This window comes from Streptomyces sp. SID13726, assembly GCF_010548375.1.
Classification (GTDB): Bacteria; Actinomycetota; Actinomycetes; order Streptomycetales; family Streptomycetaceae; genus Streptomyces.
Window position 1 is genome coordinate 57215 of sequence record NZ_JAAGLY010000001.1, and the last position, 57671, is coordinate 114885.

The 57671-nt window shown below is 70.3% G+C and carries 45 protein-coding genes (1 of these 45 cut by a window edge); 35 read left to right on the plus strand and 10 right to left on the minus strand.

Annotated features, from left to right (window positions below; all coding sequences use genetic code 11):
• Nucleotides 1-10: 10 nt before the first annotated feature.
• Nucleotides 11-721 (plus strand): class III extradiol dioxygenase subunit B-like domain-containing protein, encoded by a 711-nt coding sequence (locus tag G3I78_RS00250; protein WP_164420652.1) that lies wholly within the window; start codon nucleotides 11-13, stop codon nucleotides 719-721.
• 181 nt (nucleotides 722-902) lie between these two features.
• Here the strand turns inward: G3I78_RS00250 and G3I78_RS00255 are convergent, their stop codons facing one another.
• Together G3I78_RS00255 and G3I78_RS00260 are read right to left on the minus strand one after the other, a co-directional pair.
• On the minus strand, nucleotides 903-1169 hold the full coding sequence (locus tag G3I78_RS00255) for an antitoxin (protein WP_164420653.1): 267 nt from the start codon (nucleotides 1167-1169) through the stop codon (nucleotides 903-905).
• Nucleotides 1170-1193: 24 nt separating this feature from the next.
• Entirely contained in the window at nucleotides 1194-1580 is a 387-nt protein-coding gene (locus tag G3I78_RS00260; protein ID WP_164420654.1) for a hypothetical protein, read from the minus strand.
• A gap of 183 nt (nucleotides 1581-1763) precedes the next feature.
• Here G3I78_RS00260 and miaA point away from each other — a divergent pair, with 183 nt between their 5' ends.
• From miaA to hflX, 6 genes are all read left to right on the plus strand, one after another.
• Entirely contained in the window at nucleotides 1764-2702 is a 939-nt protein-coding gene (gene miaA, locus G3I78_RS00265) for a tRNA (adenosine(37)-N6)-dimethylallyltransferase MiaA (protein WP_164420655.1), read from the plus strand.
• A gap of 108 nt (nucleotides 2703-2810) precedes the next feature.
• On the plus strand, nucleotides 2811-3314 hold the full coding sequence (locus G3I78_RS00270) for a hypothetical protein (RefSeq protein ID WP_164421313.1): 504 nt from the start codon (nucleotides 2811-2813) through the stop codon (nucleotides 3312-3314).
• 96 nt (nucleotides 3315-3410) lie between these two features.
• Nucleotides 3411-4280: a diaminopimelate epimerase gene (gene dapF / locus G3I78_RS00275; RefSeq protein ID WP_164420656.1), complete on the plus strand. Its 870-nt coding sequence runs from the start codon at nucleotides 3411-3413 to the stop codon at nucleotides 4278-4280.
• Nucleotides 4281-4567: 287 nt separating this feature from the next.
• Nucleotides 4568-6838, plus strand: coding sequence for an HD domain-containing protein (locus G3I78_RS00280; protein ID WP_164420657.1), 2271 nt, complete (start codon nucleotides 4568-4570; stop codon nucleotides 6836-6838).
• Nucleotides 6839-7025: 187 nt separating this feature from the next.
• On the plus strand, nucleotides 7026-8510 hold the full coding sequence (locus tag G3I78_RS00285) for a M1 family metallopeptidase (RefSeq protein ID WP_164420658.1): 1485 nt from the start codon (nucleotides 7026-7028) through the stop codon (nucleotides 8508-8510).
• A 213-nt stretch (nucleotides 8511-8723) separates the two neighbouring features.
• A complete protein-coding gene (gene hflX / locus G3I78_RS00290) occupies nucleotides 8724-10217 on the plus strand; it encodes a GTPase HflX (protein WP_164420659.1) in 1494 nt (497 codons plus the stop codon).
• A 95-nt stretch (nucleotides 10218-10312) separates the two neighbouring features.
• Here the strand turns inward: hflX and G3I78_RS00295 are convergent, their stop codons facing one another.
• Nucleotides 10313-11545 carry a hypothetical protein gene (locus tag G3I78_RS00295; RefSeq protein ID WP_164420660.1) on the minus strand — a complete coding sequence of 411 codons (1233 nt, stop codon included), beginning with the start codon at nucleotides 11543-11545 and terminating at the stop codon, nucleotides 10313-10315.
• Between the two features lie 394 nt (nucleotides 11546-11939).
• Between G3I78_RS00295 and G3I78_RS00300 the strand changes: the two genes are divergently transcribed.
• From G3I78_RS00300 to G3I78_RS00315, 4 genes are all read left to right on the plus strand, one after another.
• Entirely contained in the window at nucleotides 11940-13715 is a 1776-nt protein-coding gene (locus tag G3I78_RS00300) for an aminotransferase class III-fold pyridoxal phosphate-dependent enzyme (RefSeq protein ID WP_239157567.1), read from the plus strand.
• 603 nt (nucleotides 13716-14318) lie between these two features.
• A complete protein-coding gene (locus G3I78_RS00305; protein ID WP_239157587.1) occupies nucleotides 14319-16169 on the plus strand; it encodes an IucA/IucC family protein in 1851 nt (616 codons plus the stop codon).
• A gap of 213 nt (nucleotides 16170-16382) precedes the next feature.
• Complete coding sequence (locus G3I78_RS00310; protein WP_239157588.1) at nucleotides 16383-17147, plus strand: GNAT family N-acetyltransferase; 765 nt, start codon at nucleotides 16383-16385, stop codon at nucleotides 17145-17147.
• A gap of 323 nt (nucleotides 17148-17470) precedes the next feature.
• The gene (locus G3I78_RS00315) at nucleotides 17471-19516 is read left to right on the plus strand and encodes an ATP-dependent DNA helicase (RefSeq protein WP_164420662.1); all 2046 of its coding nucleotides are present in this window, start codon (nucleotides 17471-17473) and stop codon (nucleotides 19514-19516) included.
• Between the two features lie 142 nt (nucleotides 19517-19658).
• On the opposite strand, the gene lexA is transcribed toward G3I78_RS00315, so the two are convergent.
• Nucleotides 19659-20438, minus strand: coding sequence for a transcriptional repressor LexA (lexA, locus tag G3I78_RS00320; protein ID WP_164420663.1), 780 nt, complete (start codon nucleotides 20436-20438; stop codon nucleotides 19659-19661).
• Between the two features lie 563 nt (nucleotides 20439-21001).
• On the opposite strand from lexA, the gene nrdR reads away from it, so the two are divergent.
• From nrdR to G3I78_RS00335, 3 genes are all read left to right on the plus strand, one after another.
• Nucleotides 21002-21574, plus strand: coding sequence for a transcriptional regulator NrdR (nrdR, locus tag G3I78_RS00325; RefSeq protein WP_164420664.1), 573 nt, complete (start codon nucleotides 21002-21004; stop codon nucleotides 21572-21574).
• A gap of 164 nt (nucleotides 21575-21738) precedes the next feature.
• Nucleotides 21739-24639 carry a vitamin B12-dependent ribonucleotide reductase gene (locus G3I78_RS00330; protein ID WP_164420665.1) on the plus strand — a complete coding sequence of 967 codons (2901 nt, stop codon included), beginning with the start codon at nucleotides 21739-21741 and terminating at the stop codon, nucleotides 24637-24639.
• Between the two features lie 145 nt (nucleotides 24640-24784).
• Nucleotides 24785-25492: a DUF6215 domain-containing protein gene (locus G3I78_RS00335; protein ID WP_164420666.1), complete on the plus strand. Its 708-nt coding sequence runs from the start codon at nucleotides 24785-24787 to the stop codon at nucleotides 25490-25492.
• A gap of 4 nt (nucleotides 25493-25496) precedes the next feature.
• On the opposite strand, the gene G3I78_RS00340 is transcribed toward G3I78_RS00335, so the two are convergent.
• Nucleotides 25497-26021: a TerD family protein gene (locus G3I78_RS00340; protein WP_164420667.1), complete on the minus strand. Its 525-nt coding sequence runs from the start codon at nucleotides 26019-26021 to the stop codon at nucleotides 25497-25499.
• A 148-nt stretch (nucleotides 26022-26169) separates the two neighbouring features.
• Here G3I78_RS00340 and G3I78_RS00345 point away from each other — a divergent pair, with 148 nt between their 5' ends.
• From G3I78_RS00345 to G3I78_RS00355, 3 genes are all read left to right on the plus strand, one after another.
• Entirely contained in the window at nucleotides 26170-26775 is a 606-nt protein-coding gene (locus G3I78_RS00345) for a YdbC family protein (protein WP_164420668.1), read from the plus strand.
• Nucleotides 26776-26893: 118 nt separating this feature from the next.
• The gene (locus G3I78_RS00350; protein WP_164420669.1) at nucleotides 26894-27553 is read left to right on the plus strand and encodes a histidine phosphatase family protein; all 660 of its coding nucleotides are present in this window, start codon (nucleotides 26894-26896) and stop codon (nucleotides 27551-27553) included.
• Between the two features lie 12 nt (nucleotides 27554-27565).
• The gene (locus G3I78_RS00355; protein WP_164420670.1) at nucleotides 27566-28471 is read left to right on the plus strand and encodes an ADP-ribosylglycohydrolase family protein; all 906 of its coding nucleotides are present in this window, start codon (nucleotides 27566-27568) and stop codon (nucleotides 28469-28471) included.
• A gap of 369 nt (nucleotides 28472-28840) precedes the next feature.
• Here the strand turns inward: G3I78_RS00355 and G3I78_RS00360 are convergent, their stop codons facing one another.
• A complete protein-coding gene (locus G3I78_RS00360; RefSeq protein WP_164420671.1) occupies nucleotides 28841-30388 on the minus strand; it encodes an MFS transporter in 1548 nt (515 codons plus the stop codon).
• A 187-nt stretch (nucleotides 30389-30575) separates the two neighbouring features.
• On the opposite strand from G3I78_RS00360, the gene G3I78_RS00365 reads away from it, so the two are divergent.
• The 3 genes from G3I78_RS00365 (at nucleotide 30576) to G3I78_RS00375 (ending at nucleotide 32699) form a co-directional block, all read left to right on the plus strand.
• Complete coding sequence (locus G3I78_RS00365) at nucleotides 30576-31199, plus strand: TetR/AcrR family transcriptional regulator (protein ID WP_164420672.1); 624 nt, start codon at nucleotides 30576-30578, stop codon at nucleotides 31197-31199.
• An 82-nt stretch (nucleotides 31200-31281) separates the two neighbouring features.
• Nucleotides 31282-31983, plus strand: a complete 702-nt coding sequence (locus G3I78_RS00370) for a ribonuclease HII (RefSeq protein WP_164420673.1) — start codon at nucleotides 31282-31284, stop codon at nucleotides 31981-31983.
• 68 nt (nucleotides 31984-32051) lie between these two features.
• Nucleotides 32052-32699 carry a hypothetical protein gene (locus G3I78_RS00375; protein WP_164420674.1) on the plus strand — a complete coding sequence of 216 codons (648 nt, stop codon included), beginning with the start codon at nucleotides 32052-32054 and terminating at the stop codon, nucleotides 32697-32699.
• A gap of 246 nt (nucleotides 32700-32945) precedes the next feature.
• Here G3I78_RS00375 and G3I78_RS00380 read toward each other — a convergent pair whose 3' ends face one another.
• Both G3I78_RS00380 and G3I78_RS00385 read right to left on the minus strand, forming a co-directional pair.
• Nucleotides 32946-33578 carry a hypothetical protein gene (locus G3I78_RS00380; protein WP_164420675.1) on the minus strand — a complete coding sequence of 211 codons (633 nt, stop codon included), beginning with the start codon at nucleotides 33576-33578 and terminating at the stop codon, nucleotides 32946-32948.
• A 317-nt stretch (nucleotides 33579-33895) separates the two neighbouring features.
• A complete protein-coding gene (locus G3I78_RS00385) occupies nucleotides 33896-36067 on the minus strand; it encodes a RecQ family ATP-dependent DNA helicase (RefSeq protein ID WP_164420676.1) in 2172 nt (723 codons plus the stop codon).
• A gap of 142 nt (nucleotides 36068-36209) precedes the next feature.
• Here G3I78_RS00385 and G3I78_RS00390 point away from each other — a divergent pair, with 142 nt between their 5' ends.
• The 7 genes from G3I78_RS00390 (at nucleotide 36210) to G3I78_RS00420 (ending at nucleotide 47449) form a co-directional block, all read left to right on the plus strand.
• Nucleotides 36210-37787 carry a DUF4192 domain-containing protein gene (locus G3I78_RS00390; RefSeq protein WP_164420677.1) on the plus strand — a complete coding sequence of 526 codons (1578 nt, stop codon included), beginning with the start codon at nucleotides 36210-36212 and terminating at the stop codon, nucleotides 37785-37787.
• An 803-nt stretch (nucleotides 37788-38590) separates the two neighbouring features.
• Nucleotides 38591-40501 carry a glycogen debranching N-terminal domain-containing protein gene (locus G3I78_RS00395; RefSeq protein WP_343243618.1) on the plus strand — a complete coding sequence of 637 codons (1911 nt, stop codon included), beginning with the start codon at nucleotides 38591-38593 and terminating at the stop codon, nucleotides 40499-40501.
• Nucleotides 40502-40631: 130 nt separating this feature from the next.
• Nucleotides 40632-41393, plus strand: a complete 762-nt coding sequence (locus G3I78_RS00400) for an NUDIX hydrolase (protein ID WP_164420678.1) — start codon at nucleotides 40632-40634, stop codon at nucleotides 41391-41393.
• 40 nt (nucleotides 41394-41433) lie between these two features.
• The gene (locus G3I78_RS00405; RefSeq protein WP_164420679.1) at nucleotides 41434-43413 is read left to right on the plus strand and encodes an ABC transporter ATP-binding protein; all 1980 of its coding nucleotides are present in this window, start codon (nucleotides 41434-41436) and stop codon (nucleotides 43411-43413) included.
• Nucleotides 43414-43575: 162 nt separating this feature from the next.
• Entirely contained in the window at nucleotides 43576-44463 is an 888-nt protein-coding gene (locus G3I78_RS00410) for a FadR/GntR family transcriptional regulator (protein ID WP_164420680.1), read from the plus strand.
• A 428-nt stretch (nucleotides 44464-44891) separates the two neighbouring features.
• The gene (locus tag G3I78_RS00415; RefSeq protein WP_164420681.1) at nucleotides 44892-46433 is read left to right on the plus strand and encodes an RNA polymerase sigma factor; all 1542 of its coding nucleotides are present in this window, start codon (nucleotides 44892-44894) and stop codon (nucleotides 46431-46433) included.
• A 131-nt stretch (nucleotides 46434-46564) separates the two neighbouring features.
• Entirely contained in the window at nucleotides 46565-47449 is an 885-nt protein-coding gene (locus G3I78_RS00420) for a serine protease (RefSeq protein ID WP_164420682.1), read from the plus strand.
• A 104-nt stretch (nucleotides 47450-47553) separates the two neighbouring features.
• Here the strand turns inward: G3I78_RS00420 and G3I78_RS00425 are convergent, their stop codons facing one another.
• Nucleotides 47554-47784, minus strand: coding sequence for a hypothetical protein (locus G3I78_RS00425; protein ID WP_030945102.1), 231 nt, complete (start codon nucleotides 47782-47784; stop codon nucleotides 47554-47556).
• A 443-nt stretch (nucleotides 47785-48227) separates the two neighbouring features.
• Here G3I78_RS00425 and G3I78_RS00430 point away from each other — a divergent pair, with 443 nt between their 5' ends.
• From G3I78_RS00430 to G3I78_RS00455, 6 genes are all read left to right on the plus strand, one after another.
• A complete protein-coding gene (locus G3I78_RS00430; protein WP_164420683.1) occupies nucleotides 48228-50351 on the plus strand; it encodes a DNA topoisomerase IV subunit B in 2124 nt (707 codons plus the stop codon).
• Nucleotides 50352-50624: 273 nt separating this feature from the next.
• Nucleotides 50625-51149, plus strand: a complete 525-nt coding sequence (locus tag G3I78_RS00435) for a DUF1453 domain-containing protein (RefSeq protein WP_164420684.1) — start codon at nucleotides 50625-50627, stop codon at nucleotides 51147-51149.
• Nucleotides 51146-52297 carry a histidine kinase gene (locus tag G3I78_RS00440; protein ID WP_164420685.1) on the plus strand — a complete coding sequence of 384 codons (1152 nt, stop codon included), beginning with the start codon at nucleotides 51146-51148 and terminating at the stop codon, nucleotides 52295-52297. Before G3I78_RS00435 ends, G3I78_RS00440 begins: the two co-directional genes overlap by 4 nt.
• On the plus strand, nucleotides 52294-52986 hold the full coding sequence (locus G3I78_RS00445; RefSeq protein ID WP_164420686.1) for a response regulator transcription factor: 693 nt from the start codon (nucleotides 52294-52296) through the stop codon (nucleotides 52984-52986). Before G3I78_RS00440 ends, G3I78_RS00445 begins: the two co-directional genes overlap by 4 nt.
• Nucleotides 52987-53046: 60 nt before the next feature.
• Nucleotides 53047-53610 (plus strand): DUF485 domain-containing protein, encoded by a 564-nt coding sequence (locus G3I78_RS00450; protein ID WP_164420687.1) that lies wholly within the window; start codon nucleotides 53047-53049, stop codon nucleotides 53608-53610.
• Nucleotides 53607-55199 (plus strand): cation acetate symporter, encoded by a 1593-nt coding sequence (locus G3I78_RS00455; protein ID WP_164420688.1) that lies wholly within the window; start codon nucleotides 53607-53609, stop codon nucleotides 55197-55199. Before G3I78_RS00450 ends, G3I78_RS00455 begins: the two co-directional genes overlap by 4 nt.
• Before the next feature lie 142 nt (nucleotides 55200-55341).
• Here G3I78_RS00455 and G3I78_RS00460 read toward each other — a convergent pair whose 3' ends face one another.
• Complete coding sequence (locus tag G3I78_RS00460; protein WP_164420689.1) at nucleotides 55342-56037, minus strand: response regulator; 696 nt, start codon at nucleotides 56035-56037, stop codon at nucleotides 55342-55344.
• A 161-nt stretch (nucleotides 56038-56198) separates the two neighbouring features.
• Between G3I78_RS00460 and G3I78_RS00465 the strand changes: the two genes are divergently transcribed.
• Both G3I78_RS00465 and G3I78_RS00470 read left to right on the plus strand, forming a co-directional pair.
• Nucleotides 56199-57014 carry an ABC transporter ATP-binding protein gene (locus tag G3I78_RS00465; protein ID WP_164420690.1) on the plus strand — a complete coding sequence of 272 codons (816 nt, stop codon included), beginning with the start codon at nucleotides 56199-56201 and terminating at the stop codon, nucleotides 57012-57014.
• Nucleotides 57004-57671 carry the 5' portion of an ABC transporter permease gene (locus G3I78_RS00470; protein WP_164420691.1) on the plus strand. The gene runs 199 nt beyond the window's last position, so only the first 668 of its 867 coding nucleotides appear in the window; it begins with the start codon at nucleotides 57004-57006; the stop codon falls past the right edge of the window. Before G3I78_RS00465 ends, G3I78_RS00470 begins: the two co-directional genes overlap by 11 nt.

Sequence of the window (57671 nt, forward strand, 5' to 3'; positions counted from 1 at the left end):
GCTCCCGATCATGCTGGTCGCCGCCGCCGTCTGCCCCTGTCCGCCGCTCCTCGTGCCCGAGGTCGCCGCGGGCGCCGCGCCTGAGCTGGACGCCGCCCGCGCCGCGTGCACGGACGCGCTGGGCGTGCTCGCCGCCGCCCGGCCCGATCTCCTCGTGGTCGTCGGACCGGCCGCCGAGCGCAGCGGGCGCGGAGTGCTGCCGGAGGGGACCCGCGGGTCGTTCCGCGGCTTCGGCGTGGATCTCGGCGTACGGCTGGGCCGGGACGCGGAGTCCGAGCGCGAACTCCCGACCTCGCTCGCCGTCGCCGCGTGGCTGCTGGAGCGCACGGGCTGGTCCGACGCCCCGATCGAGGGACTCGGTGTGGGGGAACCTCTGGAGGCCGAGCGGTGTATCCAGAGCGGGAAGGGAATCGCCGCCCGGGCCGAGCGGGTGGCACTGCTGGTGATGGGCGACGCCAGCGCCTGCCGCACGCTCAAGGCACCCGGGTACCTGGACGAGCGCGCGGCCCCCTTCGACGCGGAGGTCGCGCGTGCGCTGGGCGCGGCGGACGTGGCGGCCCTGAAGACGCTGGACGCCGAGCTGGCGTACGAACTGAAGGCCTCCGGCCGGGCACCCTGGCAGGTCCTCGCCGGGGCGGCGGAGGGCGCGGGACTCGGCGGCGCGCTGCTGTACGAGGTCGCGCCGTACGGCGTGGGGTACGTGGTCGCTGCCTGGTCCTGACGGCCGTAGGGAGCGGCAAGGGGCGTAGGGGCACGGCAGGGACGGCAGGACGGCTGCGCGGGCCTCGGACGCGGTCCGGGGCGGTCTGAGCGGTCCGGAGCGGCTCGCGGCCGTCGGAAACGGCGGACGGCCGGGGCGTGGTGCTGCCCCGCGGCCGTCCGTCGATGTGCCGTGCTGCCGTTCAGGAAGCCGGTGGGGGCGAGGCCGGCGGGGTGCCGTCGCCCGGTCCCTCCGTGCCGTCCTTGTGCGCGAGTCGGTCCATGGCGTCCTTGGCCTTGCCCGTACCCGTCTGGATGCGGTCGCTGTACTTGCCCTTGGTCTTCTCGTCCACGACCTTCGCGGCCTTGTCGAGACCGTGCTGGATCTTGTCCCCGTGCTGCTGCGCGAGGCCGGAGACCTTGTCCTTGGCCGGGTTGAGCTTGGCCTTCAAATTGTCCAGGAGACCCATCGTTCACCTTCCCACGCGGGGCAGTTACGTGCGGGCGCCCTCGCCGGCCTCACGTTCGGCCGCCTCCTCGGCGGACTGCTGCTTGGGGATCCCGACGCCCTCGGCGGCAGTGTCCTCGACGGCCTTCGCCGCCGTCGACCCGTCCGAGTCCGCGTCCTCGGCTCCGGCAGGCTCCGTGACATCGGCCTCTGCCGTGGCCTCGGCTGTGGCTTCGGCCGTGACGTCGGTCGCGGCTTCCGTCGTGACGTCGCCCGTGACCTCGGTCTCGTCCTCGGCCCCGGCCTTCGTGGACCCCTTCGCCGCCGCCTCGTCCGCCGCGGGCCCGGCCGTCTCGATGTCGGCCTGCGCCTCGGCGGTTGACGCCTCCTCCGTAGCCTTCGACCTCCGGAGAAGTCGTGCGAAAACGCCCATATCCACTCCATACGTTACTCGTGCGGGGGAAATCCCGCGTCGTCCGGTACGCCCGTCTGCGCCACCCGGAACGCCGCCTCCATGAACAGGGCGGCGGAAACCACGCAACTGGCAACGACCCCGGACCCACGCCGTCACGTAACTCGTTCGAGGTGGGGTCCCGAGGTTTGCGAGACTGGGGCGGTGAGCAGCGCACCCCCCTCCCCTCGCGTCATCGCCGTCGTCGGACCCACCGCGGCCGGAAAGTCCGATCTGGGCGTCTTCCTCGCCCAGCGCCTGGGAGGCGAGGTCGTCAACTCCGACTCCATGCAGCTGTACCGGGGGATGGACATCGGCACCGCCAAGCTGACGCCCGAGGAGCGCGACGGCGTCCCGCACCACCTCCTGGACATCTGGGACGTCACGGTCACCGCGTCCGTCGCCGAGTACCAGCGGCTGGCCCGCGAGCGCATCGACGCGCTGCTCGCCGAGGGCCGCTGGCCGATCCTGGTCGGCGGCTCAGGGCTGTACGTCCGCGGGGCCGTCGACAACCTGGAGTTCCCCGGCACCGACCCCGAGGTCAGGGCCCGTCTGGAGGAGGAGCTGGTGCTGCGCGGCTCCGGCGCGCTGCACGCCCGCCTCGCCGCCGCCGACCCCGAGGCCGCGCACGCGATCCTGCCCAGCAACGGCCGCCGTATCGTCCGGGCTCTTGAGGTGATCGAGATCACCGGCAAGCCGTTCACCGCCAACCTCCCCGGCCACGACTCGGTCTACGACACCCTCCAGATCGGCGTCGACGTGGCACGCCCCGAGCTGGACGAGCGCATCGCGCGCCGGGTCGACCGAATGTGGGACGCGGGTCTCGTGGACGAGGTGCGGGAGCTGGAGGCGTGCGGGTTGCGCGAGGGGCGCACGGCCTCGCGCGCGCTCGGGTATCAGCAGGTGCTCGCGGCGCTCGCCGGGGAGTGCGCGATGGAGGACGCGCGGGTCGAGACCGTACGGGCCACGAAACGCTTCGCGCGCCGTCAGGATTCATGGTTCAGGCGCGATCCGCGGGTGCACTGGTTGAGTGGGGCTGCGGCACATCTCACAGAACTTCCGCAGCTCGCACTGGCGTTGGTCGAACGACCGGTCACAGCCTGATCACGTCATGGCATCGGGACGCTCCGGCCGTCATCCGGGCCTCCGGCGCCGTGCCATCATCGAGCTTCGATCGACCAAGTGGAGTCCGAGTTGGGAGGGCGCGTGGCGATGGAGGCCGGCCCTCGCGACACCGCACAAGGCACCGAGCCCCGGACCGCCGAGAGCGGTGAACCGGAGCAGGACGGGAACCGTCTGAGCCCCGACGGGCCCGACGAGGTGCCGGGCGGTGTGACCGACGACGGCCCCGAGCCCGAGGAGATGTTCGCGGCCGGGGAAGAGGTCGAGGTCGAACTGCGCCCGCAGCGCCGTCTGCGCATCTGGCAGCTCGCCCCCATCGTCTCGCTGGCCGCGGTCGGCTCCCTGATGTTCGCCTTCCCGCTGGCCTTCGACTTCGGCGACAGCGGAGCGGTGATCGCGATGCTGGGCCTGCTGATCTGCTCGTGCGCGGCAGGCTGGGGAATGATGGCGGCGAGGCGTGTTGGTTACACGTGGCCGGGGCTGCCGCCGAGGGGTTCCGAGCGTCGTGCGGACTGGCGAGTCGTGGCGTCGTACGTCCTGCTGGTGGTGTTGGTGATCGTGCTGGCGGTATGGCGCGTGGCAAGGCTGCGGTGAGGGCCTTTTGCTCTTAGGGGCGCGGGGCTGTGTCGATATGCGGCTCCGCCGCGCGGGCGCGATCAGCCCCCACCGGCCTGCACGTACGATCGATACATGAGCACCCGGATCGCCTTTCTCAAGGGTCACGGCACCGAGAACGACTTCGTGATCATCCCGGACCCCGAAAACACCCTCGACCTGCCCCGTGAGACCGTCACCGCCCTCTGCGACCGCCGGTCAGGCATCGGCGGTGACGGCCTCCTGCACGTCGTGCGATCCGCGTCACACCCCGAGGCCCAGCACATGGCCGTCGAGGCCGAGTGGTTCATGGACTACCGCAACGGCGACGGCTCGATCGCCGAGATGTGCGGCAACGGCGTCCGTGTCTTCGCCCGCTACCTCCAGCACGCCGGACACGCCACCGAGGGCGACCTCGCCGTGGCCACCCGTGGCGGCGTGAAGACCGTGCACATCGCGAAGGACGGCGACGTCACCGTCGGCATGGGCCGGGCCCGGCTCCCCGAGGGTGACGTCACGGTGAGCGTGGGCGACCGCAGCTGGCCCGCGCGGAACGTGAACATGGGCAATCCGCACGCCGTCGCCTTCGTGGACGACCTCGCGCACGCCGGTGACCTCCACTCCCCGCCGCCGTTCGGCCCGGCCGCCGCCTACCCGGACGGGGTCAACGTCGAGTTCGTGGTCGACCGCGGCCCCGGGCACGTCGCCATGCGCGTGCACGAGCGCGGCTCGGGCGAGACCCGCTCGTGCGGCACGGGCGCGTGTGCCGTCGCCGTCGCCACCGCCCGCAGGGACGGCGCCGACCCCGTGGCCACCGGCACCCCGGTGACGTACACCGTCGACGTGCCCGGCGGCACCCTGGTGATCACCGAGCGACCCGACGGCGAGATCGAGATGACCGGCCCCGCGGTGATCGTCGCCGAGGGCGAGATCGACGCCGACTGGCTTGAAAGTGCGGTTCGTTGACCATATGAATCACAGTGCGCGGAGTGTCGGAGGCGTGGAACCACAGCCTCCGATGCCCTGTGCCGTGCGAAACCACGGGCAGTCGCAGGTCAGGCGGCTCGAAATCGTAAACCTGCAAACCTTCGCTCGAATGGGTGATCCGTTTCACGCTCGCCGAGAGGCGGTCAGGTGGGCGTGGTGGGCTCGGTAGCATCAAGCACCGGCCCGGACGGGGGACAGACACCATCCCCTGAGCCGTGTCCGCCATGGGGCACCCCGTCCGCCGGTCCACGCAGCCGGAGGTGCCCATGAGTGCGGAGGCGACGAACCCCGCGACCCCAGGTCCGGTAACAGGACCTGCGGCGCGCTGGCGGGCGCGGATCGACCTGCGCCGCCTCGGCCGCGCCGCCCTGCTCGGCCCCGCCGCCCGCGACCGGCTGCCCGACGCCATCGGCCATGTCGCCGAGGCCCACCGCGCCCACCATCCCGACGCCGACCTCGAACCCCTGCGCCGCGCCTGGGTCCTGGCCGAGTCCTCGCACCGCGGCCAGATGCGCAAGAGCGGTGAGCCGTACATCACCCACCCGCTTGCCGTGACCCTGATCCTCGCCGAACTCGGCGCCGAGACCACGACCTTGACGGCTTCCCTGCTCCACGACACCGTCGAGGACACCGAGGTGACGCTGGACCAGGTGGGCAGGGAGTTCGGCGCCGAGGTCCGCTTCCTCGTCGACGGCGTCACCAAGCTGGAGAAGGTCGACTACGGCGCCGCCGCCGAGCCCGAGACCTTCCGCAAGATGCTGGTCGCCACCGGCAACGACGTCCGCGTGATGTCGATCAAACTCGCCGACCGGCTGCACAACATGCGCACTCTCGGCGTGATGCGCCCCGAGAAACAGGCCCGCATCGCCAAGGTCACCCGGGACGTCCTCATCCCGCTCGCCGAACGCCTCGGCGTCCAGGCCCTCAAGACCGAGCTGGAGGACCTGGTCTTCGCGATCCTCCACCCCGAGGAGTACGAGCACACCCGCGAGCTGATCGTCGACAACGCCTCCCGCGCGGACGACCCGCTCGCCGAGATCGCCGAAGAGGTGCGCGGGGTGCTGCGCGAGGCGGGCATCCAGGCCGAAGTGGTCATCCGGCCCCGGCACTTCGTCTCCGTGCACCGCACCGCCCGCAAGCGTGGCAGGCTGCGCGGCGCGGACTTCGGGCGGCTGCTGGTCCTGGTCGGCGAGGACGCGGACTGCTACGGCGTTCTGGGCGAACTGCACACCTGTATGACGCCTGTCGTCTCGGAGTTCAAGGACTTCATCGCCGTACCGAAGTTCAACCTGTACCAGTCGCTGCACACCGCCGTGGCCCGCGGCGACGGCCAGGTCGTCGAAGTCCTCATCCGCACCCACCAGATGCACAAGGTCGCCGAGGCCGGCGTGGTGGCGCTCGGCAACCCGTACGCGCAGCCCGCGGAGGAGCTGACGGAGGCCGACGACGAGCGGGTGGACCCGACCCACCCCGGCTGGCTCTCCCGCCTCCTCGACTGGCAGAAGGCCGCGCCGGACGCCGACACCTTCTGGTCCACCCTCCGCGAGGACCTCGCCCAGGACCGCGAGATCACCGTCTTCCGCCCCGACGGCGGCACCCTGGGCCTGCCCGACGGCGCGACCTGTGTGGACGCCGCGTACGCGCAGTACGGCGAGGACGCGCACGCGTGCCTCGGTGCCCGCGTCAACGGCCGTCTGGCGACCCTGAGCACCGTCCTGCGCGACGGCGACACCGTCCAGCTCCTCATGGGCCAGGACCCGGCCGCCGAGCCCTCCAAGGAGTGGCTGGAGCACGCCCACACGCCCGCTGCCCGGATCGCCATCCAGCGCTGGATCGCGACGCACCCGTCGGCCGAGGCCGCGCCGGAGCCGGTCTCGCAAGACGACACGGAGACGGGTGATCCGACCTCCGCCGAGGCATCGGCCGAGGGCGTGCTGGACGCCGTACGGACGCCCGCTGGCGAAGTGCGGACTCCCGACGCCGTGGCCGACGGTCCCGGGGTCGCCGACAGCAGGCTCCCCGGGTCTCCGGCCGCGCCGGGCCCCGTCGCCGATCCACAGGTCGCGGCGTCCCCCGACGCCCGCCTCGGTACCGCCGACGCCCTCGTCGACCAGCCCGGCGCGACCGTACGGCTGGCCGGGTGCTGTACGCCCGTGCCGCCCGACGAGATCACCGGCTTCGCGGTGCGTGGGGGAGTGGTCACCGTGCACCGCGTGGAGTGCGCCGCGGTGGCGCGCATGAAGGGCGTGGGGCGCACGGAGGTCGGAGTGCGCTGGGGTGACACCGCCGAGTGCCGGGTCACGCTCTTCGCCGAATCGTTCGGTCGGCCGCACCTCCTCGCGGACCTCACCGAGGCCATGGCGGGAGAAGGCGCCGAGATCGTCTCCGCGACCGTCGAACCGCCGAGCCAGCAGCGCGTACGCCACACGTACACCGTCCAGCTCCCGGACGCCGCCCTGCTCCCCGCGCTGATGCGGGCGATGCGGAATGTGGCGGGGGTCTACGACGTGAGCAGGGCGCAGACGCCGGGGGTTTGAGGGGGCGGTCCTCGGGAGGGGCGGGGGCTGTTGCAGCGGGCCATGGGAGGCATCCCGTCTTCGGGAGGCGTCCTGGCGGTCGTTCATCGGTGTGTCGGCCCGGTGGCGTCACCCTCGCCTTACTCGTTCGAGTGGGCCGGTCGCGCGCCGTCGGCGTCGCGCACACGCGCGCTGGTAGCGGTGGTGCATGCCGCTCACTCCCCGCGTCACAGCACCCCGCCGCCTCAGGGCGACCGCGCTGCTCGCCTCCGCCGTCTCCGTCTGCCTGCTCGCCGCGAGCGCCCCGGCCGCGCCGCTCGGTGTCGGCGACCGCCTCTTCCCGCACCTGGGCAACCCCGGATACGACGTGGCGTCGTACGACCTCTCCTTCACCTACGGCGGCAGCAACAGCAAGCCGCTCACGGCCGTCACCACGATCGACGCCTGGACGACGACCTCGCTCGACAGCATCAACCTCGACTTCGCGCACGGCAAGGTCGACTCGGTGCAGGTCGACGGGCGGCCGGCGGGGTTCACCAGTGCCGGTGAGGACCTGGTCGTCACTCCGGACGAACCGCTTCCGGGCGGCAGCTGGATGCGGATCACCGTCCGGCACACCAGCGACCCCGTCTCCGCCGAGGGCCGCGACGGCGGCTGGGTGCGCACCGAGGACGGGCTCGCGATGGCCAACCAGGCCGACGTCGCGCACCTGGTGTTCCCCTGCAACGACCACCCTTCCGACAAGGCGATGTTCACCATCCGGGTCACCGCGCCCAACGGCTACACGGCCGTCGCCAACGGTCTGCCGACCGACGTGGACCGCGCGGGCCGGGCGACCACCTGGACGTACCGCACCCAGCACCCCATGGCCACCGAGCTGGCGCAGGTCTCCATCGGCCGCTCCACCGTGCTGCGCCGCAGCGGCCCGCACGGGCTGCCCGTCCGCGACGTCGTCCCCACGAAGGACCGCGCCGAACTCGAACCGTGGCTCAAGAAGACCCCCGGTCAGATCGCGTGGATGGAGGACAAGGTCGGGCCGTACCCCTTCGAGACGTACGGCGTCCTCATGGCCGCGGCCGACACAGGGTTCGAGTTGGAAACTCAAACTCTCTCCCTCTTTGAGAAGGACCTGTTCACCGAGCCCGCGTACCCCAAGTGGTACGTCGAGTCGATCATGGTCCACGAGCTCTCCCACCAGTGGTTCGGCGACAGCGTCAGCCCCCGCACCTGGTCCGACCTGTGGCTCAACGAGGGCCACGCCACCTGGTACGAGGCCCTGTACGCGGAGGAGAAGGCGGGCCGCACCCTGGAGGCCCGCATGAAGGCCGCGTACGGCGCCTCCGACCGCTGGCGCGCCGCCGGCGGACCGCCCGCCGCCCCCAAGCCGCCCCAGCCGGGCCAGAAGATCGGCATCTTCCGCCCGAACGTCTACGACGGCGCCGCGCTCGTCCTCTACGCCCTCCGCCAGGAGATCGGCCGCAAGGCCTTCGAGACCCTGGAACGGGCCTGGGTCCAGCAGCACCGGGACGGCACCGCGACCACCGCCGACTTCGTCCACCTGGCCTCCGAGGTCTCCGGCCGCGACCTCGGCGGCTTCCTCCAGGACTGGCTCTACGGCGAGAAGACGCCGGCGATGCCCGGGCACCCGGACTGGAAGGCCGTGGCGCCGGTACCGGCCGTGCCGGCGAAGTAGGCGGTACTGGTGACGTAGGCGGTACCGGTGAAGTAGGCGGTGCCGGTGACGTAGGCGTTACCCATGACCCGTGAAATAAGGCGGTGACGAGACGCCCCGTGCCGTGCGACCATCTTCAGGTCGGCGCGGCACGGGTCACGGGAATCTCCCGGGGTACTCATGCGTTGTGAAGTGTGACCGCCGAACCGGTATCCCCATCGACGTAAGGACCCAATGACCTCCTCTTCATCCCCTTCCCAGGACACGCAGCGCCCCGCGCACACATACGCCGAAGGTCTTCGGGCCGATGCCCTGATGGAAGAGGACGTCGCCTGGAGCCACGAGGTCGACGGAGAGCGGGACGGCGACCAGTTCGACCGCTCCGAGCGCGCGGCCCTGCGCCGTGTCGCCGGCCTCTCCACCGAGCTCGAGGACGTCACCGAGGTCGAGTACCGCCAGCTCCGCCTGGAGCGGGTCGTCCTCGTCGGCGTCTGGACCACGGGAACCGTTCAGGACGCGGACAACTCCCTCGCGGAGCTCGCCGCCCTCGCGGAGACCGCGGGTGCGCTCGTGCTCGACGGCGTGATCCAGCGCCGCGACAAGCCCGACGCGGCCACCTTCATCGGTTCCGGCAAGGCCCTGGAGCTGCGCGACATCGTCGTGGAGTCCGGCGCCGACACCGTCATCTGTGACGGTGAGCTGAGCCCGGGCCAGCTCATCGCCCTCGAAGACGTCGTCAAGGTCAAGGTCATCGACCGTACGGCCCTGATCCTCGACATCTTCGCCCAGCACGCCAAGTCCCGAGAGGGCAAGGCGCAGGTCGCGCTCGCGCAGATGCAGTACATGCTGCCGCGACTGCGAGGCTGGGGTCAGTCGCTGTCCCGTCAGATGGGCGGCGGCAAGGGCGGCGGCCTCGCCACCCGTGGTCCCGGTGAGACCAAGATCGAGACGGACCGGCGCCGGATCCGCGAGAAGATGGCGAAGATGCGCCGGGAGATCGCGGACATGAAGACCGGCCGCGAGATCAAGCGCCAGGAGCGCAAGCGCCACAAGGTGCCGTCCGTCGCCATCGCGGGCTACACCAACGCGGGCAAGTCCTCGCTGCTCAACCGCCTGACGGGCGCCGGTGTCCTGGTCGAGAACGCCCTGTTCGCGACCCTGGACCCGACCGTCCGCCGCGCGGAGACCCCGAGCGGCCGCCTGTACACGCTGGCCGACACCGTCGGCTTTGTACGGCACCTGCCGCACCACCTGGTCGAGGCGTTCCGCTCCACCATGGAGGAGGTCGGCGAGTCCGACCTGATCCTGCACGTGGTGGACGGCTCGCACCCGAACCCGGAGGAGCAGTTGGCCGCCGTGCGCGAGGTGATCACGGATGTCGGCGCCACGCGCGTGCCCGAGATCGTCGTGATCAACAAGGCGGACGCGGCCGACCCGCTGACGCTCCAGCGGCTGATGCGGATCGAGCCCCGCTCCATCGCGGTCTCGGCCCGCACCGGCCAGGGCATCGACGAACTGCTCGCCCTGATCGACAACGAACTGCCCAGGCCCTCGGTCGAGATCGAGGCCCTGGTGCCGTACACCCACGGCAAGCTCGTCGCCCGCGCCCACGACGAGGGCGAGGTGATCTCCGCGGAGCACACGGCGGAGGGCACGCTCCTCAAGGCCCGGGTCCACGAGGAACTCGCCGCGGAACTGGCACCGTACGTGCCGGCACCGGTCGCCTGAGTGCCGTAGCTGTTCGGTTGAGGCCCGTCCCTTTCACGAGGGGCGGGCCTCAAGCGTGTTCGAGGCGGTAGGGCGGGTGATGAGGCCGAGGGCCGTCACTGCCCCGCGAACTTCTCGCTGACCGAGTCGTAGACGCCCTTGGCCACGTCACCCAGCCGTGGTCCGGCCAGCCAGCCCGCGCTCACCGGGCCGATCGAGGTGTTGGACACCAGCGCCGGCTTGCCGTCCGCACCCGCCGCGACCCAGCCGCCGCCGGACGATCCACCGGTCATGGTGCAGCCGATGCGGTACATCGTCGGGTCCGACACGTTGATCGACAGCCGCCCCGGCCGGTCCGCGCACTGGTACAGCGTCTCCCCGTCGAACGGCGCCGCCGCCGGATACCCGCTGGCCGTGATGCTCTCCACCCGCGGCACCGCCGGCGCGGCGAAGTCCACCGGCAACGCCGAACCGACCGTCTCCTCCAGCGACTTGCCGGTGCTCCCCTCCTCCGGCGTCACATGGATGACGGCGAAGTCGTACGGCGCGCCGTCCCCGCCGGTCGGACCGCCCTGCGCGATCCACTGGTCCGAGGTCTGCGCCCAGTCGGCCCACCAGACGCCGTAGGGAGCGACCTCCTGCCTGGTCGCACTCTCCAACTTCCCGGCCGACAAGGCCTGGTCGTTGTACGACGGCACGAACGCGATGTTGCGGTACCAGCCCCCGCTCTTCCCCGCGTGCACGCAATGCCCCGCCGTCCACACCATGTTGGACTTGCCCGGGTGGGCCGGGTCCGCCACGACCGTCGCCGAGCACACCATCGTGCCCTCGGGGGAGTCGAAGAACACCTTGCCCGCCTGCGGGACGCTGTCGTGGTACGTAGGCGACACGGCCTTCGCGTCCACCGGCGTCGGCTCCGGGTCGGTCACGCCCTGGTCACCCGAGAGGTCGCTGTCCTGGACACCTTGGTCGGGGTCCTCGGCCTTCCGCATCCGGTCCGCGTCCCACAGGCCTTCGATGATCGGGTTGATGTAGTCCTGCGCCTCGCGCAGCCAGTCGTCCCTGTCCCAGTTCTTCCAGGCGCCGTTCTTCCACTTGTCGACGTCGATCCCGTGCTCTTTGAGCCTGTCCCTGATGTCGTCCGGGATGGTGATCTTGCCGTCGCCCTCGGACGCGGCGGAGGCGGAGGCCTGCGCGTTCGCGTCGGCGTCGCCGCCCGAGCCACAGCCGGTGGCGGTCAGCGCGAGCACGGACACCAGGGCCATGGCGGCCAGCGCGGGGGAGGTTCTGCGACGCGCGCCCCTCACGCCCTCGCCGCGAGCGGTCAACGACAGCGGTTCGGATCGCATGCTCTGCCTCCCCCTGGTGTGGACGAACCGGGTGCCGAAACCGCCCACCTCCCGCGGACGTTCCGCGAGTTGACCTTCCGGCACCGCGCCTTGGAACGGCATCACACACTATGCGCCCGCTGTGGGAGACAGCCGACGGAACCGCAACAGTTCCGTCACGCCAAAGATCTTGAGGCAACCCGTAACCCGGTGCCCGGTCCGGGGTTGGTAGCCGTGGGGGGCTTGCGGCCGGCGGACGGTTCGGTGCCCCGCGTCCCATTTCCCCGAGAGCTCCGCACATCGGTGCGTCGATGTGCCGAGATGTCGAGCAAAGGTGTGCGGGGTTCCGTATGTCGGGGCGGGCGAGTCCGCGAAGGAACCGCTTGCTCCAGCGCAGCGCGAGGACGGGAGAACCATGGCCGTGACCGAGACCGCGCCGGGGGAGGCCAAGGCGGGAAACGCCGCCTTCGAGGAACCTCCGGCAGCAGGCACTGTCACCGGGGAACGACCGGTGGAGCGCGGCGCCGTTGAGGAGCCTCCGGCAGCAAGCACGACCGCTGAGGAATCTCCGGCAGTAAGCACCACCGTTGAGGAACGTCCGGCTGGACGCGCCGCTGTAATCGCTGTGGACGAACCCTCGGTGGCACGCACCGCGCACGAGGGGATCCTGCGGCGCCAGTCGGCGCGCGAGTCGGCGGCCCGCACCTACGCACGTGCCCTGCCGATCGTGCCCGTCCGCGCCCGCGGTCTCACCATCGAGGGCGCCGACGGCCGCCGCTACCTCGACTGCCTCTCCGGTGCCGGCACCCTGGCCCTGGGACACAACCACCCCGTGGTCCTGGAGGCCATCCGCAAGGTCCTCGACTCCGGCGCGCCCCTGAACGCCCTCGACCTCGCCACCCCCGTCAAGGACGCCTTCACCACCGAACTGTTCCGCAACCTCCCACCCGGCCTCGCCGACCACGCACGCGTGCAGTTCTGCGCGCCGACCGACACCGACGCGGTGGAAGCCGCCTTCAGGCTCGTACGCACCGCCACCGGCCGCACCGACATCCTCGCCTTCGCCGACGCCCACCACGGCACGACCCCCTGCGCCTCGGACGCACACACCGTCCGGCTCCCCTATCCGCAGGACTACCGCTGCCCCTTCGGCGTCGGCGGCCCCCACGGCGCCGAACTCGCCGCCCGCTGGACCGAGTCCGCCCTCGACGACCCCAAGTCCGGGGTACCGCTGCCCGCAGGCATGATCCTCGAACCCGTCCAGGGCGAGGGCGGCGTCCTCCCGGCACCGGACGCCTGGATGCGACGCATGCGTCAGATCACGGCCGACCGCTCGATCCCCCTGATCGCCGACGAGGTCCAAACGGGGGTCGGCCGCACCGGCGCCTTCTGGGCCATGGAGCACAGCGGCATCACCCCCGACGTGATGGTCCTCTCCAAGGCCATCGGCGGCAGCCTGCCGCTCGCCGTGATCGTCTACCGCGACGACCTGGACACCTGTGAACCCAGCACCCACACCAGCCCCTTCCGCGGCAACCAACTCGCCATGGCCGCAGGCACCGCCACCATGGCCTACGTCCGCGAAAACGCCCTCACCGAACGCGCTGCCACCCTCGGCACCCACATGCTCGACCAACTCCGGGGACTGGCAAGGGAGTTCTCTGTCGTCGGTGACGTGCGGGGGAGGGGATTGATGATCGGGGTGGAGATGGTGGAGCCGGAGGGGGAGGCGCCCGGAGCGGGTGTTGATGGGGCGTGGGGTGCGGTTGGGTTGGGCGACCGCCATGCCGGTCGCGGGGCCGGTGGCTGTGGTGATGCCGGTGATGGGCTGGAGCTGCTGGATGGGGACGACGGTTCCTGGATGAGTTCCGACGGGCGGCACTTCGGCAGCACCGGTGGGTCGGCCCGGCCGGTCGGGCACGCCGATGTCACCGGCCGTTGGGAGGCCCCGGAGAAGCCGCCGAGTGCCATGCCAGGCCCTCGCCCTGCCTCCCCGGAACTCGCCTCCGCCGTCCAACGCGAGTGCCTCCGGCGCGGCCTGATCGTCGAACTCGGCGGACCTCATGGGAACGTCGTCCGACTGCTCCCACCTTTGACGATCACCGACGAACAGGCGAACGCCGTTCTTGACCGACTTGCCGACGCGGTGGCTGCGGTAGCCCGCGGTCACATCTCTGGGGGTGGGAGGTGATGAAAGCGGCGATCGTGGAGTCGGGGCGGCGGAGCTGACGGGACGGTGGCGTGGCTGGGGCGGTGACTGAGGCCGGGCCTTGTGCCGGTGTCGCGGCCGGAGCCGGTGCTGAAACTGGAGCCGGTTGTGCAGCGGGGGTTGGAGTCGCGGTGGAAGCAGTTGGCGCAGAGCCCTTTTATGCAGAGGCAGTTGGAGCGCCAGCCAACAGAGCATCGACAACCGGCGCCCCAATCCGGCACACAGGCCATGGACTTGGCGCCACAGCCCAAGGCGCCAGCCACTCACCCCTGCGCCTGAGCGCCGACGGCCACCAGGCTGATCGCAGGCAGAACCCCTCGTAGACACCACTCACCTCACCTCCCTTTCTCACCCGTCACCGGAACCCGGACCAGGTCCCGCCCCCCACAGAACGACACCGCCGCACCAACCACGAACGACGAACCACCCCAAGGAACACCGAACTTGAACGTCACCCCCACACCCCCGAACCACCGCTCCTCCAGCACAGCCCCCTCCCCACAACACCTCAATCGCCCGGACCGCACCCCATCCCAGGGCGGCCCACCCGAACAGGAACGCCTGCGCGGTGCCACCACCGACCTCTTGGACCACCCCGACCCGGACACCGCGGCCGACTACGAGGCCGACTCCGCGACCGTGGAGAACCTGCTGCGCTGCTGGGTCCGCGAGTCCGACCTCCCCGCCCCCGGCAGCGGCACCCTCCGCATCCCCCTCCCCGCCAGCGGCGGGGCCCTCCTCGTCCCCGTCCGCTACTGGTCCTTGACTGGCTGGCACCGCTTCGGCCCGCCCCGTCTGGCCAGCGCCCCCGAGCAGTCCCCGCCGGTCGACGCGGTCACCCTCGCGGCGCTGCTCACCCGTGAGTCTCTGACGACATCGGCTCCCACCTCCGCAGCCAGCACCGAACTCGTCGCCCGGGTAGCCGACTCCGCCCGACGCACCGCCACCTTCATCCGCGAACGCCGCGAACGCCGCGAACACCCCGAAGACGGCCCCGACTTCTTCCTCACGGCCGAACAAGCACTCGTCCTGGGCCACCCGCTACACCCGGCCCCGAAGAGCCGCGAAGGTCTCACGGAAGCCGAAGCGTCCCTGTACTCACCCGAAGCGCGCGGCTCCTTCCCTCTGCACTGGCTCGCCGTCCACCCCTCCCTGCTCGCCACCGACTCCGCCTGGACCGAGAGCGGCCGCCCGGTCACCGCCGCTCAGCTCAGCCAACGTCTCGCCGGCCCCGACCTGCCGCAGCCCGACGGCCACACAGCCCTGCCAGTTCACCCCTGGCAACTCCGCGAGGTCCGACACCGCCCGCAGACCGCTCCGCTGTTCGACACCGGCCTCCTCCGAGACCTGGGAGCACACGGCTCCCCTTGGCACCCCACCTCCTCCGTACGTACTGTTCACCGCTCCGGTGCCCCCGCCATGCTCAAGCTCTCACTGGGCCTCCGCATCACCAACTCGCGCCGGGAGAACCTCCGCAAGGAACTCCACCGTGGCGTCGAGGTACACCGACTCCTGCGCACCGGCCTGAGCAAGGAGTGGCAGGCGGCCCACCCGACGTTCGACATCGTCCGCGACCCCGCCTGGCTCGCTGTCGACGGCCCCGACAGCAGTCCCGTCCCCGGCCTCGACGTGGTGATCCGGCACAATCCGTTCACCCCGTCACAGGACGTCTCCTGCATCGCCGGACTCGTCTCACCTCGCCCCTGCCCCCGATCCGGTGCCGACGTCGACCCTTCGGGCCTGCATCGGGTGAGCTCGGACCACTCAGGCACAGATCACCCCGACCTGGACAGGCCAGGCGCAGGCCAGCCGATCTGGCGATCCCGGCTCGCCGAGGTCGTCATTCGCCTGGCCGCCCGGACCGGCCGCCCCCGGGGAGCCGTCGCCGCCGAGTGGTTCCTGCGCTATCTCGAACAGGTCATCCGGCCCGTGCTCTGGCTGGACGGGGAAGCAGGGATCGCCCTGGAAGCCCACCAGCAGAACACCCTCGTCCTGCTGGACAGCGATGGCTGGCCCGCCGGTGGCCGCTACCGCGACAACCAGGGCTATTACTTCCGCGAGTCCCGACGGGCGGATCTCGAAGCCCGGTTGCCCGGCATCGGCGAACACAGCGACACCTTCGTCTCCGACGAGGTCACGGACGAGCGGTTCGCGTACTACCTCGCGATCAACAACGTCCTCGGTCTCATTGGCGCGTTCGGCTCCCAGCGGTTGGCCGACGAACGTCTCCTTCTCGCCGCCTTCCGCCGCTTCCTCACCGACGTGGCCTCCGGCTCCACCCGACTGCGCACCACCCTCCCAAGACACCTGCTCGACTCGCCCACCCTGCGTTGCAAGGCCAATCTGCTGACCCGAGTGCACGGCCTCGACGAACTCATCGGCCCGGTCGACACCCAGTCCGTCTACGTCACCATCGCCAACCCCCTTCACTCCTGAGGAACATGACCCACTTCGTCTCCGTCTGCTGAGACCAGAGAGGAGCGCCCCCTGTCTCCCATCGACGCGAACGCCGACTCCGGTTCTGCCTCATTCGCCGATGCCGATGCCGATGCCGATGCCGATGCCGACGCAGGCACCGGCGCCGACGCCAGCGCCGGCCCTCAGCCGGGTGAGAGAGGCAACGGGTGGGGAACCGACTGCGAGGACACGCTGGACCTGCGTCTCCCCGAAGACCTCCTCGCGCTCTTCGAGGCAGAGCGACCCAACACGGCGCGACCCAACACGGCGCGACCCAACACGGCGCGACCCAACACGGGGCGATCCGACACGGGGCGATCCGATACAGGCGACCGCCGACTACGAACCCCAGTCGACAGCACCCCACCACCCACCGCACCCACCCCCGCCCTACTCGACGACGTCGCCGCCTGGGGACCAACCCCCACCCCGGCGGGCGTCTTCCACCTGACCCCCGTACACCTCGACCGAGACCTCCCCCTTCTCTGTCGCTGGATGAACGACCCCTCCGTCGCGGAGTTCTGGGAACTGGCCGGACCCCAGAACGTCACGGAGGACCACCTGCGCCCGCAGCTCACCGGCGACGGACGCAGCGTCCCCTGCCTCGGAGTGCTGGACGGCACCCCCATGAGCTACTGGGAGATCTACCGAGCCGACCTCGATCCGCTGGCCCGCCACTATGCGGCCAGACCGCACGACACCGGTATCCACCTCCTGGTCGGCGCCGTCACCGATCGTGGCCGTGGTCTCGGCAGCACTCTTCTCAGAGCCGTCGCCGATCTCGTGCTCGACAAGCGACCCGCCTGTGCCCGCGTCGTCGCGGAACCCGACCTTCGCAACATCCCGTCCGTCACCGCCTTCCTCAGCGCAGGCTTCCGCTTCTCTGCAGAGGTCGACCTGCCCGCCAAGCGGGCGGCCCTCATGATCCGAGACCGGTCCCTGCGCGACCTGCTGTAGCAATGCGTCATCGCGCAATCACTTTTGGTACACCGCTCGCGTCGCGCCGGTTCCCACTCGTGCCAAAAGTTTTTTCCGACGGCTTCGGACCCATTGCGTTCCGCCCAGGGTTCCCCGACCATTTCCCGCCGCCGACGAACCGGTGTCGCCTCAGACCGAACAGCACCCGGCCGAAGCCGAACCGAATCGAGACGAATCGAGCCGAATTGATCCGATCCGGCCTTCACCCTCTCCAGGTCCAAGGACCTCCCGGTCTTGATCCCGTCCCTGGCCCCCGCCTTGATCACCCCATTGTCAGTGCCGGGTCGTAGGGTGGTCGCGCTATGACGAAGCCCTCACTCCCCGAACTCCTGCATGCTGCCGTCACTGCCGTCGGCGGTACGGAGCGCCCCGGCCAGGTGACCATGGCCGAATCCGTCGCGGAAGCGATCGACGACGGTTCCCATCTGCTGGTGCAGGCCGGCACCGGTACCGGAAAGTCGCTGGGTTATCTCGTGCCCGCGCTCGCACACGGGGAGCGGGTCGTCGTCGCGACGGCCACCCTGGCCCTCCAGAGACAGCTGGTCGAGCGCGACCTGCCGCGTACGGTCGACGCGCTGCACCCGCAGCTGCGCCGCCGCCCGGAGTTCGCGATGCTCAAGGGCCGGTCCAACTACCTGTGTCTGCACCGCCTCCACGAAGGCGTCCCGCAGGACGAGGAGGAGGGCCTCTTCGACCAGTTCGAGGCGGCGGCTCCCACCAGCAGGCTCGGCCAGGACCTGCTGCGGCTGCGCGACTGGTCGCAGGACACCGAGACGGGCGACCGTGACGACCTCACGCCGGGCGTATCCGACCGTGCCTGGGCGCAGATCTCCGTGTCCTCCCGCGAGTGCCTGGGGGCCACGAAGTGCGCCTACGGCGCCGAGTGCTTCGCCGAGATGGCCCGCGAGCGCGCCAAGCTCGCCGAGGTCGTCGTCACCAACCACGCGCTGCTCGCGATCGACGCCATCGAAGGCGCGCCCATCCTCCCGCAGCACGAGGTGCTGATCGTCGACGAGGCGCACGAACTGGTCTCCCGGGTCACCGGCGTCGCCACCGGCGAGCTCACTCCCGGCCAGGTCAACCGCGCGGTGCGCCGCGCCGCGAAGCTCGTCAACGAAAAGGCCGCCGACCAGCTCCAGACCGCCGCCGAGGGCTTCGAACGGCTGATGGAGCTCGCCCTGCCGGGCCGCCTCGAGGAGATCCCGGAGGACCTCGGCTATGCCCTCATGGCCCTGCGCGACGCCGCGCGTACGGTCATCTCCGCGATCGGAGCGACACGCGACAAGTCGGTCCAGGACGAGGACGCGGTCCGCAAACAGGCGCTCGCCTCCGTGGAGTCGGTCCACGACGTGGCGGAACGGATCACGAACGGCTCGGAGTGGGACGTCGTCTGGTACGAGCGCCATGACCGGTTCGGGGCCTCCCTGCGCGTGGCCCCCATGTCGGTCTCGGGCCTGCTGAGGGAGAAGCTGTTCGCGGACCGTTCCGTGGTCCTGACCTCGGCGACGCTCAAACTGGGTGGCGATTTCAACGGAGTCGGTGCGTCCCTCGGGCTCGCCCCGGAGGGAACCGAGGGCGAGGACCTGCCGAAGTGGAGGGGCCTCGACGTGGGTTCGCCCTTCGACTACCCCAGGCAGGGCATCCTCTACGTCGCCAAGCATCTGTCGCGTCCCGCGCGCGACGGCGACCGCGTGGACATGCTCGACGAGCTGACCGAACTCATCCAGGCGGCCGGCGGCCGCACCCTGGGGTTGTTCTCCTCGATGCGGGCAGCCCAGCTGGCCGCCGAGGAACTGCGCTCCCGCATCCCAGAGTTCCCGATCCTCCTGCAGGGCGAGGAGACGCTCGGCGAGCTGATCAAGAACTTCGCGGCCGACCCGAAGACTTGTCTCTTCGGCACGCTGTCGCTCTGGCAGGGCGTCGACGTCCCCGGCCCCAGCTGCCAGCTGGTCGTCATGGACAAGATCCCGTTCCCTCGCCCCGACGACCCGCTGATGAGCGCTCGCCAGAAGGCGGTGGAGGACGCCGGGGGCAATGGCTTCATGGCGGTCGCCGCCACACACGCGGCGCTGCTCATGGCCCAGGGCGCCGGTCGCCTCGTCCGTGCTTCGGGAGACCGCGGCGTGGTCGCCGTACTGGATCAACGGCTCGCCACTGCCCGGTACGGGAACTATCTGAAGGCGTCACTGCCCGACTTCTGGTACACGACGGACCGTAATCAGGCGCGCAAGTCGCTCGCGGCGATCGACGCTGCGGCGAAGGCCACAGAAGCAGCCCAGGCCACAGAAGCAGCGCAGGCCAAGGAAGTCGCGGCGGAAGCCGAGAAGGCGCAAGGAGAAGCCGAATGATCGGGGGTTGGCCTGTCCCGGCGCCGGGACAGGCCAACCCCCGATAAGGAGCCGCCGGTCACCGGGGCCGGACAGCGCAGGGCCCCGGAACCGGCGCAGAGGTTCCGGGGCCCGGTCGAATCGGCGAGGCCTGCCGCGGTGCTCAGACGCGCCGCAGTACTGCCACCACCTTGCCGAGGATCGTCGCGTCGTCGCCCGGGATGGGCTCGTACGCGGAGTTGTGGGGGAGCAGCCAGACGTGGCCGTCCTCGCGCTTGAAGCGCTTGACGGTGGCTTCGCCGTCGAGCATGGCGGCGACGATGTCGCCGTTCTCCGCGACGGGCTGGCGGCGCACGGTCACCCAGTCGCCGTCGCAGATCGCGGCCTCGATCATCGAGTCGCCGACGACCTTCAGGACGAACAGCTCACCGTCACCGACGAGCTGACGGGGGAGAGGGAACACGTCCTCGACGGATTCCTCGGCGAGGATCGGGCCACCGGCGGCGATCCGGCCGACCAGCGGGACGTACGACGCGGCCGGCTTGCCCGTGGTGTCCGTGGGCTGTGCCGAGGCGCCCTGGTCGGAGCCGCGCACCTCGTACGCGCGTGGGCGGTGCGGGTCGCGACGCAGGAAGCCCTTGCGCTCCAGTGCCATCAGCTGGTGTGCGACGGACGACGTGCTGGACAGGCCGACCGCCTGGCCGATCTCCCGCATGGACGGCGGGTAGCCGCGCCGCTGCACGGAGTCCCTGATGACCTCGATCACCCGGCGCTGCCTGTCGGTGAGTCCCGAACTGTCGGCCCGGATGCCTGGAGGTCGCCCTGGGAGGGAACGCTTGTGTCCCTCGGGATTCACGGCTTCGTTCATCGCATGCACCGGCTCGAGTCGGCCCTGGGAACGGTCCTGGGCAGTGATGGTGGCACTGTCTGCGGTCGTGGTCACGTCGGCCCCTCTCGATGGTCTCCCTGCTGGACAACGGTAGTTGCTTTCGAAAGGTTGCGCCAAACACACGTTCGAGTGAAAAATCGCGAATCACCTGACGCGATGATGTGTCTGGGTGTATGGCTAACGCGCCGCCTGCCGAACAAAAGGGCCCATTGCTGTACTCTTCACCGCCGGGTGGCGACCTCGCAGGTTGTCGCACCAGTCTGCCACCAGGCGCCCCGTCAACCGGGTACCGGCCCCCATCTCTGCGGGAATCCCACGTCCCCTCCTTGTGGCGCCCACGGTATCTCCGCATGAGCCGTAGCGATACGGGTGCGCGCCGTGTTGGTCGGCGGACGGTATGGCCGTATGGCACATGCCAATACGTGCGCGACACGCGCGTACGGCGTGTTTATCGCGCCGATCCCTACATGTAGTGCTTGGATTGCTACAGCAGCCCAGAAGTTGTGGTCCCCCGGGTCTCCACGCCCGCTGCGATCGCCTATGCTTGGGGCTGCTTCGAGGGGCCCATGGGGCTCAGCGAGGCTATTGAGTCTGCTGTGAGGAGGGTTGGGAAGCTCATGCACTGCCCCTTCTGCAGGCACCCCGACAGTCGTGTCGTCGACAGTCGTACGACCGACGACGGCACGTCGATCCGCAGGCGCCGCCAGTGTCCGGACTGCTCCCGTCGTTTCACGACCGTGGAGACGTGCTCGCTCATGGTGGTCAAGCGGTCCGGAGTCACCGAGCCTTTCAGTCGTACCAAGGTCATCAACGGTGTGCGCAAGGCATGCCAGGGGCGGCCTGTCACCGAGGACGCGCTCGCCCAGCTCGGCCAACGGGTCGAGGAGGCGGTGCGGGCCACCGGAAGCGCCGAGCTGACCACCCATGACGTGGGGCTGGCCATACTCGGCCCGTTGCAGGAGCTCGATCTCGTCGCCTATCTGCGATTCGCCTCCGTCTACCGGGCGTTCGACTCGCTCGACGACTTCCAGGCCGCGATCACGGAACTGAGGCAGACGGGACCCCCCGCCGCGGACGACGAGGACCGCGGAGAGGCTGCGGGCGGCGAGGAAGCCGTCGCGGGGAGCCAGGAAGACGATCGCGGGCCCGGAGGGACTCAAGTCCCCGAGCCCGCCCGCGCCGCCGACTGATCGGCGGGCCGGACCGGGACTTTCAGGGCTCGGTCCGGTCGTACGGCGGCGATCGAAGACCTGTTGCGGGCGGCAGCGAGAAATGCCTGCAACACCAGACACAACACCGTGCCACGGGAACATCGTGGCACTTCAGGGCGTTTTAGCCCGTACAGGGAGGCGGCATGACAGAGACGGCGAGCGGTCCGGCACGGAGTTCCCGCGCCAAGGGCACCAAGGCGGCTGCGAACAAGGGCCTGCGCATCGAGCGCATCCACACCACCCCCGGCGTACACCCGTACGACGAGGTGGCCTGGGAGCGCCGTGACGTCGTCATGACCAACTGGCGCGACGGCTCGGTCAACTTCGAGCAGCGTGGCGTCGAGTTCCCCGACTTCTGGTCGGTGAACGCGGTCAACATCGTCACCAGCAAGTACTTCCGCGGTGCCGTCGGCACCCCGCAGCGCGAGACCGGCCTCAAGCAGCTGATCGACCGCATCGTGAAGACGTACCGGAAGGCCGGCGAGGACTACAAGTACTTCGCCTCGCCCGCCGACGCCGAGATCTTCGAGCACGAGCTGGCGTACGCCCTCCTGCACCAGATCTTCAGCTTCAACAGCCCTGTGTGGTTCAACGTCGGTACGCCCCAGCCGCAGCAGGTCTCCGCCTGCTTCATCCTGGCCGTCGACGACTCCATGGAGTCGATCCTCGACTGGTACAAGGAAGAGGGCATGATCTTCAAGGGCGGCTCCGGCGCCGGCCTGAACCTCTCCCGCATCCGCTCCTCCAAGGAGCTGCTGTCCTCGGGCGGCAACGCCTCCGGTCCCGTCTCCTTCATGCGCGGTGCCGACGCCTCCGCAGGAACGATCAAGTCGGGCGGCGCCACGCGTCGCGCCGCCAAGATGGTCATCCTCGACGTCGACCACCCCGACATCGAGGACTTCATCGAGACCAAGGTGAAGGAAGAGGAGAAGATCCGCGCGCTGCGCGACGCGGGCTTCGACATGGATCTGGGCGGCGACGACATCACGTCGGTGCAGTACCAGAACGCCAACAACTCGGTCCGTGTGAACGACACGTTCATGAAGGCCGTCGAGACGGGCGGCAAGTTCGGCCTGACGTCCCGGATGACCGGCGAGGTCATCGAAGAGGTCGAGGCCAAGTCGCTGTTCCGCAAGATGGCCGAGGCGGCCTGGGCCTGCGCCGACCCGGGCATCCAGTACGACGACACCATCAACCACTGGCACACCTGCCCGGAGTCCGGCCGGATCAACGGCTCGAACCCGTGCAGCGAGTACATGCACCTGGACAACACGTCCTGCAACCTCGCCTCGCTGAACCTCATGAAGTTCCTCAAGGACGACGGCAAGGGCCACCAGTCCTTCGAGGTCGAGCGCTTCGCGAAGGTCGTCGAGCTCGTCATCACGGCGATGGACATCTCCATCTGCTTCGCGGACTTCCCGACGCAGAAGATCGGCGAGAACACGCGCGCGTTCCGCCAGCTCGGCATCGGCTACGCCAACCTCGGCGCCCTGCTGATGGCGACCGGCCACGCGTACGACTCGGACGGCGGCCGCGCGCTCGCCGGGGCCATCACCTCCCTGATGACCGGCACGTCGTACAAGCGCTCCGCCGAACTCGCCGCGGTCGTCGGCGCGTACGACGGCTACGCCCGCAACGCGCAGCCGCACCTGCGGGTCATGAAGCAGCACGCCGACGAGAACACCAAGGCCGTCCGCATGGACGACCTGGACACGCCGATCTGGGCCGCCGCCACGGAGTCCTGGCAGGACGTGCTGCGCCTCGGCGAGAAGAACGGTTTCCGTAACGCCCAGGCGTCGGTCATCGCTCCGACCGGCACCATCGGTCTCGCGATGTCCTGCGACACCACCGGTCTTGAGCCCGACCTCGCTCTGGTCAAGTTCAAGAAGCTGGTCGGCGGCGGCTCGATGCAGATCGTCAACGGCACCGTCCCGCAGGCCCTGCGCCGCCTGGGCTACCAGGAGGAGCAGATCGAGGCGATCGTCGCCCACATCGCCGAGAACGGCAATGTGATCGACGCCCCCGGCCTCAAGCACGAGCACTACGAGGTGTTCGACTGCGCCATGGGCGAGCGCTCCATCTCCGCGATGGGCCACGTCCGCATGATGGCCGCGATCCAGCCCTGGATCTCCGGCGCGCTCTCCAAGACGGTCAACCTGCCGGAGTCGGCGACCGTCGAGGACGTCGAAGAGGTCTACTTCGAGGCCTGGAAGATGGGCGTCAAGGCGCTCGCCATCTACCGCGACAACTGCAAGGTCGGCCAGCCCCTCTCCGCCAAGACCAAGGAGAAGGAGAAGACCGAGGTCACCGAGAAGGCCGAAGCGACCATCCGCGAGACGGTCGAGAAGGTCATCGAGTACCGCCCGGTCCGCAAGCGCCTCCCGAAGGGTCGTCCCGGCATCACGACGTCCTTCACCGTCGGCGGCGCCGAGGGCTACATGACCGCCAACTCCTACCCGGACGACGGTCTCGGCGAGGTCTTCCTGAAGATGTCCAAGCAGGGCTCCACCCTCGCGGGCATGATGGACGCCTTCTCCATCGCGGTGTCCGTCGGCCTCCAGTACGGCGTGCCGCTGGAGACGTACGTCTCGAAGTTCACCAACATGCGCTTCGAGCCGGCCGGTATGACGGACGACCCGGACGTGCGGATGGCGCAGTCGATCGTCGACTACATCTTCCGCCGCCTGGCGCTGGACTTCCTGCCCTTCGAGACGCGCTCCGCGCTCGGTATCCACTCCGCCGAGGAGCGTCAGCGGCACCTGGAGACCGGCTCCTACGAGCCGACCGAGGACGAGGTCGACGTGGAGGGCCTGGCCCAGTCGGCGCCGCGCGCCCAGGAGCTGAAGGCCGTTGTCACGCCGAAGGCCGAGGTCGAGGCGGCCCAGCCGGCCCCGAAGCAGGCCCACACCAGCGCCGAGCTGGTGGAGATGCAGCTGGGCATCCAGGCCGACGCCCCGCTGTGCTTCTCCTGCGGTACGAAGATGCAGCGGGCCGGTTCCTGCTACATCTGCGAGGGCTGCGGGTCCACCAGCGGCTGCAGCTGATGTGACCTAGCCGTACAGGGCGGTTGGGGTCCGGATCCGGACCCCAACCGCCCTTGGTCTTTTCCGTTTCTCCACAGGGCGATCACAGGCTAAGCTCCCCCAGCGCACGACCGGCGCGACCAGCAGGGTGGGGGACACGGGGAACATGGCGGAGCAGCAGATCGCCGATGCCGCACAGAGCGCGGCGCAGCCCGAGAAGGGCATGAACGAGTGGGGCCAGGCTGTCGCGGCTCTGGTGGTCGTCGGGGCCCTCGCCGCTCTTCTGTTGTCAGGGACCTTTCAGCAGAAGTCCGAAGACCCCGAGCCGGCGGCGTGTCACACCACGGACGGCACCCGGCCGTCGAAGCCCGTCTCCGGGGCGCAGTTGTGCACGGCGCTGAACCGGGCCGACCTGCCCACGCTGCTCGGCACACCCACCGAGTACGCGATGAACGCCAGCGGCAAGGAGAGCATGAGCTCCTGGGCCGACGGCACCAAGACCGTCACGCCCGAGGCGGAGATCCAGCTGGACACCTACTCCGTGAAGCTCTCGACGTCCGACGACGACATCCCGGTGGCCGAGATGGCCGGCTTCCTGGGGAGTTCCGCGCGGACCAGGACGATAGGCGGGCACCCGGCGGTCATCTACTCGGACCGGACCATCGCCCTCAACTTCAACCTCGGTGGCGGCAAGGTCGACACCGGCCCCGGTGGCATCGCCCGCAGTCTGCTGGTCGCCAAGGACACCAAGGACGGCGGCGGCTTCTACGAAGTCACCATATGGCGCCAGGACGATGTGGTGCCCGACGACCTCGCCCTGCTCAGGGTCGCCGAGACGGTGCTGCCGACGGTCCCCGGATGGACCGCCGGCTGACGCGTCAGGCCCGGCCCATGGTCCTGGTGAAGGTCGCAGGGTCGTCCTCGAAGCCGTCGATCCCGGGGTGGAAGTCCCAGGTGCCGGAGTCCTGGCGGACGAACTCCGCGACCTTCGCGGCCGTACCGCTCAGGACCCCGCCGAAGTCGTCCTCGGCCAGGACCGTGTAGCCCTCTCGGATGCGCAGTGCCGGATTGAGCACGCCGACGAAGGTGCGGTGCGCGGAGCGCTGCTGGATGACGGTGCCGACCACCACGCGCGCGTACCGGGCGTCCAGGCGCTCGAGTTCGAGCGTCATGACCTCGTCCCAGCCGAAGCCCTTGCCGTCCTTGCTGTCCCGGTTGAGGTAGATGGTGCCGTCGGGGGAGCGGCTGTCGAAGTGGACCACGTAGGCGGGATCGCCGTACGGATCGCTCTGCAGATAGGTCGCGGCGACGATGTCCAGGTCGGTGGCCGGCTGTCCCGCCGGACTCGGATCCCACTTGAGCGCGACCTCGACCTTGCGGATCCCCTTGTTGATGCCGCTCACCAGGCGTCCCCTTCCCCCTCTGTCCCCGGCCCGAACTGCCGGTCAGGCAAGACCGGTTGTCCATCCTGCCACGTGCGTCTGACACTCGCGGGCCGACTGTGCCCCCGAGCGTGACCGGCGCCACGCTCCGTGGCCTTACGATGGCGCGGTGCTGGTCAAGTGGATTCGCTGCACCGTGGTGGACCGCCGCGGCTTCGAGCGGGGGCAGCGAAAGTGGGCGGGGCTTCTGGGAGAGCCGGGGTTTCGGGGACAGGGCGGAGGCTGGAGCCGGGGGCGGCAGGGTGTGGCGCACATCTTCTCCTTCTGGGAGAGCCGTTCCTTCTACGACTCCTTCATGGCGCGTTCCCATGACCGGCTCGCGGCGGCCCAGTCAGGCACGTTCAAGGACATCCAGGTCAAGCTGTTCGACTACCGTTTCGACGTGAAGACCGGCTTCGAACCGCGCTTCACCGATGCCGACCTGGTGCGGTTCGCCCACTGCCGGGTCCACGAGGAGCGCGCCGAGCACTTCGCCCTGATGCAGGAGAAGGTCTGGAACCCGGCCATGGCGGGATCGCCCGGCATGATCCGCGGGCTGTTCGGGGAGGCTCCCGGGCACGAGTTCCTGGTGCTCTCCATGTGGCGGTCGGCTGCCGAGCACGGCAAGTACCGCGCCGAACGCGTGGAGCGGCTCGCCCTGCGCGCCCAGACGGAAGCCGATGTCGCGGCCCTCACGGGTGACATCGTCGATCTCGAACCAGCCTGGACAGTTTGAAATCCCAACCCGCAAAACGTGCCCTCATAGGGGCCGATGGTGCGGGAAATGTGTGACCTACGCCGTATGGAGCCCGTACGAGTGCTCGATACGCCCTCACCCGATCTAGGGTCTTGGCATGGCACGACCACGGCGAATCGTCCTTGTCCGGCACGGGGAGTCAACGGGCAATGTTGATGACACCGTGTATGAACGCGAGCCCGACCACGCTCTGGCCCTGACGGAACGGGGCTGGCAGCAGGCGGAGGAGACAGGAAAACGGCTGCGAGAGGTGCTCGGCAGTGAACCCGTCAGCGTGTACGTCTCTCCGTACCGCCGCACGCACGAGACACTGCGCGCCTTCCATCTGGACCCCGATCTCATACGAGTGCGCGAGGAACCCCGGCTGCGCGAGCAGGACTGGGGGAACTGGCAGGACCGCGACGACGTAAGGCTTCAGAAGGCCTATCGGGACGCCTACGGGCACTTCTTCTACCGGTTCGCCCAGGGCGAGTCCGGAGCCGACGTGTACGACCGGGTCGGCGGATTCCTGGAGAGCCTGTTCCGCAGCTTCGAGGCGCCCGACCATCCGCCCAACGTCCTGATCGTCACCCACGGCCTGGCCATGCGGCTGTTCTGCATGCGCTGGTTCCACTGGACGGTTGCGGAGTTCGAGTCGCTGTCGAACCCGGGGAACGCGGAAATGCGGATGCTCGTTCTCGGGGACGACGACAAGTACGCGCTCGACCGGCCCTTCGAACGCTGGCGAGATCCGGAACCGTACGGGATCACCGATTAGAGTGGCAGACCGATGACCGCTGACTCCTCACCCGAAAGACGCCTGGAGCGCGCTCTGGCCAGTCTGCGCGGCCTGGCCGTGGGAGACGCGCTGGGCTCGCAGTTCTTCGTTCCGGTGAACTACCCGCTGCTGAAGAACCGTGAGCTGCCGGCCGGCCTCTGGCAGTGGACGGACGACACCGAGATGGCCTGCTCCGTGGTGGCCGTCCTGGCCGCCCACCACCGCATCGACCAGGACGCCCTGGCGCACTCCTTCGCCCAGCACCACGACTTCGACCGTGGCTACGGCCCCGCCGTCAACCGGCTGCTGCGGCTGGTCCGGGAGGGCGGCGACTGGCGTGAGCTCGCCGCGGCCCTCTTCAACGGGCAGGGTTCCTGGGGCAACGGCGCGGCGATGCGGATCCCGCCCCTCGGGGCCTTCTACGCGGACGATCCGGAGCAGGCGACCCACCAGGCGGAGATCTCGGCGTATCCCACGCATCAGCACCGGGAGGCCGTCGTCGGCGCCATGGCCGTCGCCGCGGCTGCCGCGCTGGCGGCCGCTCCCGGCGGGCCTCCCAGCCCCGGCGCGCTTCTCGACGGCGTCATCGCGCTCGTCCCGAAGAGTGCCGTCGGCGCGGGGCTGCGGCGGGCGCGGGACATGCTCGACTACAAGGACGCCTCCACCGTCGCGGCCGTGCTCGGCTGCGGACGCCGGACGACGGCCCACGACACCGTGCCGTTCGCGCTCTGGTCGGCGGCCCGGTCCCTCGGCGACTACGAAACGGCCTTCTGGACGACCGCGCAGGTCGGCGGGGACGTGGACACGACCTGCGCCATCGTGGGTGGTGTGATCGCCGGCGGGAAGGCGGGGACGCCGTCTGTCGAGTGGGTCGAGCGGACCGAGGGCTTTCCTGAGTGGTTGCGGGTGTCGGGGTAGGAGCGCGGCGCTCGGGATCTGCGGTTGGAACTTCTCGGGGCCGGGCCGGGGCCGGGGGCTCGGGCTTGAGGCTTCAGGCTCGGCGCTCGGTGTCTGCGGCCGCATCGCCGAAACTCTCCGTGCATGTCGGGAACTCTGCGTGACCGTGCGCTCGTTGTCGTGGCAGTTGCTGTGCGACCGGTGTGAACCGGTGGGCCCGGTGCGCGCAGGAGTCACGGGAGAGGTGCAGGGGGTGGGGTTGTGGGCTTGTTGTCGGTGGTTGCCGTGTTGTTGTCGGCTCTCGTCGGGCGGATGGCCGGACCGTGGTCCTCGCCGTCGGTCCCCTGGACCCGGCCTGGCCGTCCGCGGCTTGTCGTGAGCCCGGATCGGTCAGCCGATACCCGGACCGGCCGTGCCGGCGAGCGCCTCCAGGTCGCTCTTGCGGACCTTGATCACCAACCAGGCGCTGATCAGCGCGAGTACGGCGATCGCGGCAGCCGCGACGAAGCCCGCAGAGATGCCTTGGGCGAGCACTTCGTGACCCCACGGGGCGGGCAGCTGGTGCGTCTTGGCGAACTCCGCCTTCTGCTCCGCCGATCCGTCGGCCATGAAGTTCGGGAGCTGCTTCTCCGCCTCGTCCTTGCTGGCCGACCCGAACACCGTCGTCAGAATGGACAGACCGAGCGAACCACCCACCTGCTGCGTGGTGTTGAGCAGTCCGGAGGCAGCGCCCGCCTCGTGCTGGGCGACACCGGAGACGGCCGTGATCGTCAGCGTCACGAAGTTCAGGCCCATGCCGAAGCCGAAGATCAGCATGGGGCCGAGGACTCCGCCTGCGTAGGAGCTGTCGGAGCTGATGAGGGCCTGCCAGGCGAGTCCGGCGACCGCGAGCGCCGAACCCGTGAGCATGAACGGCTTGGGACCGAACACCGGCAGGAACCGCTGCGACAGGCCCGCGCCCAGCGCGATCACGACGGTCACGGGCAGGAAGGCGAGGCCGGCCTCGATCGGGGTGTAGTCCAGCACGTTCTGGACGAAGAGCACGATGTAGAAGAACATCCCGAACATCGCGGCGGCGAGGCTCAGCATGATCACGTACGTGCCCGAGCGGTTGCGGTCGGCGAACATCCGCAGTGGCGTGATGGGTTCCTTGGCGCGCGACTCGATGAACGCGAAGGCCAGCAGGAGCACCACCGCGACACCGAAGGACCCGATGGTCAGGCCGTCCCGCCAGCCCTGGTCCGCGGCGCGGATGAAGCCGTACACGAGCAGGGCCATGCCTCCTGTGGAGGTCAGGGCGCCCGCTATGTCGAAGCGGCCGGTGTGCCGCTCGGACTCACTGATGTACAGCGGGGTGAGCACAGCGATCAGGACACCGATCGGCACGTTGACGAACAGCACCCAGCGCCAGTCGAGCCACTCGGTGAGCATGCCTCCGGCGAGCAGGCCGATGGCACCACCGCCCGCGGAGACGGCGGCGAAGACACCGAAGGCCCGGTTCCGCTCGGGGCCTTCGGGGAACGTGGTGGTGATCAGCGCCAGCGAGGTGGGCGACGCGATCGCGCCACCCATGCCCTGAAGGACGCGTGCGGCCAGCAGTTGCCAGGGTTCCTGGGCGAGGCCGCCGAGCAGCGAGGCGAAGGTGAAGAGCAGGATGCCGGTCATGAAGACCCGGCGGCGTCCCAGGATGTCGCCTGCCCGGCCGCCGAGAAGCAGCAGGCCACCGAAGGTGAGCGTGTAGGCGCTGACGACCCACGTGAGGTCGGTGGTGCTGAACTTGAGAGCGTCTTGAATGTGCGGCAGCGCGATGTTCACAATCGTCGCGTCGAGTACCACCATGAGTTGGCAGGCCGCGATGACGGTGAGCGCGATGCCGGGGCGTCCTTCCCGGCGGGCCGCACCCGGTTTCTGGTTCTGGATCAACTGAGAGGTTGTCACTATGGGTCCCCCACAAGCGCTTTAGTGAACGGTGGCGTTCACTGCCGCGTCAACGGTAGTGAGTCCCCACTAGTGAACGCAAGCGTTCACTTGGCTTTGTTGCCGCACGGCGTATCCCCCTGTGTCGCTGTGCGGTGCGTTCCCCCTCCCCGGAATCCCCGCTTCCTTGTTCGCTGGAGACATTCAGATGGTTACCTCGCACTGGACGGCCGCCCCTGCCCAGTCGGCCGCCCTTCGCAGGCGTGGCGCCGTGCTGGAGCGCGCGATCCTCGACGCCGCGCTGGAGCAGCTCAGCACGGTCGGCTGGAACGGCCTCACGATGGAAGGCGTCGCCGCCGGAGCCCAGACCGGCAAGGCCGCGGTCTATCGCCGCTGGCCGTCCAAGGAGGACCTCGTCGCTGAGGCCCTGCGGGCCGGGCTGCCGCGCTTTGATGAGGCGCCCGACCTCGGCGACGTGCGCGAGGATCTGCTCGAACTGTGCAGGCAGGCGCGCGAGGCGATGTTCTCGCGCCCCGGGTTCGCGCTGCGTGCGGTGATTCACGAATGCGACCAGGCGCAGGCGGAGCGCTTCCATGCGGTGATCTTCAAGGGGGTCGTGGAGCCGAGCGTCGAGCTGCTTCGCGAGATCATCACCCGCGGAATAGAGCGGGGCGAGGTGCGCCCGGACGCGGCGAACGACTATGTCTTCGATGCCATCCCGGCCATGATGATGTACCGCTCCAAGATGCGCGGTAGCGAATGGAGCGACGAGGACGTGGAGGGGATGATCGACCATTTCGTGATGCCGCTGCTGCGGACGAACGGCCCCTGAACGGAGTTCGTGGCGGTCGTGGCGCCGTCCGGGGAAACCGGGGTGTCGCAGGGTGATCCGGGCGGCGTACGCTAAGGACGCCATGCCGTACGAACCACCTACTCACACCGTCGAGCGCTCCCTCCGCGCCACGACCGGAGCGAAGATCATTGCCGGTGTCGACGAGGTCGGGCGCGGTGCCTGGGCCGGTCCCGTCACCGTGTGTGCCGCGATCACCGGACTGCGTCGACCGCCCCAAGGCCTCACCGACTCCAAGCTGCTGAGCGTCAAGCGCCGTAACGAACTGGACGAGGAACTGCGCAAGTGGGTCACGTCGTTCGCCCTGGGGCATGCCTCCCCGGAGGAGATCGACGACCTGGGGATGACGGCGGCTCTGCGGACCGCCGCCGTGCGTGCCCTGGACGCTCTGCCGGTCCGTCCCGACGCCGTGATCCTCGACGGGAAGCACGACTATCTCGGGACGCCCTGGAAGGTCAGGACCGTCATCAAGGGCGACCAGTCCTGTGTGGCCGTCGCGGCGGCCTCGGTGATCGCCAAGGTTCAGCGCGACAAAATGATGGCCGAACTGGGTATCGACCATGCAGACTTCGATTTTGCGGCCAATGCCGGGTATCCCTCGCCGGTGCACAAGGCCGCGCTGGAGGTACGGGGCCCCACTCCGTACCACCGGTTGTCGTGGGCGTATCTTGATGCGCTGCCCCAGTGGCGGCACCTCAAGAAGGCTCGCAGCTGGGTGGAGGGAAGCGTTCCGAAGATCGAGGGCCAGCTGGGCTTCGATTTCTGACGGTTCCGCTCGCACTGATGTGCCACCCGCTCACGCGAGTCGCACCAACGTTTGATAAATATCAGCTCATGCCTCTCATTCCCGAGGAGCCTCAGATTCACGAGAGTGCCCAGGGTCCCCGCGCCACTCCGGCCAGCGGCCGCGTCGCGCCGACCCCCCGTCCCGTACCCGGTCCACGCCCTGCGGCTCCGCCGCGCCCCGGTCGTCCCGGCCCGTCGCGGCCCGCGCCGCCGGTGCAACGGACGCCGCACGACGTGGCCGTGGCCAAGCCCGGACTGCCGGGCCCCACTGCCCCCGCCGCCTCTGTTCCGGCTCCGGCTTCGGTGACCCCGCAGGTCCAGCTCATCCCGGCTTCGGCCGCGGGTGCGCTCGACGCTGCCGAGGAAGCCGTAGACCTTCTGCTGGACTCGGGTCGCGCCCCCGGTGACGTGCTGGTGATCACCACCGGCGATCAACACCCGTGGGCCGCCCACGAACTGTCCTTCGGTGAAGCCGCCTACTGGGCTCAGCACGACGCCGGTGACGACGTGTTCTACGCACACGCCGACACGGTTGCGCGCGCCAAGTCCCGTCCCGTGGTCGTGGTCGCCGTCAACGGTGGTGCCGACTCCGCTCCCGCGGACGCCCTGCCGCTGGCCCATGCCCGAGCCGGCGCCCTGCTGATCGTCTGCGGTGACCCGCAGCAGATCAACTCGGTACTGGGCGCAGGCGTCTGAGCCGGCCCAGGTACGTCCGGAGGGCCACCGGGGGCTGACGAAGGTGCCGCTCGCGCGGCACCTGTACGGCGCGTTGTTTGGCATGCCCGCGTCGGAGCGTGGAGACCGGTGCTCGGTTCAACACGGGCCACCGGGCCGCGCCGGTTTCGGGGACTCATCCGTGCGCGGAGAGTCCCAGGCGTGCCGTACGACTTCGCCGCCGTACGTCGGGGACGTACGGCCTGAAGACGGTCGTCGGTGACGGCCTCAGCGGGCCGCCGCGCGGCGCAGGACCTCCGAGGCGGCGCCACCGGTGCGCGGCAGCAAGGGTGGTGACTCGGACGTCGCGAAGGGCTCCGGCGCGGAGTCCGCGTTCGGGCGGCGTCCGCCGCGTCCCTCGCCGAGGACCTGCCAGCCGTCCCGGGTCAGCGTGATGTACGCGCCGCAGCGCAGCCCGTGCAGGGTGCAGGCGTCACGCAGGCCCCACATCCAGGCTCCGTCCTCCTCCGTCCAACGCGCGTCGCCCTCACGGCAGTAGAGCAGCACAGCGGTGCGCACGGGGGTACGGCGCCGCAGATCGTGCGGGATCACCCGGCGCAGCTGGGCGAGCAGCGTGTTCCGGAACATCCAGCCGTCCGCCGGGGCCGGACGGCGCGTGAACGAGGCGCTCGCCCGCAGCCGTTCGTCCGGGTCGAGGACCGCCACGATCGCGGTCGCCGGCTTGGGCCGGTGCCGGGAGTGCAGCCCGCTGACGACCTCGCGCGGATTGCGCAGCAGCGGGATTCCGGCCTCGGCCCACTCCGCGGGTTCGAGCAGACGGGCCAGAGGGTTGGCGGATGCGGCGGACAGGTCGGCTGACGACATGGACGCCGCGGAGGACGGAGCGAGTCCGAAGGTCACGGTCCTCCCTTCGGCTACGCGCCCATACGGCGGGCGGGGTCGGATTCGGGGGAGCGCGCACCGCAGCAGAGCCCTACCGGTCCACGGGCGAGCCGTGCGGGGAGCGGACCTCAATTCTTCCTGTCGAACTTGGTTGCGGCAACGAGCAATTGGGGCCACCGACCCGAATCAGATGGTTCGTGGCTTATATCCCTACCCAGTGTTTTACCGGGCGACGCCTGGGGGCGCCGAGTCCGGCTCCTGGAGGCCCGGATCGGCACGCGCACGTGGACCGTAGCGACGCACGCGGGGACCCTCGTGCCGTGCCCGGTGCCTGCTCAGCCCCGCACCGCCAGTACCAGAGGCAACACCCCCCGGGCACCGGAGCGCAACAGCAGCCGGGCCGCGACCGCGAGTGTCCAGCCGGTCTCGGTCATGTCATCGACGAGGAGCACGGGACCGTCGGCCGCCTCCAACGCCTCCTTCAGGGACGGCGGAACGATCAGTGCTCCGTGCAGGGCGCGCAGGCGCTGGGCGCTGTTGGAGCGGGGCAGGGAGACTCCGCCGGAGTCGTCCGTGTACGCGAGGGATCCCAGGAACGGGATGCGTCCCACGGTGGAGATGCGGGTGCCGAGGGAGTGCACCAACTGGGGCCGGCTGCGCGAGGGCACGGTGACCACTCCGACGGGGCGGGCCGGTGCGTCAGGTGCCCCCGATGCCCAGCCGTCGGGTGCCTTGGCCCAGTCGGCCAGTACGGTCACGGCGGCGTTCGCCACGTCGTCAGGGACCGGGGCGTCCGGAGTCTGAGGTGCGAGCAGCGGGCGGAGCCGGTTGCCCCAGCCGATGTCCGAGAGCCGCCCGAGGGCCCGGCCGGCCGTGGCCTGCTCGGAGGGCGGGATGCGGCCCTTGAGGTCGACACCGATGGCCGGAAGACCGGTGGGCCACATCTGGCGGGGCTCCACCACGACACCGGCGCGGGCGAGCGAGCCGCCTGCCGTGTCCAGGGCGGCGGGGGAGATGTCCGCGGTGAAGCGAGGACCGGCGCAGTTGTCGCAACGGCCGCAGGGCGCCGCCTGCTCGTCGTCGAGCTGGCGCCGCAGGAACTCCATGCGGCAGCCCGTGGTGGTGGCGTAGTCGCGCATGGCCTGCTGCTCGTCGGTGCGCTGCTTGGCCACCCAGGCGTAGCGCTCGGTGTCGTACGTCCACGGCGTACCGGTGGCGATCCAGCCGCCCTTGACCCGGTGGACCGCGCCGTCCACGTCGAGCACCTTCAGCATGATCTCCAGGCGGGTGCGGTTCAGCTCCACCAGCGGTTCGAGCGCGGGCAGCGACAGCGGCCGGTCCGCCTGGGCGAGGGTGTCGAGGGTGCGTCGTACGGCCTCCTCGGAGGGGAAGGCGACCGAGGCGAAGTAGGCCCAGATCGCCTCGTCCTCGCGGCCGGGCAGGAGCAGCACCTCGGCGTGCTCGACTCCTCGCCCGGCGCGACCCACCTGCTGGTAGTAGGCGATGGGGGAGGAGGGCGATCCGACGTGGACGACGAAACCGAGGTCGGGCTTGTCGAACCCCATGCCGAGTGCGGAGGTGGCCACCAGCGCCTTGACCTTGTTCGCGAGGAGGGCCTCCTCGGCCTGCTGGCGTTCGGCGTTCTCCGTCCGGCCGGTGTACGAGGCGACGGTGTGCCCGCACTGGCGCAGGAACGCGGTGATCTCCTCGGCGGCCGCGACGGTGAGGGTGTAGATGATTCCGGAGCCCGGCAGGTCGTCGAGGTGATCAGCGAGCCAGGCCAGGCGGTGGGCCGCGTCGGGCAGTTGGAGCACGCCCAGGCTGAGGCTCTCGCGGTCGAGCGGGCCGCGCAGGACCAGCGCGTCCGAGCCGCTGCCGGTGCCCAGTTGCTCGGCCACGTCCGCGGTCACACGCGCGTTGGCGGTGGCTGTGGTGGCGAGCACCGGTACACCAGGCGGGAGATCGGTGAGCATGGTGCGCAGCCGGCGGTAGTCGGGGCGGAAGTCGTGGCCCCAGTCGGAGATGCAGTGCGCCTCGTCGACGACGAGGAGTCCGGTGGCGGCGGACAGTTCCGGCAGGACGTTGTCCCGGAAGTCCGGGTTGTTGAGCCGCTCCGGGCTCACGAGCAGCACGTCCACGGTGCCCTCGGCGACCTCGGACCGGATGGTCTCCCACTCCTCGGGATTGGAGGAGTTGATGGTCCGGGCGCGAATGCCGGCTCTGGCGGCGGCGTCCACCTGGTTGCGCATGAGCGCGAGCAGCGGGGAGACGATCACGGTCGGTCCCGCGCCGCTCTCGCGCAGCAGGGCCGTCGCCACGAAGTACACCGCGGACTTGCCCCAGCCCGTGCGCTGCACGACCAGGGCGCGGCGCTTGTCGGCGACCAGCGCCTCGATCGCCCGCCACTGGTCCTCGCGCAGTCGCGCCGCTCCGGTCTCGTCCCCGACGAGCCGGGCGAGGACCGTGTCGGCAGCCTCGCGCAACTCCGTCTTGCTCGTGTGCGTCATGGCTCCCATACAACAGGACGCCTCCGACAGCCGGACGTCATGGCGGTCGGCCTGTGGACGACGGAACGACGCTTGTCGTGGCCCTGATCGGACTTATCCACAGGCTCAAGCGGAATCTCAAGATCCGCGAGATCGTCTGCGCATGACGAACCACAGCGAAACGACCGGATCATCCGGAAACGGCAACAGCGGGAACAACGGCAACATCGGGAACAATGGCAACGGTGGGAACAGCGGCAGCCGTGACGGCGTCGGCTCGGGCATTGGTGACCGCGTCGGATACGACGCCCACGGCGCCGAACACCAGGTGACCCTGCGGACCCCCGGTGAACTGGCGGACGCCCTGCCGTACCTGCTCGGCTATCGCCCCGAGGACAGCATCGTCCTGGTCTCCCTGCACGACCGCGGCGGGCGTGGCAGGTTCGGCGGGCGGGCCCGGCTCGGCATTCCCACGAACACGGACGACTGGGCCGCCGTGGCCCGGCAGTTGGCCCAGGGACTCATCACCGGCAGTGAGCGCAGGGGCGCCCGGCCCGAGCAGATGGTCGCCTACCTCTGCCAGGAACCGGCGGCCGGTGAGACCGGAAAGCAGGTCACGCAGCGACTCGCCCCGCTGGCCGGGCTGCTGCGCACGGAATGCGGCCGGCTCGACGTCCCGGTGATCGAGGCGTTGTGCATCTCGGGCGGCCGCTATTGGTCGTACTGCTGCCCGAGCGAGGAGTGCTGCCCGGCGGAGGGGCTGCCGATGGGCCTGCCCGGCACTTCGGTACTCGCCGCCGCGGCCACCTACGCCGGGCTCCAGGTCCGCGGCACCCTGCGCGAGTTGCGGGCCAGGTTGCAGCCCTGGGAGACGGCGGCTGCGCTGGAACAGGAAGTCGCCCTGGACACCGCGGGCATGGGCCTCGTCCCCAGGATGCTCGACATGGAGAGCCGGGTGGACGTGGCCCAGGAGACCCTGCGGTTGGCCGGTCAGGTCATGACCCGGTTCACCGAAGCACCGCCCGTCGCGGGAACCCTTCAGGCGGACCTGAGGGACGACGAACTGCTTGGGCACGACGAAGCGGCGGCGCTCGTCCTCGGCCTCCAGGACCGCACGACCCGAGACCGCGCCGCCGAATGGATGGAGGCGGAGGAAGCCGGACCGGCTCTGCGACTGTGGCGCGCGCTGGCCCGCCGCTGCGTCGGCCCCTATGGCGAACACGCGGCGGCGCCGCTCACCCTCGCCGGGTGGGTCGCGTGGTCGGCGGGCGACGAGATCGAGGCCAGGGAAGCCTTGGCCATGGCCCTTGGCGCGGACCCCGGTTACCTCTTCGCCCGGCTCCTGCACCAGGCCTGCAACGAGGGCCTGGACCCGGAGTCGATCCGCCGCTGCCTGCGCGCGGAGCGCGTGGGACGTGAAGCACGCGCGCGGATGGAAGCGGGGCAGGCCGGCGACGAGAAGGAGACCCCGTCCGCCACCGATGAGACGCTGTCGGCACCCTCGACCGGCACTGCCTCCCGCCGACGTAGGCGGACGCGTGCTGGTGTGCGCACAGACGCCCTGCCTCGTCCCGCCGACGCGGAAGCACGCCCGTCCTGCTCGGAGGAATCCCGGCCCCGCGCGCGGGCGACCGGCAGTACGCGTCCCGGTGCCGTCCGCCGACGCGCCACGGGGAAGGGCGGCACACGCCGGGCCGAGGGCGCGCAGCCCGCGGGCGGTGCCGCCGAGGAGGAGGGATGAACGACTGTTGGAGCCGTGTCGCACGCGGGTGGTCCCGCCTGTGCCGTCGGGTGGCGGATCCGGACCGTCGGGTGGCGGATCCGGCCCGCCGCCATTCGGTCGGCTTCCGTGCCCGCGGGCGTGACCCCGAAGAGGCCCACCCCGTTCACCTGAGTGGCGGAACGCCTGACCGAGGCGGGCCGCCGCACCGCCCTAGTCCTTCAGGAGCCCCGCACCGGGCGCCGCACCCGCCCGAGGCGCGCAGAGCGCAGAGGAAGCGCCCCTTGCATCAGCCGACTCCGCCCGCCATGCGACAGCCGACTCCGCCCGCCACGCGTCAGCCGACTCCGCCCGCCACGCGTCAGCCGACTCCGCCCGCCACGCGTCAGCCGATGCCGACGGCCATCCGTCATCCGACTCCGCCTGCCGAGTGCCAGCCGACCCTCTCCGCCGGTGACGACGACCGTCCTGACCTGTCCGATCCAGCGCCGTCCTGGAGGGAGATCGCCGACTCGCCGCGCGCCATGGACACGGGCCCGTCCGAGCCGAGGTTCCCGAGCGGTACCCAGCGCATGGCGGCCACGGCGGAGCATCGTCGGCATCCGGCTCCCGAGCCCGGCCGGGAGGGCGGCGCTTCTTCGCCGTCACCGTGGGGTTCAGCGGAACACGGTCGGCGTCCGTCGACGTCGACCGAGCAGAACTGGACCGCGGCCCCAGCCACCGGCCGTACTCCCCGTCCGCCGTCGCCTTTCCCACCCGGCCAGCCACCCCCGGGCTCCCGGGGTTCCGTCGGCCTGCCTCCGGCGCACGCGGCCATCATCTGCGTGGCGCTTCCGGGGCTCGCGATCTCCACGGACCAAGGGCAGTTGACCGGCCAGGGGCTGGAGGGCTTCTACCGCGCGGGCCGACGTGTGCTCTCCCGCTGCCAGGTCCGAGTAGCCGGCCGGGAACCGATCGCGGTGCAGGCGCGGACTACCGGGGCGGATCGCGCGCGCTTCGTGGGCACTGTGCGCGTCTCGCCGGGAGCGGGCCCGGACCCGGACGTCGTCGTCGAACGCACACGCCAGGCGGACGGGACGGAACGCATCACGCTCCACAGCGCGGCCGCCCGCCCGCTGCGGCTGCCGGTGGAGGTGGCGCTCGGCACGGACCTGGCCGACCTGGGCGCGATCGCGTCGGGCCGCACGGGACCCGAGCTGCCGGCGAGCGTCCACGACTCGGGCCTGCGCTGGTCCTGCGCGACCAGTGGCGCCTCGGTCACGGCCGATCCGCCGCCCACCGACGCGCTGGCGTCGGCAGGTCTGTTGCGCTGGGAGTTCGAACTGGCCCCCGGTGGCACGGCCGGCCTGGAGTTGCGCTTCCGACTCGACGGCGCTGGTCCCGTCAGGGCTGTGGGACGCGCGGCGACCAGCCCCCTCGCGCCCGCACGTGCGACAGGAGACCACCCCGGGGTCCAGCTCCTCCTGGACACGAGCATTGCCGACCTCCAGTCCTTACTGCTGCGCGACCCCGCTCACCCGACCGACACCCACCTCGCGGCCGGAGCCCCTTGGCGCTGCGGCCTGGCCCCGGCCGAGGCGCTGGTCGCCGCCCGGATGACACTGCCCCTCGGTACCCGGCTCGCCGCCGGGACCCTCCGCACCCTCGCGCGCACCCAACTCCGAGGGCAGGCGAAACAGTCCGGCATTATTCCCGGGCCCCGCCGGGACGCGGGAGGTCATCTCCCGGCCGCCTGCACGGGCACCGAGTCCACCCTGCTCTTCCCCGCGCTGCTCGCCGAGGCCTTCCGCTGGGGGCTCTCGCGGCAGGAGACGGAGGAACTGCTCCCCACGGCAGAGCGTTGTCTCGGCTGGCTGCGGGCGACCGTGGGCGAGGCAATGTACCTACGCGACCCGCAGCCCGGCGGCCCGGTGCGCTGCGAGACACAGGCGCACGCCCATCGCGCCGCCCTCCTGGGCGCCGACCTCCTGGACACGTTCGACCGACCGGGCGGCGCCGAGCTGCGGCAATGGGCCGGAGAGCTGCGGACGGCCTTCCGCGAGGAGTTCTGGTTCGAGGACCGCGGAGGGGGCCGCCCGGCCGCTGCCCGCGCTCCCGACGGACGTCTCGTGCCGCACCTCGCGGCCACCGCCGTCCATCTGCTGGACACCGGCCTGCTCGGCGGAGGAGAGCAGGCACCGGGGCTGCTCGACCGAGTGCAGACCGAACAACTCGCCCGGCTGCTCGGAGGCCCGGCCATGGACTCCGGCTGGGGACTGCGCGGCTTGGGCGCCAAGGAAGTCGGCTACAACCCCTTCGGCCACCGCACCGGTGCCGTGCGCGTCCACGAGACGGCTGTCGCCGTCGCGGGACTGGCCGCCGCCGGGTACGAGAAGGAGGCCGATTCGCTCCTGCGCGGGCTGCTCGCCGCTGCCGAGACCTTCGGCCATCGGCTCCCCGAGATGTACGCGGGCGAGCAACGCACCGAGGGAAGCGCCCCGCTCCCCCATCCGGCCGCCTGTAGACCCGCGGCCACGGCGGCGGCCGCGGGGGTCCTGCTGCTGAGCACCCTCGTCGGCATCCGCCCGGACGCGCCCGCCGGAACGGTGACGCTGCGTCCCGTGCGCAGCGCGCCCCTCGGCGAGATCGGCCTGACAGGACTGAGGGTCGCCGGAGCGCCTTTCTCCGTGCGGGTCAGCAGACTCGGGCTCGCCATGGTCGAGGAGGCGGCCGAAGGACTGCAACTGGGAGCCTGACCTCGGACGACACCGCATCCGGCGAAGACCGCGGCCACGGCTCGGACCTGCTCGGGGCCGCCGTGGATCAGCGTGGGATGCGGCTGACGAAGGGAGTGTTTATCGTCAGGCAGACGACTATGATCGCCGCATGCCCTACGACCCGTCAGCCTTTCCGCCCTTCGCCGTCACCGTGGACCTGGTCGTACTGACCGTGCGTCGTCACTCCCTGTGCGCGCTCGCGGTGCGCAGGGGGGAGCCGCCGTTCCAGGGACGCTGGGCGCTTCCCGGCGGCTTCGTGCGGGCCGACGAGGATCTGGCGCAGGCGGCGGCCCGTGAGCTGGCAGAGGAGACCGGGCTGCGCGCGCACGACCCCGCCGTACCCGTCCAGGACAACGGGGCACATCTGGAACAGCTCGCGACCTACGGCGACCCCAAGCGCGATCCCCGGATGCGGGTGGTCAGCGTCGCGCACCTCGCTCTCGCCCCCGACCTGCCCGCTCCCCGAGCGGGCGGTGACGCCAGCAACGCGCGCTGGGCGCCGGTCGAGGAGCTGCTGCAGAAGGGCGGTTACGGTCGCGATGGCGAGGAGCCGGTTGCGCCGCTGGCCTTCGACCACGCGCAGATCCTGGCGGACGGTGTGGAGCGCGCCCGTTCGAAGATCGAGTACTCCTCCCTGGCCACCGCGTTCTGCCCGCCCGAGTTCACCGTCGGCGAGCTGCGCCGCGTCTACGAGGCGGTCTGGGGTGTGGCCCTCGACCCGCGCAACTTCCACCGCAAGGTGACGGGCACCCCGGGCTTCCTGGTCCCCACCGGAGGTACGACCACGCGTCAAGGAGGCCGCCCCGCCCAGCTCTTCCGGGCCGGAGGCGCCACGCTCCTCAACCCTCCGATGCTGCGCCCCGAGGTGTGACGACCCGGAAAACCGGACATAACGCGCTATCTTGCTACGGGTGATCCAGGCCTTCGGACTGACCAGCAACTCCCGCAAGGACCTCCCGCCCGCGGTCGACGACGTGTCCTTCGAAGCGCGAGCGGGACGCGTCACCGCCCTCCTCGGAGCGTCGGGCGCGGGCAAGACGACGGCGCTCAGACTGATGCTCGAACTCCAACATGGCCGTGGCATCACCTACTTCAGAGGCCGCCCCCTGCACCGCATCGCCCACCCCTCGCGCGAGGTCGGCGTGCTAATGGGGGATGTGCCGGGCCATCCCGCGCGCTCCGTGCGTGGCCATCTGCGCATGCTCTGTGCCGCGACGGGCGTTCCGGTCCGGCGTGCCGACGAGGTGCTCGAAGTGGTGGGCCTCGTCAGCCTGCGCGACGAGCGGCTCGGCACCCTGTCGCGCGGCATGGACCGTCGCCTCGGCCTGGCCTGCGCTCTGTTGTCGGACCCGCACACCCTCGTGCTGGACGATCCCGCCGACGGGCTCTCCACCCGTGAGAGCCACTGGCTGCACGGCATGCTGCGCGCGCACGCCGCCCAGGGCGGCACGGTCCTGTTCACCACGCCCGAGCCCAAGGAGGCCGCGCGCGCAGCCGATCGTGTCATCACCCTGGAGCAGGGCAGACTCGCGGCCGACCAGGAGGCCGGGGAGTTCGCCCGGACCAGGCTGCGCCCCCGCGTCGCCGTCCGCACCCCGCATGCCGCCCGCCTCGCCGCCCTGCTCGCCAAGGAGGCCCGCACGGCACACCGCTCCGTCGAAGTCGTCCGGGACGGCGGCAACCGGCTGTCCGTGTACGGCAGTACATGCGCCGACGTCGGCGAGACTGCCTTCCGCCACGGCATCCTCGTCCATCAACTCGCGGACGAGGTCGGAGACATGGGGCCGGGCGCGGGGCCGCTTCCCGGGGAGCCGGCCCAGGGCTCATGGCCGGGGGCTGGTGAGGGCATCGAGGCCGGGGCGTCGGCAGCGCTGTCGGGGGCTGTGGCGGTCGTGCAGGGCGGTCAGAGGTCGCCTGCCGAACGCGAACCGGAGGCGCGTGGCGCTCAGCCGGAGCGGGAGAGCCCGGGTGCGTGCCGCGACGATGAGGCGGTGCGCGGAAGCGGGGACACCTTTGAGGCTCCGGCGGCCCGCAGCGGTCGTACGACTTCGGTCTCCGTAGCGGTCCCCAAGGTCACCGCCCCGCTGTCCCCCCTCCCGCCCCCCATCTCCGTGAGATCGGCGCCCAGTCCGCTGCGCCCCCTGCGCTACGAGCTGCGGCGGGCCGCGGGGGTGGGGACCGGGTTCCTCACCGGTGCTGTCGTTCTCGTCGTGTCCGCCCTCATCGCCGTACTCCTGGCCAGAGTCGGTCACACCCCGCAGCCGCGACTGCTGGCCGCGTGGCCCAGGGAGCTGCCGCTGCCGCCCGCGGCGCTCGGGGCCGGGCTGCTCGGGGCGCTCGCGTTCGGCGACGAGTTCCGCCACCCCGCCCTGGCCGCGGACCGCGGCACCGTGCCCCGTCGGCTGGGGCTGCTCGCCGCGAAACTCGTCGTCGCCGCTGCCACCGCGCTGACACTGGCCTTTCTCACGCTGGGCTGCGACGCCGAAGTGCTCTATCTCGTCTACGGACGAGAGCTCACGGAAGTTCCCGCCGACTGGTTGTCGCTGAGCGCGAGTTGGTTCGGACTCGTGGTCGGCTGCGCATGGGCCGGGGTCCTGGCCGCCGGCACCTTCCGGTCCACCACGGCCGGGCTCGCGGCGGTGGTCGCCGTACCTGTCGTCGTCGTACCCCTTGTACAGAAGGCGCTGGAAGGGGCTTCCCTGCGGGCTGCGGCCGGGCTTCCCGCGCGGTTGCGGGAGGTGTTCCTGCTGCAGTGGCCCTTCGGTGGAGAGCGCTATCTGGCCGGAGCGGTGCGGGTGATCGCCCAACCTGTGGGCGGCGCGCTGACGTTGTCGCTGACTGCCCTGGTGTGCGCGTATCTGCTCACCGGCCTGCGCAGCAGGGTCCGATGACGACCGTCCGTGCGCTTCCGGTCCCGACCTGCGCACAACTCCCCGACGAAAGCGCATTTCTTTCCGATAAGGCGTCAATTGCGACGGGGTGAGCGATCACCCTTTCGTGTGCTTTTCACCAAAGACCTCAAGGGAGTTGGGGACGGCGCCGACAAAGGATCCGTGAGTACCCTTGCGCACACCATGATGACCGCCGCCCGCTCCGCCGACTCCGGTCTGGCCGGCCCGGGCGAACTCGACCGCTACCCCTACGCCGAGGCCCCGGCCCCCGACCGCGTCGGATCCCCCATCTGGGACGCGGTGGACCCGGAGCTGGGCCGCGTGGGCCGACGTGCCGCAGGAAGCCGCGGGCGCGGACTGCACGGCCAACTCGTCCAGCAGTTGGGCCAGATGATCGTCTCCGGTGACCTGGGCGCCGACCGGCCGCTGGTGCCCGAGGAGATCGGCCAGCGCTTCGAGGTCTCCCGCACTGTCGTCCGCGAGTCGCTCCGTGTGCTGGAGGCCAAGGGACTGGTCAGCGCCCGCCCGAACGTCGGCACGCGCGTGCGTCCCGTCAGCGACTGGAACCTCCTGGACCCGGACATCATCGAATGGCGGGCCTTCGGACCGCAGCGCGACGACCAGCGCCGTGAGCTGAGCGAGCTGCGCTGGACGATCGAGCCGCTCGCCGCGCGGCTGGCCGCCGGGCACGGCCGTGAGGACGTTCAGCAGCGTCTCGGCGACATGGTCGAGATCATGGGACACGCCATGGGCCAGGGTGACGCGCTCACCTTTTCCCGTGCCGACGCCGAGTTCCACTCCCTGCTGATCCAGCTCGCGGGCAACCGCATGCTGGAGCATCTCTCGGGGATCGTCTCGGCCGCCCTTCAGGTCTCCGGCGGGCCCGTCACCGGCTGTGACCGGCCGAACGAGTCGTCGCTGGCGCACCACGGCCGGATCGCCGACGCCCTCGCCGCCGGTGACGGATCGGCGGCCGAGAACGCCATGCGTCAACTGCTCACCGTCCACCCCGAGGTGGAGCGCGTGGTGCCCGCCCCGCGCGAGCACTGACCGCGCACCGCGGGCGGCCCGGCCGGAGGTGTCCTTCCCCTCCTGCGGCATCGTCCGGCCGCCGAACCGCCTCCGTCGGACCCCGCAGGATCCTCGGCGACCCTGCGGGGTCCGACGGCGCGGCGTGGTGGCGGCGTCCGTCGAGCGCTGCTGGTCGACACGGTCACTGACCTCCTCTGCCCGTGTCTGACCGATTTTGAGCGCTTACGGGGTGTGACTCGGGCCACGCAGATTGGGCGTAACGCTCGCGGGAGCAGCGCGATGACCTAAGAGGTGACAGCCGCGGAGGGAATACGGACGCCGTTTCAGGCGCTGTGCATCTTCCCGGCCCCCGCCCGCGCCGTCGGCCCCTTCCCAGGCCGGTGGTCGGCTCCTGTCCGTCCTGGACGGGGCCGGAAGCCGTTTTCCAACGTTCCGAGAGGTTGTTCGTGTCGGCCAGCACATCCCGTACGCTCCCGCCGGAGATCGCCGAGTCCGTCTCTGTCATGGCTCTCATTGAGCGGGGAAAGGCTGAGGGGCAGATCGCCGGCGACGACGTGCGTCGGGCCTTCGAAGCTGACCAGATTCCGGCCACTCAGTGGAAGAACGTACTGCGCAGCCTCAACCAGATCCTCGAGGAAGAGGGTGTGACGCTGATGGTCAGTGCCGCGGAGCCCAAGCGCACCCGAAAGAGCGTCGCAGCGAAGAGTCCGGCCAAGCGCACCGCCACCAAGACGGTCGCGGCGAAGACGGTGACCACGAAGAAGGCCACCGCCACCGCCACCCCGGCGGCTCCCACCGCTGAGCCCGCCGTCGAGGGCGAGACGCCCGCGAAGCCCGTCGCCAAGAAGGCTGTCGCCACGAAGAAGGCGGCCGCGAAGAAGACGGTCGCCACCAAGAAGACCGCGGCGGCAGCCAAGAAGACGGCTGCCAAGAAGGACGACGCTGAGGGCGTCGAGGACGAGGTCCTCGAGGAGATCAAGCCCGGCGAAGAGGAAGAGGAAGGGGCCGAGAACAAGGGCTTCGTCCTCTCCGACGACGACGAGGACGACGCACCGGCCCAGCAGGTCGCCGTCGCCGGTGCCACCGCCGACCCGGTCAAGGACTACCTCAAGCAGATCGGCAAGGTCCCGCTGCTCAACGCCGAGCAGGAGGTCGAGCTCGCCAAGCGCATCGAGGCCGGTCTGTTCGCCGAGGACAAGCTGGCCAACGCCGACAAGCTGGCCCCCAAGCTCAAGCGCGAGCTGGAGATCATCGCCGAGGACGGCCGCCGCGCCAAGAACCACCTCCTGGAGGCCAACCTCCGTCTGGTGGTCTCCCTGGCCAAGCGCTACACCGGCCGCGGCATGCTGTTCCTGGACCTGATCCAGGAGGGCAACCTCGGTCTGATCCGCGCGGTCGAGAAGTTCGACTACACCAAGGGCTACAAGTTCTCCACGTACGCCACCTGGTGGATCCGTCAGGCGATCACCCGCGCCATGGCCGACCAGGCCCGCACCATCCGTATCCCGGTGCACATGGTCGAGGTCATCAACAAGCTCGCGCGCGTGCAGCGCCAGATGCTCCAGGACCTGGGCCGCGAGCCCACCCCGGAGGAGCTGGCCAAGGAACTCGACATGACCCCCGAGAAGGTCATCGAGGTCCAGAAGTACGGCCGCGAGCCCATCTCGCTGCACACCCCGCTGGGCGAGGACGGCGACAGCGAGTTCGGTGACCTCATCGAGGACTCCGAGGCGGTCGTCCCGGCCGACGCGGTCAGCTTCACGCTCCTGCAGGAGCAGCTCCACTCCGTGCTCGACACCCTGTCCGAGCGCGAGGCGGGCGTCGTCTCCATGCGCTTCGGTCTCACCGACGGTCAGCCGAAGACCCTCGACGAGATCGGCAAGGTCTACGGCGTCACGCGTGAGCGCATCCGCCAGATCGAGTCGAAGACCATGTCGAAGCTGCGCCACCCGTCGCGTTCGCAGGTGCTGCGCGACTACCTCGACTAGGTCGTAGTCGTACGACGTCGAAGGCCCGGTCCCTCTCCAGGGGCCGGGCCTTCGTGCTGCTTCGTGCTGCGCGCGCGTGTGCTCTGCATGACTCTGGGTGTCCGATCACCACCCTTGAGTGAGGAGTGTGCATGCGTAGTCCCCTTGCCCGGGCGCTGGCCCGGCCGCTGGTTCTGGCGGCCGTGGCGGCGGCCATACCGTTGGTGTCGGCCGCCCCTGTGGCCGCCGACAGCATTGTCGTCGGGGGCTTCCCGGTCGATGTGTCCAAGGCGCCATGGACGGTGGCGCTGTCCAGCCGTGACCGGTTCGGGGGTACGCGCGCCGGGCAGTTCTGCGGCGGTGTGGCCGTCGGCCCGACCACCGTGCTCACCGCGGCCCACTGCATGGGCGAGGACGTCCTGGGGGCGCCGCCCGGCCAGGTCCGTGACCTCAGGGTCCTCGCGGGCCGTACGGAGCTGCTCTCGGACCAGGGAGCGGAGATCGCCGTACGCGGGGTCTGGGTGAACCCGGGCTACGACCCGGAGACCAACGCGGGCGACTTCGCCGTCCTCACCCTCGCCGGGGCGCTGCCGCAGAACTCGGTCATCGCCATGGCGGCCGACGGCGATTCCGCGTACGTGCCGGGAACCCGCGCCACGGTGTACGGCTGGGGCGATGTCACGGGCGGTGGCGACTATGCGCGCAGTCTGCGGGCGGCACGCGTGCACGTGCTGTCCGACGCGCGTTGCGAGACGGCCTATCCGGGCAACGCCGACGGCACCTATCGCGCCGACAGCATGCTGTGCGCCGGGGAGGAGCGGGGCGGCCGCGACTCCTGCCAGGGCGACAGCGGAGGCCCGCTGGTCGCTCAGGGGAAGCTGATCGGGCTCGTGTCCTGGGGCAGCGGCTGCGGGCGGGCCGGCTGGCCCGGTGTCTACGCCCGTGTGTCCGATGTCATGCGGACCCTGGGCTGGGACGGCCGCAACGGGGCCGAGCGGGGTGTCACGGGATCACCTGAGGGCGTCCCCGGGCGCTGAGCGGCCTCTGTAGGTCATGAGCGAGGGCGGTCCTCCCTGTTCCCAGGGACGACCGCCCTCCTGCCGGCCTGTGCCGGAGCTGGCTCGTCGTGGAACGCGAGGTGTCAGCGCTCTTCTTCCGAGGCGGATGCAGGAACGGACGTCAGCCGCTCCGTCTCGTCCTGTATCTCAGCGGCGATCTTCTTGAGTTCCGGCTCGAACTTGCGACCGTGGTGGGCGCAGAAGAGCAGTTCTCCACCGCTGAGCAGCACGACGCGCACGTACGCCTGGGCGCCGCAGCGGTCGCAGCGGTCAGCGGCCGTCAGCGGGCTCGCGGGGGTCAGAACAGTAGTCACGTCGCCTCTTCTCTAGCTCGACGAGCTGTCGTACCAGGGTCAACATCCAACCAGCCCCAAAACGTTCCCGCTCGCGGCTTCACCCAGAGAGAAATTTTTCCGGGGCGGTCGGCTGCTGCCGGGTTGGCGGCGAATGTGCCGTATTGCGTGTCTCTGTGTCTTACGGTTTCGCACTGTCGGTCAAGGTCTGTCCTCCCGGCTGGGTTGCCGGTTGTTCATGAGGACGTGCCCGGAGCCTAAATGGTTCATGCCTGTAAGGGAACGTGATATGTACTTCACCCCATTGAGGGATCGAACAGGTATGCGACTCTGGACTAGTCTGTGTTCCGCACGAGGGTGGCGTTACAACGGCTCTACCAGGCCTCGGTACCCTCTTGGCGGCGACCGAAGCCGCGCCCTTACCCAGAAGGGCCTCACCTGAAATTCAGCGAGGAGCGAACCGCGTGACCGCCGAGACGTCCGTGCCGTCCACAGCGCTGCTGGCAGGAGCAGACCGGGACGGTTCCAACTACACCGCGCGGCACCTGCTCGTCCTCGAGGGACTCGAGGCCGTGCGGAAGCGCCCGGGCATGTACATCGGGTCGACCGACAGCCGCGGTCTGATGCACTGCCTGTGGGAGATCATCGACAACTCCGTCGACGAGGCCCTGGGCGGGTACTGCGACCACATCGAGGTGATCCTCCACGACGACGCCTCCGTGGAGGTCCGGGACAACGGCCGGGGCATCCCGGTCGACGTCGAGCCCAAGACCGGCCTGTCCGGTGTCGAGGTCGTCATGACCAAGCTGCACGCCGGCGGCAAGTTCGGCGGCGGCTCGTACGCCGCCTCCGGCGGTCTGCACGGCGTGGGCGCCTCCGTGGTGAACGCCCTGTCCGCCCGGCTGGACGTCGAGGTGGACCGTAGCGGCCACACGCACGCGATCAGCTTCCGGCGCGGTGTGCCGGGTGCCTTCACGGCGAACGGCCCCGACGCCAAGTTCGACGCCACGAGCGGGCTGCGCAAGGCCAAGCGGATCCCCAAGACCCGCACCGGCACCCGCGTGCGTTACTGGGCCGACCGCCAGATCTTCCTCAAGGACGCCAAGCTCTCCCTGGAGCACCTCCACCAGCGGGCGCGCCAGACCGCGTTCCTGGTGCCCGGCCTGACCATCGTCGTCCGCGACGAGTTCGGCCTGGGCGAGGGCGGCAGCAAGGGCGAGGAGTCCTTCCGCTTCGACGGCGGCATCAGCGAGTTCTGCGAGTACCTGGCCACCGACAAGCCGGTCAACGACGTCCTCCGCTTCTCCGGTCAGGGCACCTTCAAGGAGACGGTGCCGGTCCTGGACGAGCACGGGCAGATGACGCCCACGCAGGTCACCCGTGAGCTCGACGTGGATGTCGCGATGCGGTGGGGCACGGGCTACGACACGACCCTGAAGTCGTTCGTGAACATCATCGCCACGCCCAAGGGCGGCACCCATGTCGCAGGCTTCGAGACGGCTGTCACCAGCACGATGAACGAAGTGCTGCGTGCCAAGAAGCTGCTCCGCGTCGCCGAGGACGACATCGTCAAGGACGACGCCCTCGAAGGCCTGACCGCGGTCGTGACCGTCCGGCTGGCCGAGCCCCAGTTCGAGGGCCAGACCAAGGAGGTGCTCGGCACCTCGGCGGCCCGCCGCATCGTGAACACCGTGATCTCCAGGGAGCTCAAGGCGTTCCTGACGTCCACCAAGCGGGACGCGGCGGCCCAGGCACGGGTCGTCATGGAGAAGGCGGTCGCCGCCGCGCGCACGCGTATCGCGGCCCGTCAGCACAAGGACGCTCAGCGCCGGAAGACGGCTCTGGAGTCCTCCTCGCTGCCCGCCAAGCTCGCCGACTGCCGCAGCGACGATGTCGACCGCAGCGAGCTGTTCATCGTCGAGGGAGATTCCGCGCTCGGCACCGCGAAGCTCGCGCGGAATTCCGAGTTCCAGGCCCTGCTGCCCATCCGCGGCAAGATCCTCAACGTCCAGAAGTCGTCCGTCACGGACATGCTGAAGAACGTCGAGTGCGGCGCCATCATCCAGGTCATAGGAGCGGGGTCCGGCCGGACCTTCGACATCGAAGCGGCCCGCTACGGCAAGATCATCATGATGACCGACGCCGACGTCGACGGCTCGCACATCCGGTGCCTGCTGCTGACGCTGTTCCAGCGGTACATGCGGCCGATGGTCGAGGCGGGACGGGTGTTCGCCGCGGTGCCGCCGCTGCACCGGATCGAGCTCGTCCAGCCCAAGAAGGGGCAGGACAAGTACGTCTACACGTACTCGGACCGGGAGCTGCGCGAGAAGCTGCTGGAGTTCCAGAGCAAGGGGGTCCGGTACAAGGACTCCATCCAGCGCTACAAGGGTCTGGGCGAGATGGACGCCGACCAGCTGGCCGAGACGACGATGGATCCGCGGCACCGGACGCTGCGGCGGATCAATCTCGCCGATCTGGAGTCGGCTGAGCAGGTGTTCGATCTGCTGATGGGGAACGACGTGGCGCCGCGGAAGGAGTTCATCTCGGGCTCGGCGGCGACGCTGGACCGGTCGCGGATCGACGCGTAGCCGCTGCGCTGGGCCGGGGCCGGGGTTCTTGCCGGCCTCGGCTTCGCCGTCGCCGGGTTGGTTCCCCGTTGGCGGCTGAAGCCCGGCGGCGGAGGAGTCGGCCCCTGACTGGTCGGGTCTGGGGCTCTCCACCCGTGGGTGGAGGGCTCGGCACCTTCGGAATCCACCCCTGATCCACCCCCGCTCCGATCTCCCCACCTGCGGATTTCCGTAGCTTCGAAGGTGTCGGCGGCATCCGCTGCCGGCAGACCTTCCTCGCTCACGGAGGCTGTGATGTCCGGGCTTGTCGACGCGTTGTTGATCGTGGTCGCGGTGGTCGTGGTGATCGCCCGGCAGTTCCGCGCGAGCCGGATCGACACCGGTGGGCGGTGGTGGCTGCTCCCCGTCGTCCTGGCCGTCGTCGCGCTCCGCGAGCCGGGTCTCGTGGATGCCCACCACCGCACGACGTCGATCCTCCTGCTCGCCGTCGAACTGCTCACCGGCCTCGCCATCGGCGCGGGCTGGGCCTGGACCAGCCGGATATGGACCGAGTCGGACGGCGCGGTGTGGAGCAAGAGCACCAAGGCGAGCGGGATCGTCTGGGGACTCGGTATCGGACTGCGTCTCGGCCTCTTCGGGCTCGGCGCACTGGTCGGAGTCCACCAGGACTCCTCCGCCCTGCTGCTCGCCCTGGCCGCCACGCTCCTGGTCCGCTCCGGAATCCTGGTCTGGCGCGCACGCTCACAGCACCCCGCCGCAGTGTCCGCCCCGGCGTACGGTGAGCCCATGTTCCGGTCCACGGGGAAGGAACGTGTGTGACGGACAACGCCTGGACCCGCTGGCCTTCCCGGGAGGCGCTGGGGCGTGAGGCGACCACGCGGCCCCGGCGACTGCTCGGCTGGATCGTGCGGACGACAGTGCTCGCCATGCTCCTGTGGGGCGCCTTCAGAAGCAATCACGTGCACGGCTGGGGTGTGCTCGGGGCGGTGGCGGGGATCCTCCTCGCCGGGGCTGCCGCCTGGGCCGTCTTCCGGACCACTCTGGCGCACCGGCTCTGGCCCTCCATGGCGCTCTACGGAGTCCTGCTGGCCATCGCGGTCACCGCCCAGACCGCCGGCTTCACGGTCGTCTCCCTCGTCCTGTGGTGCGGGTGCGCGGTCACCGCTCTGGAACGGCTGCCCATGGCCGCCGCCGTGCCGGTCACCGTGGTCGCCCTCGCCCTGTACGCCGCGGTCAACGACGACGTGTGGCTGACCACCGTGGCCACGACGGCCGGGCTCGCGCTGGCCGGCTACGTCCTGCGGCTGGACGCGGAGGCCCGGGGCAGCGCCCAGCGGCTGCTCGCCCAGGAGCGGGCCGCGCGGGCGGCCGAGGCGGAGTCGGCGGCGCTCGCCGAGCGGGCCCGGATCGCGCGGGAGATCCACGACGTGCTGGCCCACAGCCTCTCGGCCCAGCTCGTGCACCTGGAGGCGGCCCGGCTGCTGATCGAGCGGGGCGCGGACCGGGACCAGATCCTCGAAAGGGTGGTGGCGGCACGGGGGATGGCCCGTGACGGTCTCTCCGAGACCAGGCAGGCACTGTCGGCCCTGCGCGGGGAGATGACCCCGCTGGAGGACTTCCTCAGGCAGCTCGTGGGCGCGGCCGACGGAGCCGAGGCCATCATTTCGGGTGAGCGCCGGCCGCTGTCGGTCGAGGCGTCGCAGGCTGTGCGCCGGGTCGCCCAGGAGGCCCTGACCAACGTCCGCAAACACGCGCCGGGGGCCAAGGTGGGGCTGCGGCTGGAGTACGGCGAGGACCAGGTGACGCTGGTGGTGCGGGACTCGGGAGGTTCGCCGGGCGAACTCACCGCCACCGGCGGCGGGTACGGTCTGCTGGGGATGCGGGAGCGCGCCGAACTGCTGGGCGGTTCGCTGGACGCCGGGCCGGACGACGAAGGGTTCGTGGTGACGTTGAAGGTGCCGGTATGACGGAAGGGGCGGAGACGAAGCCCGCGCGGGTGGTGGTCGCCGACGACCAGACCGTGGTTCGTGAGGGCATCGTGATGCTGCTGGGCCTGCTGTCCGGGATCGAGGTCGTGGGAGCCGCCGGGGACGGGGAGGAGGCCGTCCGACTGGTCGCCGAACTCGCCCCGGACGTGGTGTTGATGGACCTGCGCATGCCGCGCTGCGACGGCGTGGAGGCGACCCGGCGGATCCGGACCGAGCACCCGGGGACGCAGGTCGTGGTGCTGACGACGTACGCGGACGACGACTCGCTGTTCCCCGCGCTCAAGGCGGGGGCGCGCGGCTATCTCACCAAGGATGCGGGCGGCGACGAGATCGTGCGAGCCGTGCAGAGCGTGCTCTCCGGGGACGCGGGGCTCGCCCCGGGCATCCAACGGCGGTTGCTGGAGCGGCTGTCGGCCCCCGAGCCGTCTCAGCCGGTGTCGGCCGAGCCGCCGGACGGGCTGACCGCGCGGGAGGTCGAGGTGCTGGCGCTCATCGCCGAGGGGCTGAGCAACCAGGAGATCGCCCGGAAACTGCATGTCTCCACCGCGACGGTGAAGACGCACATCAACAACCTCTTCACCAAGACGGGACTCAAGGACCGTGCGCAGGCGGTGCGTTACGCCTATGCGAAGGGGCTTGTGCGGCCACCGACGGGAGGAATCACCTGATGGGGTGAAGCCCGTGGAGAAGAAGAGTCGAGGATCTTCCCGTTCTGTCCATCCTTGGGCATGCAGTCAAGCAACGCTCGTCCCCGCGGAGGCGGGGGTGATGCCGAGAGTTCGGTCGAGAAGCACGACGGTCACGATCTGGCCCGCGCCGAGGCGTCCACCGGTGTGAGGTACGACGATCCCTGGTACGACGCGCTCGCCTCCGGGTGGGGCGAGACGGGCGGTGACGCCACACCGGTGCCGCCGGTCGCGACGGCACGGGCGGAGCGTGAGGACCGGGCCGCGGCGGCGGCCGACGTGTACCTCGAAGTGCAGCGCAGCGCGGCTTTCCAGGAGGTGCGCAGCAGGTACCGGAGGTTCGTGGTGCCGGCGGGGATCGGGTTCTTCCTCTGGTACGTGGCCTATGTCGTGACGGCGACGAGCGCGCCGGGGCTGATGGCGAGGCCCGTGGCGGGTGCTGTCAACGTCGCGATGGTCGCAGGGCTCGGGCAGTTCCTCACCACCTTCCTGTTGACCTGGGCCTACGCCCGGCACGCGAGGCTGCGCAGGGACCGGGCCGCGCTCGAACTGCGGTGGGACACCCAGGAACTGACCCGCAGCGCCCGGGGCGGTGCGTCGTCGTGACGGGGGACCACCAGACTCTGGCGCTGCTGCTGTTCAGCGCGTTCGTCGCGGTCACGCTGGGGATCACGACCTGGGTGAGCCGCAACCGGCATGGTTCAGCGGAGGAGTTCTATGCGGGCGGCCGGCTGTTCTCGCCGATGGAGAATGGTTTTGCCATCGCGGGCGACTACATGTCGGCGGCGTCCTTCCTGGGGATCTCCGGGCTGATCGCGCTCTTCGGGTACGACGGGATGCTCTACTCGGTGGGCTTCCTCGTCGCCTGGCTGGTGGTGCTCTTCCTGGTCGCCGAACTCGTGCGCAACTGCGGGCGGTTCACGCTCGCCGACGTGGTCGCCGCGCGGATGAGTGAGCGGCCGGTACGGATCGCGGCGGGAACTTCCTCGGTCACCGTGTCCGTTCTGTATCTGGTGGCGCAGATGGTCGGGGCGGGCAGCCTGGTCGCGCTGCTGCTCGGCGGGACCAGCGAGGCGGCGCAGTCCTGGACCGTGATCGCCGTCGGGGCGCTCATGGTGATCTATGTGTCGCTGGGCGGGATGCGGGCCACCACCTGGATCCAGATCGTCAAGGCGGTCCTGCTGCTCGGCGGGACCATCGCGCTGACCGTGCTTGTACTGGTGCGGTTTCACGGCGACTTCGACCAGTTGCTGCTCACGGCGGCGGAGCGCAGTGGACACGGGCGGTCGTTCCTGGCACCGGGGCTGAAGTACGGCGGGGACTGGACGGCCCGGCTCGACTTCATCAGCCTGGGCCTCGCGCTGGTGCTGGGCACGGCGGGGCTGCCGCACATCCTGTCCCGCTTCTACACCGTGCCCACTGCGCGGGCGGCCCGGCGTTCGGTGGTCTGGTCGATCGGGCTCATCGGCGGGTTCTACCTGATGACGATCGTCCTCGGCTTCGGTGCCGCGGCGATCGTGGGACCCGAGGCCGTACGGGGGTCGAACGCCGCCGGGAACACGGCGGTTCCCCTCCTCGCCCTCGACCTGGGCGGAGGCGCCGACTCCACGGGCGGAACGGTTCTGTTCGCGATCGTCGCCGCCGTCGCCTTCGCCACGATCCTCGCCGTGGTCGCCGGCATCACGCTCGCCTCCTCCGCCTCCGTCGCCCACGATCTGTACGCCACACTGCGGCGCCGCCGGGCCAAGCCGCGCAGCGAGGTGGCCGTCGCCAGGACCGCCGCCGTCGGGATCGGAGTGATCGCGATCGCCCTCGGCCTGCTGGCCCGCGACCTCAACGTCGCCTTCCTGGTGGGCCTCGCCTTCGCGGTCGCCGCGTCCGCGAATCTGCCGGTGCTGCTCTACTCCCTGTTCTGGCGCGGCTTCACCACCCGGGGCGCCGTCTGGTCCGTGTACGGCGGACTGATCCCGGCGATGGCCCTGGTGCTGCTCTCGCCCGTGGTGTCCGGCAGCCCCGAATCGCTCTTCCCCGGCGTCGACTTCCAGTACTTCCCGTTGCAGAACCCGGGCCTGGTCTCCATCCCGCTGGGCTTCGCCGCGGGCTGGCTCGGCACGGTCACCTCCGCGGAGGTCGCCGACGAGGCCAAGCACGCCGAGACCGAGGTGCGGTCACTGACCGGGGCGGGGGCGGTGTAGGCGCGGGACGGCGATCGGGGGCTGCCTTCGTCGTCGTACGGCATGCGTCCGGTCGTACGGCAGCCGCCTGCAAGGCGTTTTCACCGAGAGCAGCGAACCAGAGAGCCGGGAGCGCGGGCGGCGGTGCGCGAGACGTTCGCGGTTAGGGCGCCACCCACGCGTACCGATGCTCCGGCCGGCCCGTGTCGCCGTATCTGAGGGTGAGGCGTAGGCGGCCCGCCTGTTCGAGGTGGCGTAGGTAGCGCTGGGCGGTGGAGCGGCTCAGGCCGGTCTCGGCGGCGACCTCGTGGGCGGACAGGGGGTGGTCGGCGTGGTGCAGGACGCGGCAGATGAGGTCTGTCGTGGGTTCCGAGTGGCCGCTGGGCAGGCCGGGGGAGGCCGGGACCGGTGTGGTGCGCAGGGCGCCGAAGATCCGGTCGACCTGTTCCTGGCCGGCGATGCCGCGCCCCGCGCCGACGCGGTCGACGGTGCGGCGCAGGGCGGCGTAGGAGTCCAGGCGGGTGCGCAGGGCCGCGAACGTGAACGGCTTGACCAGGTAGTGGAGGGCGCCCAGGCGCATCGCGGCCTGGACGGTCGCCACGTCGCCTGCTGCCGTGATCATGATGACGTCGGTGCCGTGTCCCTGTTCCCGCATGCGGTGGACGAGTTCGAGGCCCGTCTGGTCGGGCAGATAGTGGTCGAGCAGCGCCAGGTCGATGCCTCCGCGCTGGACGGCCGCCATGGCCTGGGCGGCGCTGTGCGCGCGGGCGGCCACCCGGAAGCCGGGAACCTTTCCCACGTACTTGGCGTTGATCTCGGCGACACGGAAGTCGTCGTCCACGACCAGGACGTCAATCATCGGGCCTCTTTCCCTCAAGGCCTGGAGGGCTTCGCGCCCATGTTTCGGCTTCGCTGTTGTAGCGCGAGCAAAACGAGCACAACAGGCCGTTGCAGGCAAAAGAACGGCATGTGCTCAGAAGGCTGATGCCGTGGCATGCGCCACATCTACCGTCCCCGGCCATGAGCGCAGACACCAGCCCCGCCATCGAGCTGCGGGGCGCGAGCAAGACGTTCCGGACCCCGTCAGGGGGTCTGCACACGGCCGTCAGGGGACTCGATCTCACGGTGGGCCGTGGGGAGTTCGTGGCGGTCGTCGGGCCCACGGGCTGTGGCAAGTCGACCACGTTGACCCTGGTCAGCGGGTTGGAGGAGCCCTCCGAGGGCGAGGTTCTCGCGGTCGGGGAGCCGGTTCGCGGAGTGGGGGACAAGGTCGGCTTCGTCTTCCAGCAGGACGCCACCTTCCCCTGGCGCACGGTTCTGTCCAACGTGATGGCCGGGCCCCGTTTCCGCGGGGTGCCCAAGGCCGAGGCGAAGGAGAAAGCGCGCGAGTGGCTGGCCCGTGTCGGGCTCGCCGCCTTCGAGGACCGTTACCCCCATCAGCTCTCCGGGGGTCAGCGCAAGCGGGTCGCGCTCGCCGCGACCTTCGTCAACGACCCCGAGATCCTGCTCATGGACGAGCCGTTCTCCGCGCTCGACGTGCAGACCCGGGCCCTGATGTCCGACGAACTCCTCGAACTGTGGGAGGGCACGGGCGCCTCCGTCGTCTTCGTCACCCACGACCTGGAGGAGTCCATCGCGCTGGCCGACAGGGTCGTCGTGATGACGGCCGGGCCCGCCACCGTCAAGCAGGTCTTCGACATCGACCTGCCGCGGCCGCGCAAGGTCGAGTCGGTGCGGCTGGAGCCGCGGTTCATCGAGATCTACCGCGAGATCTGGGAGTCGCTCGGTGAAGAGGTCCGCATCACCCGGGAGAGGAGTGCCGCCGATGTCGCCTGAGGTTCTCAGCACGCCCGTCGTGGACACGGTCAAGACGACGCCGGACCGCGCTCACTCACGCGCGCGTGCCGCACGTAGGCGCAGGATGTTCGTCTCACTCGCCCGAGTACTGCTTCTCGTCGCCGTCCTCGGTCTGTGGGAGGTGCTCTCCCGGGCCGAGGTCATCGATCCGTTCAACTTCTCCATGCCCTCGAAGATCTGGGACCAGATCTGGACATGGGTGACGCACGGGACCGCGCTCGGTTCGCTGGGCGAACAGATCTGGTACACGCTCTACGAGGCGCTGCTGGGCTGGGTCGTCGGTGTGGCCGCCGGTGTCGTCTTCGGTATTGCGCTGGGGCGGATCACCTTGCTCGCCGACATACTTGGTCCATACATCAAGGTGCTCAACTCGATACCCAGGATCGTCCTTGCACCCATCTTCGTGATCTGGTTCGGACTCGGACCGGCCTCCAAGGTGGCCTCCGCCGTCGTCCTGGTCTTCTTCCCGGTGTTCTTCAACGCCTTCCAGGGCGCCCGCGAAGTCGACCGCAACCTGGTCGCCAACGCCCGCATCCTCGGCGCGAGCGACCGCAGGGTGACGCTTCAGGTCGTCATCCCGTCCGCGACCTCGTGGATCTTCACCAGCCTGCATGTCAGCTTCGGCTTCGCCCTCAT

Coding starts and splice junctions, on each gene's coding strand:
- G3I78_RS00260 (WP_164420654.1), bottom strand. CDS start 1,580: ATGGGCGTTTTCGCACGACTTCTCCGGAGGTCGAAGGCTACGGAGGAG.
- G3I78_RS00390 (WP_164420677.1), top strand. CDS start 36,210: ATGACGAACCACAGCGAAACGACCGGATCATCCGGAAACGGCAACAGC.
- G3I78_RS00385 (WP_164420676.1), bottom strand. CDS start 36,067: ATGACGCACACGAGCAAGACGGAGTTGCGCGAGGCTGCCGACACGGTC.
- G3I78_RS00350 (WP_164420669.1), top strand. CDS start 26,894: ATGGCACGACCACGGCGAATCGTCCTTGTCCGGCACGGGGAGTCAACG.
- G3I78_RS00330 (WP_164420665.1), top strand. CDS start 21,739: ATGACAGAGACGGCGAGCGGTCCGGCACGGAGTTCCCGCGCCAAGGGC.
- G3I78_RS00250 (WP_164420652.1), top strand. CDS start 11: ATGCTGGTCGCCGCCGCCGTCTGCCCCTGTCCGCCGCTCCTCGTGCCC.
- G3I78_RS00400 (WP_164420678.1), top strand. CDS start 40,632: ATGCCCTACGACCCGTCAGCCTTTCCGCCCTTCGCCGTCACCGTGGAC.
- G3I78_RS00445 (WP_164420686.1), top strand. CDS start 52,294: ATGACGGAAGGGGCGGAGACGAAGCCCGCGCGGGTGGTGGTCGCCGAC.
- G3I78_RS00280 (WP_164420657.1), top strand. CDS start 4,568: ATGAGTGCGGAGGCGACGAACCCCGCGACCCCAGGTCCGGTAACAGGA.
- G3I78_RS00315 (WP_164420662.1), top strand. CDS start 17,471: ATGACGAAGCCCTCACTCCCCGAACTCCTGCATGCTGCCGTCACTGCC.
- G3I78_RS00450 (WP_164420687.1), top strand. CDS start 53,047: ATGCAGTCAAGCAACGCTCGTCCCCGCGGAGGCGGGGGTGATGCCGAG.
- G3I78_RS00375 (WP_164420674.1), top strand. CDS start 32,052: ATGCCTCTCATTCCCGAGGAGCCTCAGATTCACGAGAGTGCCCAGGGT.
- G3I78_RS00435 (WP_164420684.1), top strand. CDS start 50,625: ATGTCCGGGCTTGTCGACGCGTTGTTGATCGTGGTCGCGGTGGTCGTG.
- G3I78_RS00370 (WP_164420673.1), top strand. CDS start 31,282: ATGCCGTACGAACCACCTACTCACACCGTCGAGCGCTCCCTCCGCGCC.
- hflX (WP_164420659.1), top strand. CDS start 8,724: ATGACCTCCTCTTCATCCCCTTCCCAGGACACGCAGCGCCCCGCGCAC.
- G3I78_RS00300 (WP_239157567.1), top strand. CDS start 11,940: ATGGCCGTGACCGAGACCGCGCCGGGGGAGGCCAAGGCGGGAAACGCC.
- G3I78_RS00255 (WP_164420653.1), bottom strand. CDS start 1,169: ATGGGTCTCCTGGACAATTTGAAGGCCAAGCTCAACCCGGCCAAGGAC.
- G3I78_RS00285 (WP_164420658.1), top strand. CDS start 7,026: ATGCCGCTCACTCCCCGCGTCACAGCACCCCGCCGCCTCAGGGCGACC.
- G3I78_RS00295 (WP_164420660.1), bottom strand. CDS start 11,545: ATGCGATCCGAACCGCTGTCGTTGACCGCTCGCGGCGAGGGCGTGAGG.
- dapF (WP_164420656.1), top strand. CDS start 3,411: ATGAGCACCCGGATCGCCTTTCTCAAGGGTCACGGCACCGAGAACGAC.
- G3I78_RS00355 (WP_164420670.1), top strand. CDS start 27,566: ATGACCGCTGACTCCTCACCCGAAAGACGCCTGGAGCGCGCTCTGGCC.
- nrdR (WP_164420664.1), top strand. CDS start 21,002: ATGCACTGCCCCTTCTGCAGGCACCCCGACAGTCGTGTCGTCGACAGT.
- G3I78_RS00365 (WP_164420672.1), top strand. CDS start 30,576: ATGGTTACCTCGCACTGGACGGCCGCCCCTGCCCAGTCGGCCGCCCTT.
- G3I78_RS00465 (WP_164420690.1), top strand. CDS start 56,199: ATGAGCGCAGACACCAGCCCCGCCATCGAGCTGCGGGGCGCGAGCAAG.
- G3I78_RS00460 (WP_164420689.1), bottom strand. CDS start 56,037: ATGATTGACGTCCTGGTCGTGGACGACGACTTCCGTGTCGCCGAGATC.
- G3I78_RS00335 (WP_164420666.1), top strand. CDS start 24,785: ATGGCGGAGCAGCAGATCGCCGATGCCGCACAGAGCGCGGCGCAGCCC.
- G3I78_RS00420 (WP_164420682.1), top strand. CDS start 46,565: ATGCGTAGTCCCCTTGCCCGGGCGCTGGCCCGGCCGCTGGTTCTGGCG.
- G3I78_RS00270 (WP_164421313.1), top strand. CDS start 2,811: ATGGAGGCCGGCCCTCGCGACACCGCACAAGGCACCGAGCCCCGGACC.